We start from the raw sequence: 53,629 nt of genomic DNA on the forward strand, positions 1-53,629 counted from the left end.
ATGTTTTCATAGGTGAGCCGAAGGATAGACGCTGGAGCCGTTGGCGTAAGCGTCAGTAATGACCGCTCGTGCTAGAATAGAGATAAGTACATCTCGTTAGCACTCGCTCTCACAAAATGCCACTGGTTAACAACCAGTGGCATTTTGCTCACGGAGACCTCAAGTCGCGGCGGAGTGCTTGCACTCCGAAATGACCGAGGCGAAGAGGCGGACGCTGGAGCCGTTGGCGTAAGCGTCAATAATCCGTAAGGCGAGTGTCGCGGAAATTGAGCTTCGCGAAATTAAAGGCACCGGTGATGAACCGGTGCTTTTTTATATATTCAGAAAATATAGGAGGGTCTTATGAAAAAAATATGTGGTTTAGTCGCAGTATTGTGTGTGACCGTTTCTTTGATAGGATGCGCTGGTTCTAATAAGCAGGGACTTCCTAATCACATAGATTTCAATAAAACAGAGGCTGCGGAAGTTGCCATGCACGCCGAGGAATTTAGAGTTATGGATTCCCTCGCCGCTGTTGGTCAACTGTTAGCCTGGCAAGATGGTGTTGCATGGGTGGCGTCAGATTCTTTGATGGCAGATCTTCCAAAAGAACAGTTGAAAAGTATGAAGGGCTGGGTTGCTCAGGGTAATCTGAAGGAAGGCTTTTGTGTGTTCTATGGAAAGGATTCCTCTGGTTACTACCAGTTGGCTCGATACGATTTTACTCCTCAGGGAATGAATCGCGCTACCGCTCGTATGGAAATTCCTGAGGGAGATCTGATGGAACTGGTTCGAATGAACGATTCTGCCTATCAGTTCTTTAAAAATTCTGGAGAAATGTTTAATGTTAAGTATAACACCTATATTCTAAAGGGCGAAAATGGCTATACGTTTTACGCAATTCCAGGTTCGACTTCTAAGTATGTTATTCTGGGTGGGGCTGCTAAGTTGACCATCGATGAAGATTCGTGGAAAGTGGAAAACTTACACAAAAGTCCAATCGCAATGGAATGGAAAGACGTTAACAAGACTTCTTTTCCCGTTCGAACTTCTTCAATGAGAGATATTCTTAATGAGGCTGACTTTGCTCAGTACTACATCTATGCAAAATCAATGCCTGATCAGTATATCAAAACTCGTAAGTATTTGATTGGATTGCTTCGCGACGTTAATGGTAAAATGGCCATTGTCGTTGTGAAATAAAATTGCTATTGCAACAGTGAGTCTTATCGTCCTAATGTCTCGCGGTAGTTGTGGACTGCTTCCTTGTAGCTTGCCACGGCCTTGGAAATGCGTTCTGCGATGTCCTTCTGGCCGGCGTCGCTCATCATGTAGGCTTCGTCTTCCAGGTTGCTGATGAAGCCGATTTCGTAGAGCACGGCGGGCATCAATGCGCCTACGAGGACCATGAAGCCGGCACCGCCTACGCCGCCAGCTTGCTTGCGGATCTTGTAGCCCTCATTGGCCTTGAGAAGTTCTTCGGTGAACATGTAGCTGTTCTGCTTGTACTTTTCTAGGCGGGCTTCAAGCTTGAACCACTCGATGGGGGAGAGTTCCTCCTTGGCGTTTTTTTCGCCATAGAGGGTGGCCACCTTGTTTTCGCGGCGGGCGATGGCCTTGTCTTCTTCGCTTTCGGGAGCGCGGAGCACGTAGACGTGGTAGCCCTTGATTTGCTTCTTACGTTCGGGAGTGGCGTCCACGGCGTTGCAGTGGAGGCTGATGAAGAGGTCGCCGTCCCACTGGTTCGCAAGATTGGCGCGCTGGCCCAGTTCGATGAACACGTCCTTGTCGCGGGTCATCTTCACGTTGAAGCCTTCCTTTTCAAGTTCCTTCTTCAGGAGCTTGCCCACGGTAAGCACGATGTCCTTTTCCTGGGCGTTGACGCCGAGAGCGCCGGAGTCCTTGCCGCCGTGGCCGGGGTCAATGACGATGGTCTTGACTTCGCGGGTGCCTGCGGTTTCGTTCTTGGGGGTTGCGACTGTCTTCGAGGATGTGCTAGACGTTGCCGCTGTCACGGCGACAGGTGCTGCAGAGGAACTGGAAACGGCCACGACAACACCGAACAAATTCTTGATGTCGTTCTCGTTGATCCAGATTTTTCCGTTCACAAGTTCAGGGGCGGAAGCCAGCTGCACAGCCTTGGCGCCTACATAGGCGTAGGGGAGACCGATGGCGAACTTTGCCGTGTCCTTGGCGGAAACCAGCTTGAATGTCTTTTGGACGGGATACCAGTGGAAAGATGCTTTCTGTTCCTTGGCCACGACTTCAACGTCAACCTTGGACGCGCCTGCTGCCCAGAGGCTTGTGACGCATGCAACGCAGAAAAGCAAAAACCACAGGATCTTCTTCATTACTTGTGTGCCTTTGCTGCTCGAGCCATTTCCATCTTGGCGTCTCGTTCCATAATGGATTGACGCTTGTCGTGCTGGTCCTTACCGCGGCAGATTCCCATTTCAAGTTTTGCGCGACGGTTCTTGAAGTAGATCTTCAGCGGGATGAGGGTGCAGCCCTTCTGTTCCTTGGCCTTGCGCATCTTCTGGATTTCGTGGGCGTGAGCCAGGAGCTTGCGCTTGCGGGCAGGGAAGTGGTTGAAACGGTTTGCGAAAAGGTATTCGTCAATGTGGGCGCCCACCAGCCAGAGCTGGTCCTTCTCGTCGTCGATGTCGATCCATGCTTCGCCGATGGTACACTTGCCGTCGCGAATAGACTTCACTTCGGAACCGATGAGCATGATGCCCACCTCGAAGGTCTCGTCCACGAAATAGAGGTGGTTGGCCTTTCTATTCTGGATGACTGGTGTTGCCTGTTCTTTCTTAGCCATTGACGGTTAAACCTTATTTCTTCTTTGCTGCCGGCTTACGTGCAGCGGGCTTCTTTGCGGCGGACTTTGCTGCAGTTGCAGCCTTGCGGGCAGCCTTTGCCTTGGTCTTGTCTGCGGCCTTGGGAGTCTTGGATTCCACGAGCTTCTTGGATTCCCAGCCCACCTTCTTCTTTTGGACGTGAGGAACAGCTGCGTCCAAGGCTTCCTGAAGTTCCTGGCAGCCTTCGCCAGTGAATGCGGAAGTGACGATAACCTTTTCGCCGTTTTCCTTGAACTGCTTGATGGCGGCGTCGATACCCAGGTCGCTCTTGTTCAGCGCAATGACGTAGGGCTTCTGTGCAAGCTTCGGATGGAATGCTGCAAGTTCACCCTTGAGGACAGCAAACTGTTCGTAGGCGTTGTCCATGAAACCGTCGATTACGAACAAAAGAGTGTGAGTACGTTCGATGTGCTTCAGGAACTGATGACCCAGGCCCTTTCCTTCGCTGGCGCCTTCCAAAAGACCCGGAATATCTGCAACCACGAAGCTATGGCCGTGCATCTGCACAATGCCAAGTACCGGTTCTAGGGTGGTAAAGGGATAGTCGCCCACCTTCGGGCGGCCGCTGGAAATCTTGTTCACCAGGCTGGACTTGCCTGCGTTGGGGAAGCCCACCAGACCGACGTCTGCCATGAGCTTAAGTTCCAGGGAGAGGACGCGCTTTTCGCCAGCTTCGCCGGGGAGGCACTTGCGGGGAGCCTGGTTGGACGGTGTTGCAAAATGCTGGTTGCCCATACCGCCCTTGCCGCCGCGTGCTGCGATCCAGCGCTGGCCGTCTTCGGTAAGGTCTGCGAGAATACGGCCTTCTTCGTCCTTCACGATGGTTCCGCGGGGAACGCCGACGACGAGGTCGTCTGCAGAAGCGCCGGTGCAACGCTTGGCACCGCCGGGCTGGCCGTTCTGAGCTTTGTAGACGCGGGTGTTGCCCATGTCCAACAGGGTAGAATACTGTTCGTTGACTTGGAGGATAACGTGACCGCCACGGCCGCCGTCACCGCCATCGGGGCCGCCCAGGGGAACAAACTTTTCGCGGTGGAAACTGCAGATGCCGTCGCCGCCTTTGCCGGAGCGTACTTCGATTGATTTTTCGTCTAAAAACATATTAGGTTCGAGGTACGAGGTGTGAGCTCGTCGCTTCGCTCCTTTGAGGTTGAGTTAGGCGGCTTTGCCGCGGTCTTACAGGCCTAAAGTTTCTTCCAAGCCCAGGGCGATGTTCATGTTCTGGATGGCGGCGCCGCTAGCGCCCTTGCCCAGGTTGTCGATAATGGTTGTAACCTGCATAACGGTTTCGTTGCCGAACACCTGGATGCAAGCATTGTTAGTGCCGTTGCAAATGGTGGGGTTCAGGCGACCGTTAACAAGTGCCGGGGAAACAGCGGGAGCTGCTTCGTAAGGCATGACGGATACAAAGTTGGAACCTTCGTAATGCTTTGCCAGAACTTCGGTAAGTTCTTCCGGAGTGACCTTCTTGGTCAGCTGGTTTGCAAAGATGGCGACAGTCACAGCCATGCCCTTGTAGTAGGGGCCAAGTACCGGGTTGAAGAACGGAGTGTTTTCCAGTTCGCAGTACTTCTTCATTTCAGGAAGGTGCTTGTGAGCGAGAGCCAATGCATAAGGTGCCGGAGCCATGATGGCGAGGGATTCGCCGGGCTTGTGGCCGAGGGCTGCTTCCTCTTCATATTCGGCAATGAGCTTCTTGCCACCGCCGGAGTAACCGGTGAGGCTGTAGGCTGCAACGTTTGCGGATTTCGGGAGGAGGCCGCTTGCAATCAGCGGGTGAACTCCCAGAATGAAACCGGTGGCGTGGCAGCCGGGATTTGCAATGCGCTTTGCCTTGCTGATAGCTTCACGCTGTGCAGCGGAAAGTTCAGGCATCCCGTAGGTCCAGTCGGGATTGACGCGGTGAGCGGTAGATGCATCGATGATGCAGGTGTTGGGATTGGTGCAGAGGGCTGCGCTTTCTACAGCTGCAGCATCCGGCAGACACAGGAAGGTCACGTCGGATTCATTGATCAATCTCTGACGTTCGTTCACATCCTTACGGAGTTCCGGATCGATGCGGAGAACTTCAACATCAGTACGCTTTGCAAGGCGGTCATAAATCTGAAGACCGGTGGTACCTGCTTCGCCATCAACAAAAATCTTGAACATTGCAATATTCCTTATGGAAAAGGTTTTAGGCTCCAGGTTTGAGGTTCCAGGTATTAGCTACGCGGCTTTGCCGCTTACTAGAGCTGCGCCCTTGGCGCCATTAATTACCTGAGGCCTCTTGCCTGTAACCTGAGGCCTACTTGCCAGCGCCGCAGCACTTCTTGTACTTCTTGCCGGAACCGCACGGGCACGGATCGTTACGACCCACATCCGGTTCGGTCTTCTTCACGGTTTCCTGCTTCACAGCACGGCCATCGTAGAAGAACCAGGCACCGCCGACCTTGTGGAATTCGCCAAGTTCGTGGTGGTTGCGGGTAACGTTGCCCTGCTTGAAGCGAGCGATGAATTCGACCCAACCGATGTTCTTTTCTTCTTCGGTCTTGGTCTGCTTGATTTCGATGCCGAGCCATTCAGACTGCTTGCTCCATGCTTCTACGCTGGGTTCGTCGAAGTCGTCACGCTGGGTAGCTTCGAGAGATTCCTTGAGCCACTTGATTTCGTGCTTGACGTAAGCGGTGTAGCGAGAACGCATCAAAGCTTCGGGAGAAGCTGCAAGAGCAGTCTGCTTGATGATAGGTTCGCAGCATTCGCAATATTCCTTACCGGAACCGCAGGGACATAAATCAGCCATAATTACCTCGTTAAAAGTGTGAAAATTTTCAAGGAAAAGATAGAAATTAGACGAGAGACGAGATATACGAAACTTTGAACTTTAGTTCAAAATAGTTGAGTTATCCACCTTGTGGAGACGAGAGACGGGAGAAATGGGCTGGAATTAGATGAGAGACGAGAGACGAGAGAAATGGGCTGGAATTAGACGAGAGACGAAAGATGAGAGACGGGAGAAATGGGCTGGAATTAGACGAGAGAGGAGAAATGAAAGAAAGGATGAAGAATGTGGATAATGGTGGCGTTCCCACGACCTCTTCTCTTATACTTCGTAAAAAAAAGACGAAAGGTTTTATCCTCTCGTCTTTCGTCTGTAGGCTCGAAGAGCCGTTCTTTCGTCTAAATTACAAGCACTTCTTGAGGAGCCAGAATTCTTCCTTGCCGCCCCGGCCCGGGAGGCTGCCTACAGCCGGAATGCGGTCGACGATATCGAACACGCCGTCGAGACGAGCCATGAGTTCGCCTTCGCTGGTGCAGTGGGGAGGACCCTGGAGGGTCTTGCCGTTCATCAGCGGATACATGAGGGAAATCAAAAGGCCGTCGTCCTTCAGCATCTTGTAGCAGACTTCAAAGTATTCATCGCGGCGGCCCGGATGAATAGCGGTGAAGGTGCAGTAGTCATAGACGATATCGAACTGCTGGCCGCCGCGCTTTGCATCCTTCGGGGAAAGGGTGAAAAGGTCCAAATCCAAGGAACGGAGGTTCTTGTGCTTGCGGCTCAAATGGTCCAGTTCATCAACTGCAGTAGGTGCAAAATCAACTGCCAAAACGTCGTGACCGCGGAGGGCCCATGCTTCGGCATCGTAACCAAAGCCAGCGCCGGGAACGAGGACGGAGCCAGTTGCGGGGCAGGCGGGATTCTTGAAGAATTCCAACAAGGCGGGTGTTGCCTTCTTGGCGTTCCAGTAGTCCTTACCTTCGGCGTAGAGGTTGTCCCAGAAATCCGGGAGGTTCTGTGTTAACATAAGTTATTCCTTTTCTCTTCTAATTGGACTTCGGGGTTGCATCGGGGAGGCTGTGGCCGCGTTCAAATGCTTCCTGGTTGTCCCTGTTCTTCTTGTAAGCGAGCTGGCCGCAGGCGGCAAGAATGTCTCGGCCGCGGGCGGTACGAATCGTGATCTGGATCTGTGCTGCACGGACTGCGGCGAGGAAGGTGTCCACTTCGTCGGGGGTGGGTGCATGCAAGTTGGGATCGTCACCATCGTTCAGGATGATGGCGTTCACCTTCACGCGGCGAGGAGCGCAAATGCGGATTAGTTCCTTGGCTGCCTTGGGGGTGCAAGTGATGTTCTGGATCAGAACGAATTCGAAAGTCACATAGTTATCGGTACGACGGATGTATTCGTCAACAGCTTCCAAAAGTTTTTCGATGGGCCAGATGTTGTTCACCGGCATGACGGAGGAACGATACTCGTTGTTGGTGCTGTTGAGGCTGATGGCCAGGCAGCAGGGAGTATTGCGGTCCACGAGTTCCTTGATACGGGGAACAACGCCGGAGGTGCTGACAGTCATGCGCTTTGCGCCCATGTTGAACAACTTCTGGTTATGCAACGTGCAGCAGACACGGTGTACGTTTTCGATGTTGTTCAGGGGTTCACCCATGCCCATGAAAATGATGTTGGTGACCTGAGCGACGTTGCCGTCTTCAGCGAGAATACCCGCATCCTTCAGGTACCAGTTTACGTTCAAAATTTCTTCAAGAATTTCGCCGGCTTCCAGGTTGCGGAAGAAACCCATCTTTGCAGTACGGCAGAAAGCGCAGTTCATGGCGCAGCCCACCTGGGTGGACACGCAGACAGAAAAACGACCGTTTGCCGGAATCATGACTGTTTCGATGTGGTAGCCGTCGTGGGTTTCAAAAAGCCACTTGACGGTACCATCCACAGAGACCATGTGCTGGTCTTCCTTGAGGGAACGCAGTTCAAACTGCTTTGCCATCTTTTCGCGGAGGGCGGGCGAAATATTCACCATTTCGTCGTAGGAACGGACCTGCTGACAAAAGAGCCACTTCTGAATTTGGTCGGCTCTAAAGGGCTTTTCATTAACGTCTCTCAGCCAAGCCTTAAGCTCGTCTGTAGTCAGTGTTTTAATGTTGCGCGGCCATTCCATAGGTCGCAAAGATAGTAAAAAATAACCTTTTTGTTAAGGGCGGTCTTTGTCCTTAGACGGGCGGGTGTTTTTTGTATAAGTTTGCGCTCCTGTTGACGGCTCGGCCACCATATTTGAGGAATTTTCCTGCTTTGCTTCCCAAATTACATACAAACGGTCCACTTCCTGGAACAACTCTGTCAGGGACATTCCCACGGCCGTGGCAAAGCTGCTGATGGAGGAAATGGATGGATTCCTCTTTCCGCTTTCCACCTGGGAAATGAACTGCCTCGTTGTGTTTGCAATAAGTGAAAGGTTTTCCTGCGACAGCCCCTTTTGCTGACGATGGGAAATGAAAACCTGTCTGATGACTTCTTTTAGAATTTCCTCATTATATTTCATGTAATCCCCCCTTATCATCCTCAACACCCGTATTTGAAGGACCCAATGTTAATTAATCATAGGTGGATAGCGTGCAAACAGTTGTTTGCAAAATTTGGGAGTTTTTGCGAAATATGTTTTTTGTAATGATTTTGGAAACTTGGATTCTGGTGCGGGCTTTGACAGGGAGACTGTAAAACAAAAAAACCACGATGTTTCCATCGTGGTTTTTTCTGCGGGTGCCAGGACTCGAACCTGGAGCCTTTTGGTTCGTAGCCAAACGCTCTATCCAGTTGGGCTACATCCGCTTGTTTTGTGTGCCCAAATATAGTTTTCCCTAAAGAATTGTCAAGGGTAATTGAAGAAAAAAGTTGATTTTTTTTTAGAAGTCGGAAATAGGGCTCTTTTTGCCCCTTTTCCGAACCATAGGGGAGGTTGGTGGTTCCTTTATATTAGCTATCTTTGGCCCAACGAATTTTTTTACAGTGTTATAGAGATGAACAAGATAAAATCCGTATTGATGCCTGTCCTTATGGAACTGAAAAGCTGGGTGACCAACAAGAAGGTTCTGATTTGGCTTGGTATTATGATGATCCCTGTGATTGCTGCTTTTGTCGCAGCAGTGGTCGTCTATAATCATTATGCTCCGGAATTGCCGTCCCTTTCCCAGTTGGAACAGATTAACCCGAAGCTGGTGACCAAGATTAACGACATGAACGGCGAAATCGCCCACGAATACTTCGTGGAACGTCGTGAATGGACTCCCATCGATTCCATCCCGGAAAATGCGATCCATGCCGTGATGGCAACTGAAGACCGCGTGTTCTTCAGCCACTGGGGCATGAACGTCTGGGCCATTCCGTCTGCAATCCTGGAAAGTGTCACCTCCGGCAAGAAGCTTCGTGGTGCTTCCACCTTGACCCAGCAGCTGACCAAGCTCCTGTTCCTTACTCCGGAGCGTTCCATCGCTCGTAAGATCAAGGAAATGATGACGGCTATCCGCATTGAACAGACCTACACCAAGAAGGAAATTCTTGAATTCTATATGAATGAAGTGTACCTGTCTGGCGGTAACTATGGTTTCCAGGCCGCAGGTAAGTTCTACTTTGGCCGCCCCCTGGATAGCTTGACCATTCCTGAATACGCTGTTCTCGCCGGTATGCTCCAGCGTCCGGAAGCTTACCGCCCGGACCGTCATCCCAAGGCTTCCAAGGAACGTCGTAATACAGTTCTTTACGCCATGCGCGACGCTGGCTACATCACCAACGATGAATATCACCAGTACATCGAAACACCGATTGTCCTTGCAAAGAAGGAAGTCAATAACGATGCTGGCCTGTACTTCTACGAAGAAATCCGTAAGTACATGGAAAAGAAGTATGGCGAAAATTCCTTGTACGCTGATGGCGTGACCATCAATAGTACCATCGATCCGTACATTCAGGCTTACGCAGATAGCGTGGCCCGCGTCCAGGTGGAAAAGGTCCGCCGCCGCGTGAAGTACCGTACTACCCGCCGTCTGCAGCTCACCAAGAAGTACGACATGCCGGAAGATAGCGTCGTCGCTCACTTTGATAGCGTGTACACCCTCTTCAAGAAGGAATACCTTGCCGCAGATACCAGCGCAAACCTCAATAAGCGCCGCTATCCGGATAGTATCCGTTACCACCACGCTGAAGTGGCTGCCATCTTGATTGAAAACGAAACCGGCGCAATCCGTGCCATGGTGGGCGGTAGCGACTGGAACCAGTCCCGCTGGAATCGTGCGGTGCAGTCCTTGCGTCAGCCGGGTTCTTCCTTCAAGCCCATCGTCTATTCTACTGCAATGGACAACGGTGCAAGCCCCTGCGACTCTGTGAACGACTCCCCGGTGACCATTCCCGACCCGGATGACAAGAACCCCAACAAGGTCTGGCGTCCGGCAAACTTCGAACATGACTTCGAAGGTATGATGACTCTCCGTCGCGCCCTCTATCGTTCCAAGAACCTGCCTGCAATTCTTACCGCACAGAAGTACGGTCTGAACAACGTGGTGAACTACGCCCGCAAGTTCGGTATCGTCCGCGCTCCGTTGATGGCTGTGCCTAGCTTGGCCCTTGGTTCCGTGGGTGCAACCCTCATGGAAATGACTTCCGCCTATACCGTGTTCCCCAACGGCGGTAACCGCATTGAACCTTACATGATTGAATCCATCGTGGACAAGCATGGTGAAGTGATTGAACGTAACTCCAAGGTTGAACACGAAGTTCTCCGTCCGGCTTCCGCCTACTTGATGGTGGACATCATGAAGGACGTGAACGTTCGCGGTACTGCAGCTCGCGTCTGGGCTGGCGGCTTTACTCACCCCAGCGGTGGTAAGACTGGTACTACCAACGACTATACGGACTGCTGGTACATCGGTTACACCAAGCAGTACACCATGGGTGTCTGGGTCGGTTCCGACAATCCGGGTTCCCTGGGTGCAGGCCACACCGGTACCGAAGATGCTCTTCCGGTCTGGATCGCTGTGATGAAGGAACTTCACAAGGATCTTCCTCGCAAGCCCTTCCCGGTTCCTCCTGGAGTTGTTAGCCGCGGCGTCTGCAACCACACAGGCAAGGCTGCTGGCGAATTCTGCTCTGAAAAGACCTACTGCTTGTACACTGCAGGCTATGCACCGTCTGAAACTTGCGACGGTAACCACTTCTCTGTAAAGACCAAGTCTTCTGACGACGCAACCTTGTTCAGTAACAAGAGTGCAACCACCAGCCCGGCAACTTCTGCGGGTGGTCCGAAGAAGGCACGCAAGATGTTCTAAAAATCCCGAAGGGATTTTTTGAACATCATTTATCAATTACGATTTATGAAGTATGAGAGATCGCGGGAAAGGCGGTCTCTTTTTTAATTATGATCTTTTTCCTCGCACAAAAAAACACCCCGACTTTTTCAAGTCAGGGTGTTTTCCATAAGGAGAAATCCTTAGGTGCCGCGGGCTAGGCCTGCGACTGGCCGTGAGCAACAAGTCGCTCATGTTGATGAGCGATGGTTGCGAGAGATTGGCTTGACCATGTGAAATACTTAGAGTCTAAGCCAATCGGTCTCGATTGGTTACATCATGCCGCCCATGCCCATGGAAGGATCCATAGCCGGAGCTGCCGGAGCCTTCGGTTCCTTCTTTTCGGTGATCACGCAGTCGGTGGTCAGGATCATGGAAGCGATGGAGGAAGCGTTCTTGAGGGCAGTACGGGTAACCTTGGCCGGGTCGATAACGCCAGCGGCGATCAGGTCTTCGTAGGTGTCGGTCTTAGCGTTGTAGCCAAAGCCGTCCTTGCCTTCCTTAACCTTGTTCACAACGACGGAGCCTTCGCCACCAGCGTTTGCAACGATCTGACGGAGAGGTTCTTCGATAGCGCGCTTGATGATAGCAGCACCAGTCTTCTGGTCATCGTTGGTGAGCTTGAGACCGTCAACAGCCTTAGCAGCGCGGATGAGAGCGACGCCACCGCCCGGAACGATACCTTCTTCGACAGCTGCGCGAGTTGCGTGCATAGCGTCGTCGACGCGGTCCTTCTTTTCCTTCATTTCAACTTCGGTAGCAGCACCGACCTTGATCACAGCAACGCCACCGGCGAGCTTTGCCAAGCGTTCCTGGAGCTTTTCACGATCGTAGTCGCTAGTGGTAGCTTCGATCTGCTTCTTGATCTGAGCGATACGGCCCTTGATGGAAGCGGCGTCGCCAGCACCTTCAACGATGGTGGTGTTGTCCTTAGTGATGGTGATGGACTTTGCCTGACCGAGGACGGTAACCGGAGCGTCTTCCAGCTTTGCGCCGGTGTCTTCGGAAACCAGCATACCGCCGGTGAGGATGGCGATGTCTTCGAGCATAGCCTTACGGCGGTCGCCAAAGCCCGGAGCCTTGACTGCAGCAACCTTCAGGGTGCCGCGCATCTTGTTCACAACGAGAGTTGCGAGAGCTTCGCCATCCACGTCTTCAGCGATGATGAGGAGGGGCTTGTTCTGCTTTGCGACGAATTCCAGCATCGGGAGGAGGTCCTTCATGGTGCTGATCTTCTTGTCGTAAAGGAGGATATACGGAGCTTCGAGGGCTGCTTCCATGCTGTCAGTGTTGGTGACGAAGTACGGAGAGAGGTAGCCGCGGTCGAACTGCATACCTTCCACAACGTCGAGGATGGTTTCTGCAGTCTTGGATTCTTCGATGGTGATAACGCCGTCGTTACCGACCTTTTCCATAGCGTTGGCCAGGAGGTCGCCGATTTCCGGGTCGTTGTTTGCGGAAATTGTAGCAACCTGAGCGATGTGTTCCTTGCCGTTGATCTTTACGGCCATCTTGCCGATTTCTTCGATGACTGCGTCAACTGCAGCGTCCATACCGCGCTTGATGTCCATGGGGTTTGCACCAGCAGCAACGTTCTTGAGGCCTTCGCGAGTGATTGCCTGAGCGAGAACGGTAGCAGTGGTGGTACCGTCACCAGCGGTGTCGGAAGTCTTGTTTGCAACTTCCTTGGCCATCTGTGCGCCGAGGTTTTCGTAAGCGTCTTCCAATTCGATTTCCTTAGCAACGGAAACACCGTCCTTGGTGACGTTGGGTGCGCCAAATGCCTTGGCGATCATGACGTTACGACCCTTGGGGCCGAGAGTAACCTTAACTGCGTTAGCGAGCTTGTCCACGCCCTTCATGAGGGATTCGCGAGCAGCAACATCAAACTTCAACTGTTTTGCCATGTTTGTATTCCTTTTTTTAAACTTTTTTGCGCCTTTGGCGCCATTATAAATCTTTCGTCTTTCGTCTGTAGCGAAGCGTTCTTTCGTCTAATTACAGAGTAGCGAAGATGTCGGATTCCTTGATGATCAGGTAGTTTTCGCCATCGACGGAGATTTCGGTGCCGCTGTACTTGCCGTAGATAACCACGTCGCCAACCTTGACTTCCATAGCGACAGTTTCGCCAGCTTCAGTCTTGCGACCCGGGCCAACAGCTACAACCTTACCCTGCATCGGCTTTTCCTTTGCGTTATCCGGGATGAAGAGACCGGAGGAGGTCTTCTGTTCGGCTTCGGCCGGCTTTACAACGATTCGATCTGCTAAAGGCTTGATCATTTTACTTGTCCTTTGTTGCGGGGTCCTTTTGTTTTTCGGGACGCCCTTTTGTTTTAATAGTGTGGCCCTTTTGGGGGCTTTTTTGATTTTCGCCCATAATTTAGCAAGAAACGTGCCAAATGCCAAATGGTAAAAACTGCCGAAATTTCTCTAAAAACGCCAATTTTGCGAGCTTTGGGGTGTTTATTTTTGAAATACTAGGGACTGGTAGAAACCGAAGTGTTTAAAAATGAAACAAACCGCTGGTAAAAACCAGCGGTTTGCTAAAATAAAGCGAAACTTGTGCCAACTAGGTCGGCTTATAACGCTATTACTTAAAAGTGGTGGTCAGGCGGAAGGCGAGACCAACGTCGCTAGCTTCCTTTTCGCTGTAGATGCTGAACTGGAGCTTGGACTTGCCGATGTTACGAACCATAGCGATGGTCCATGCCAAGTTGTCTGCACCGTCTTGAATCTGATCGCGGTCGTTCACGTATTCCATTTCAAAGAAGAATGCGCTGAGGGCGTTGTTGATGCCCGGAACGATGGAGACGGGAAGTTCGACACCTACATAGAACGGCATGTACAATTCACCGGCCTTGTTCATGAATGCCAGTTCCTGAGCCTTGTAGTTCTTTGCGGTGGTCTTGACGTTTTCGTCTTCGGTGTAGAGCACGCCAAGTTCACCATAGAGGCGGAGGTTCGGGATAAAGGTAAAGCTAGCGTAGGCTGCCATACGGTGAGTCATGTAGGTTGTGTTCTGAATGGCGTCAATGAGGTTTGCGCGGTAGGCGAGCTTCAGTTCCAGGGGGAAGGTGAACTTCATGTCGTCTTCGATGCGAATGTAACCGGTGTTAGCCTTGTTGTCCTTGGTGGCGACCATGGCGGTCAAGGTGTTAGAACCGTGCTTCCAGCCAAGTTCCAATGCGTTGTGGCTGTAGTCACGCATCCAAAGGCCGCGCTTGGTGAGGGGAGCGTCGATATAGGTACCGAAGTGGGTAGACTGGGACCAGTCCGTCTTCCAGTGACCGATCTTCAAGTTGAGCTTGTCTTCGCCCAGGTTCCACTTGTAGTTTGCCCAGTAGAGGTCGGCGAGGATCTTGTCGTAGCTAGCGGTCTTTGCGCCATCGGAAAGCTTGTTGCCAAATTCCGGAGCAAAAATACGGAGCATAACCAAACCGTCAAGGTTTTCGCTCTTGTACTGACCACCGATGTTTGCGCGGAACCAACCGGTACTGAAGTTGGTGTTTTCATCCTGCATGGACTTGGTAACCTGAGTCTGGACGTTGCCCTTGAGGGTGAAGGATTCGGCAATCTTTTCTACTGCAGTCGGTGCTGCTGCGGGAGCCGGTTCTACGGCAGGAGCTGCTTCAGCGACGGGAGCCTGTTCTGCAGTCGGAGCTGCTTCAGCGACGGGAGCCTGTTCTGCAGTCGGAGCTGCTTCAGCGACGGGAGCCTGTTCAGCGGCAGGTGCTGCTTCGGCGACGGGAGCCTGTTCAGCGGCGGGTGCTGCTTCAGCAACGGGAGCCTGTTCAGCAACAGGTGCGACGGACTGTTCTGCTACGGGGGCTGCAGTTTCTGCAGCGGGGGTTGCTTCTTGAGCGAATACGGCAGAAACCATTGTCATGGCGATGACTGCGGCAATCTTATTGAACTTCATATGCTCTCCTAAAAGGACCTATAAGAAAATGTTATGGCAAAGTTAGCTTTTACCGCCATAATTGCAAGGGTCGGGGGCTAGTTCTATTTCTTACTTTTAACTAAATTTGGGTCCAAAAAAGGGATGTGTATGAACAAGATTTATGCTTTGATTCTGGTGTCCGCCTTGGCTGTTGCCGGCGTTTCTTCTGTGGAAGCCAAGACTTTGGCCCCCAACAAGACCCATGCGGTTTTGAACGTAACCTATACAAACTACGATGACGTTCCCCAGGTCAAGAAGAAGTTGGTTTTTGTAGGCCAGAAGAAGGGTAAGAAGATTTCCGTTACCACCGATACTTATGGCGAAGTTAGCTTCATGATTCCCCGTGAAGATACTTACACCATTCTTTGTGAAAGCTTGACTGGCCCCTTTGAATGCGGCAACACGCCCTATGTTTCCATGACCGCAAGTACCGGCGGCATTACCGTGGTGTTTGATGATACCCGAGCTGAATTGACTGGTGTTACTTTTAAGGTGGGCAGCGCCGAACTGGTGCCCAGTTCCCTTAAGACTTTGGATGCTGCAATCGCAGGCCTGAAGCGTAACCCCAAGGCTAAGGTTGAAGTCCAGGGCCACACCAGTTCCGAGGGCGGCGACGACTATAACCAGCAACTGTCCGAAGATCGAGCCAATGCTGTGCGCGACTACATGATCCGCAGAGGCATTGCCGAGGCCCGCCTGACAGCCCGTGGCTACGGCTCCAGTGTTCCTAAGGCCGACAACGATACTGAATCCGGCCGTAAGCAGAACCGCCGTATCGAACTGGTGGTGACCTCCGAGGAATAATTATCCGTTGTAAAGTGCAACGTTATGTCATCCCGGCCTTTGAGCCGGGATCTTTTTTTTGAGAATAACTATCCGTGCAGTTTTTTCTTCTGCTGCATGCCGGTAATCTTGATGGCAAGCTTAGCCGGAATGATGTGGCTGAACATGTTGGTGAGTTTCATGAAGAGGCCCGGGATAATGACGGTCTTCTTGTTGAAAAGCTGGGCGATGGCGTAGTCGGCGCAGAACTTGGGTTCGATTCCCGGCAGGGTGAAGCTGACGTTTGCCACATCGTTGAATTCGGTTTTCACCGGACCCGGGCAAAGGACGCTGACGGATACGTTGCTCTTGGTTTCCTTAAGTTCCTGGGCAATGGCTCGGGAGAGGCTGACCACGTAAGCCTTGGTGGCGTAGTAGGTTGCCATGTAGGGGCCTGCGGGCAGAAGGCCTGCGCTTGAACCCACGTTCAGCAGGTAAGCCTTTTCGCTGTTCTTCTGAAGGTGCTTCAGGGCAATCTTGGAAAGAACATGAAGTGCGTTGACGTTCACGTTGATCATCTGCAGTTCCTTGCCCAAGTCAGATTCAGTGAAGGCACCGCAATCGCCGAAGCCGGCGTTGTTGATGAACACGCCGATTTCAAACTTGTCCATGAATTCGCCGAGGCGTTCGCATTCTTCACGGTGGGAAAGATCTGCGGTGAAGATTTCCACGGGAGTGGAAAGCTCTGCTGCCAAAGTCTTGAGGCGGTCTTCGCGACGGGCCACCAGGATGAGGCCGTAGCCGCGGGCGGAAAGGTTGCGGGCGAAATCGGCACCGATGCCGGAGCTTGCGCCAGTTACAACTGCATACTTCATTTTCTTTGTTCCTTCCTAATTTTGCGACGGTTGCCGCGGTTCAAATTTTTGAATTAAACTTTTCGGATTCCAGGAATCTTTAATGCTGGTATCGCGTAGCGATTATACTTTGCGGATTCCGTCTTCTTCGATGTAAATCTTGCCTTCGCGGAAGAGGGTGCCCAGAAGCTTCTTGAAGTTCTTCTTGGACATGCCGAATTCCTGGCGGATGATTTCGGGATCGGTGTGGTCACCATAGGGGAGGCTGCCACCAGCTTCTTCGAGCTTCTGCATCAAGGAGCTTGCGCTGTCGCTCTTCATGAGGCCCTTGTAGCCGATGGGATTGATACTGAGAGTAATCTTTCCGTCGGCGGTGAAACGCTGGATAAAGCCGGGCATGGTATCGCCGATGTAGATGCGTTCCATACCGGGGGTGAGCATCAGGCGGCCGGTGTAGCGGTAGTCCACCAAAAAGTCCACGTATTCTCTGGTGACTTCGTAGGCGGCAAGCTGAACGCGCTGGCCCACGTGAAGTTCGCTGGTGTCGGTATCCAAGAAACTCTTGATTTTTTCGGTAGCCACGATGCGGTTACTCTTGTCGTCCACAAGAATGTAGACCACGCAGCGGTCACCACGCTGGAGTTCACCAAGCTGCTGCTTGTAGGGGAGGAAAAGGTCCTTGTTCAAACCCCAGTTCAAGAATGCGCCAACGCGGTTCACGTCCTTCACGTCCAGCACGGCGAATTCGCCTGCCTGTGCGTAAGGGCGGTCCAAGGTGGCGATGGGGCGGTCTTCGCTATCTGTGTAGACGAAAACGTCCAGAACTTCGCCTTCTTCCAGGGTGTACTGATTCTTATTGCCAGGGAGCAATACTCGATCGCCGCTTTCCAGTTCCAGGTAATAGCCCTGAGGAGCGATGCTTTCGACGCGAGCGCGGTTATATCTTCCAAGATCCATAATTTGCCATTCCGTTCAAGTGTTATATCTAGACGTTCGTTTGAACGCCTTTCATAATATAGTATATTTGGCCATCCTAAGGAGATTTTGGTTAATGGGCATGAACATAGATTTGACATCCATCGGGTCCTTCTATTTTTTGAAGGAGGAACTGGTGCAGTTTTGTAGGGACAACGGTTTGCCTACGGCTGGTGGAAAGGAAGATCTGACCAAACGGATCAAGTTCTTCCTTGAAACAGGCGAGGTTACCAAACCCAGCTCTGCTCCCGTCCATAAGCCCTCTACCAAGGAAGCAAACCGAGTCATCGATTTGCAGACCATTATCGAACAAAATTTCGTTTGTTCTGAACAGCACCGCGCGTTCTTCAAAAAACATTTAGGAAACACCTTTTCCTTCAATGTGCAGTTCCAGACTTGGCTCAAGACCAACGCTGGCCGCACCTATCAGGAAGCTATTGAAGCCTATGGCCGAATCCTGAAGGAAAAGAAGGAAACCAAGCCCGAGATTGACGCCCAGTTCGAGTATAATACCAACATTCGTGATTTCTTCGCTGACAACAAGGGCCATTCCTTGGATGAAGCTATCAAATGCTGGAAATACAAGAAATCATTGATTGGCCACAACCGTTACGAAAAGACAGACTTGGTTGCCTTGAAGAAATAGGCTGCGAAAAATCGCCTAACGAAAAAGAGCTCGGTTGAAACCGGGCTCTTTTTGTTTTGAAATTTTGAGTTCTGGAATTAGAATCCCTTGATGACCAGGAGGCTTCCTACGCCGATGACCGCCCACAGCACAACGCCCTGGATAAAGGGCTTGGCGCCGCACTTCTTGAGGGCATCCTTGGAAAGGCCTGTACCGATGAGGAACAAAGTAATGGCGAAACCGCGCTTGGCGACCATCACGATGTACTTGCCTACTTCAGCAGGAACGCCGATGGCGGGGAACAGGTAGGTGTTGATGACCATGGCGATGGCGAAGAGGAAAATGAACCAGGGAATCACATCGAACTTGCCCTTGCCGGAATTCTTGCGGAAGAACACCATGGTGATGAGGGCGAGAGGCAGAATCCAGAGGGCTCGGGTGCACTTCACCATGGCGGCCACCTGGAGGGATTCGTCGCTGTAAGCGGCTGCGGCACCTACCACGGAACTGGTGTCGTGGATGGCGATGGCCGCCCATTCACCGAACTGCTGGTTGGTGAGACCGAAGTAGTGGCCAAGGGGCGGGAAAATCAGAAGGGCCAGGGCGTTCAGCACGAAGACCGTTCCCAATGAAACGCTCATCTGCTTGTCGTCGGCGTCCACAACGGGAGCCACTGCTGCAATGGCGGAACCGCCGCAAATTGCGGTGCCGCTGGAAATCAGGTAGGAAGTCTTGGTGTCCACCTTGATGACCTTGCCGATGATGAAACCAAGCACCATGACGGAAACCACGGAAACGATGGTGAACATCATGCCGTCCTTACCGCTGGCAAGTGCTGCCTGCAAGTTCATGCCGAAACCGAGACCCACCACGCAGCCCTGGAGCAAGTACTTCTGGGTCTTCTTGGCGAACTTGGGGAATGCAGGGCCGCCAAAGGCGAATGCGTAAACGATGCCAGCCAAAAGTGCCATCCAGGAGGCGACACAGGGGCAGCATGCGGCGAGGATCAGTGCCACGAAAGCAATCTTTGCGATTTTTTCTTTCATCTATATCTCTCCTTTTAAACTTGTTCTTGGGAGGATGCCGGCTCGGTTTGCTTAGGCTGTTCTGCAGGCTGTACTGCAGACTGTTCGGTTGCTGCGGCGCTGGTGGGGAGCACCTTGGTTTTGCGCATAAAGGCCAGGGTTTCCTTTTCGCCCTTCTTTGCCAGCATGTTCAGCAGGAACAAAAGCTTGCGGTAGGTGTCCTCGGTCATCTTCTGGGAGGCCGTACTCTGGGTCAAGTACTGCAACGGGCTTGACTGGGTGTAGCTTGCTCCGCCGTAAGTCTTGGATGCGGCTACGCGGTCGCAGAACATTTCCTTGATGTAACGATCCGGCATAGGCATGGGCACGATTTTCTTGGAAGCCATTTCATAGTCGTACCAGAATTCAAAATGATGCTTGTTTCTGCCCTTGTGGTGCATCCATGCCAAGCTGTAGCCCTTGTCGCGACGTTCCCCGTTGTTGGGGGATTCCGTGCCGGTGTAGTACTTTGCGCCGGGAATGAATTCCGTGGGGCTGTACTTGGAAAGATCGTGGAACAAACCCTGGAATCCGATGCCCGCCTTGAAGCACAAGCGAATCACTTCGTGCCTGTGCTTGCTGATGGTAATAAAATGACGGATCGGGTGAAACATAATGTAAATTTAGAAATAAAGAAAAATGTCGGCTTTATAAAATTCGTAACTTTTGGGTGTAGATAAAACTGACTATAATTTTGGTAGGGAAAATGTATACGAGGACCCTCTACATTAAGGCTGCGATAATGAAAGACAGGGTCAAAATTGTCGGTGATATCCAGTTCCTCGTAAGGTTTCATTTTGTATTCGCTCATTGTTCCTCCATGCTAAAAGTTGAGCCTACTATTAACACGCAGGAAACGCCCAAATGGGAACCATTTTTTGTGAAAAATTTTGTTTGCGCACGTAAACGATGGTGAAAAATAATGGTGCGGGATTAACATTTTAAAATCAAGGTACCGCAAATATTGGTGTGGAATTTTCATTTTAAAATCAAGGTACCGCAAATATTGGTGTGGAATTTTCATTTTAAAATCAAGGTACCGCAAATATTGGTGTGGAATTTTCATTTTAAAATCAAGGTACCACAAATAACGGTGTGGGATTAACATTTTAAAATCAGGGTACCGCAAATATTTGTGTGAAATTTTCATTTTAAAATCAGGGTACCGCAAATAACGGTGTAGGATTAACATTTTAAAATCAAGGTACCGCAAATAACGGTATGGGATTTGCATTTTAAAATCAGGGTACCGCAAATATTGGTGTGGAATCGTCATTTTAAAATCAAGGTGCTGCAAATAATGGTGTGGGATTTTCATTTTAAAATCAAGGTACCGTAAATATTGGTGTGGAATCGTCATTTTAAAATCAAGGTACCGCAAATAATGGTGTGGGATTTTCATTATAAAATCTTGGTACTACAAATTATTGTGTATCAGACACAACAAAAAATGGTGGTGCTACGACTGAAAATGCCTTTTTTGCCCCTAGAGTTTGTTTCTTGTGCAACTGATTTGTAGTTTATTACTGGAATTTGAGGCGAAACCTCAAAAGGAGTTAGGATATGGACTACAAGCAAAGTCAAGGTTTCCGCAGCTATAATTTGCTGTCGTATGTCGAAGTTCATCGCAAAATCTTCGAAAATATGCGAAAAATCGACAATCCCATGGTTTCCGGGGCAATTGATGCCTATGGAAAACTTCTGAGCCAACTGGAAACGATGGTGAAAACACCTGTGCCAGGGTATGTTTCTGAATGGAACGAGGAACGTGCTCGTGCCTACAGGATTTGCCAGACTGCAGTAAGGTCTCTGGAGGAGTTTGATTCTGATCAGGATCGCGCAACCGTGACGGAACTATCAAGGGCCTTCTCGCATTATATTGCGGGGGCGGCTTCTCCGAAGGTGACGACGGCGATTGAACATGCCCTAACGTTGTCCAAGAAAATCCCTGCGGAACAGCTAGAAAAACTTGCCGTCAAGTCGCGTATCGACTACCTGGAACAGGTTCACAACAATTACCTAAGGAGTCGTAATGCAATCAGTAGCAATATTGCCGCAGCCAAGAACAGCGAGGTAAAAACTTACCGTCACTGCTGTGATGTGGCCTTCAGAAACTCCCTGGAGTTAACTAAGAAAATGAATAGCCTGGGTGACGAATCCTGTCGGGAATTTCTCCGCTGGATGAGTGCTGCATAACGTCGTGTAATATGCTGCTAGTGCCGCGTATAGCTGCTATAGCCTTGCACTTCTCGAGAAGATGAATCAGGAACCCCTAGGAAATAAACTAGGGTTCTTTTTTTGTCTACAGGCCTGCACTTAGGCGATGGAAAGGGGAAGGCCTTGTCCAAAGAATCGGCGGAAATGAACCTGGTGGAATCTCCTGAAAAATGGAAGTTTCCTTCGTTGTCGCAAATTCCCTGATGTTCGCTAAGCATGCGGTTGGCAATTGCCTTTTTAACGTTGTAGTCAAAATAGGCTTCGTGGGCTTTCTTGTAGCTCACAAAGGAACCGTTTGCGGTGCTGAACATGTTCATGGCGAGGGTGAAGAAAATTCCGGATACCGCCATGGTCACGATTAATTCTATCAGGGTAAAACCTTTCTTACTGCGCACCTTGCCCTCCCTGCTTTTTTGCGGAAGCGGTGTAGCGGCAGTAATACAAGGCTCTGGTGGAGTCCTTCTTGTTGCGCACAGGCTGCGCCCTGTAGCAAACTTCATCGCCGTCAACGGTCTGCGAAATTGCGACTTCCCAGTGGTTTCCATTGGCGTCGTTGTGGACGAATGCTGTATCCTTTGCCAAACCGGTTGCGGTTTCTGCAAGCAAATAAATCTTTCCCAGTTCCTGGCCGTAGTTCTCGTTGCGGGCTTTCTGCGTCACGGGACCCTTGTACAAGAAACCAGAAAGCAGAACTCCGGTAGAAACCAGAATACCGAAGCTGATAAGCACTTCCATCAGGGAGAATCCGCGTTTCCCCGGCAAGCTAAGGTAAACCTTATTCATAACTTGGAGCTCCGCCAAATTGAATCACGTCGGGCAACATCATGTGTACGGACGTGTCGCCCTTGATTTGACCGCCTTTCAAAAAACCTCGCCAAAGGGTTTCTCCTTCGTAGAAAGCGAAGTTATGGACGGTCATGCTGCCTTTCAGTTTTCCCTTGAAATCTACCACGCCGTTGACCACCACGGTTCCTGTGATATCTGCATTTTCTGAGATTTCGACAGGGCTTGCCTTTAGAGATTCGTCCCAGTTATCGCCATAGAAAAGAATCGCAGCCTGGCTTGCTTTTAGCCTTTGGATGTTCAAGTAGCCGATGTAATCAACGTCGCTGCTTTTTTGCCCCTGTACAATGAACCACACGGGATTGTTTTGCGGCAATTTCAGATCAATTTCCATGGAATCCTGGGCGAAAAAGGAACCGCTCGCAAAGACACTATCCTTAAGCGAAATGGTCCTTGCGATAACGTTTGCCTTGTTTAACGAAGACCTGCCGCGGATAAATAAACGGTCTGCGATGATTCTGCAATGGTCGCATCGGGCATCGCCTTGCATAATGACCATGGAACATTTCAACTCGCCAGAGATTTTATCTGTTCCGTCAAAGACACAACTTTGTTGGTCAAATTTCTTTTCGAAGGAATTTCTACTCAGTTCCGGATAATATCTCGAATCTTTGAAATAGGGGAGGGTATCGCTCACAAAAACGGTGTCGTAAAAAGCCTCCTTGGTGGCTCTCATCTTGTAGTTGGTGCTGTAGCTAACTCGGCCCTGCTTTAGAGCAGTCCCGCCCTCGATACGGGCGTTGCCAACCAAGGCGATGGAAGAGTTTGACGCAGTTAAAACAAGTGCCGGACGATTCTGTGGCACAAAGCCTGTAGTTGCCGAAAAAAACTTGGAGGAATCCTGGTTCATGGCGGTGAGCCTTGCGAAGGGACCGTCTTGAACATGCCTGATCAAGAATTTTATTTTGCCGTCTTTAGAAGTATGCAACAGGGAATCCGTACGCCAGGGTTCCTTGGCTGTTGACATTCTATAAAAGGCGTAATTTGCCGCAGATTCCAATTCCAGGGTGGATTGAACATCTTTATAGCGACGGAACGACTCCATACGTTCCCGCTTTACCATCTCGTAAAAAGAAAAGGAGAGGTAACCAATTACCAATAGGATTGTAATTGTCAGTGGCAGAGTGTAGCCTTGCTTGCTGCCAAACATAAAGTCCTACACAACGGCTTCTGCAGAAACTTCTGCGTCGGTGGTGAGGCCTGCGGCCACCTTTTCTGCACCATCAACCGCCAAAGTCTTCATTCCAAGTTCTATGGCCTTTTGCTTGAGCTCTGCCGTGGTGGCATTCTTGTGTACCATTTCGCGGAGTGTTTCGGACATAGGCATCATTTCGAAAAGACCTACGCGACCCTTGTAACCGCTACCGCCGCAAGTAAGACAATTGGGGTCCTTGCCACCGCACTTGTGGCATACCTTGCGTACTAGGCGCTGTGCCATAATGAAGTTCACGGCAGAAGCCACCAGGAAAGGTTCGATACCCATGTCGATCAAGCGCACCACCGCAGAGGGCGCGTCGTTTGTGTGCAATGTGCTGAAAACTAGATGGCCCGTAAGAGCCGCACGAATAGCCAGTTCCGCCGTTTCGCTATCGCGGATTTCACCCACCATGATTACATCAGGGTCCTGGCGCAACAAAGTACGCAACGCCGCGGCAAAAGTCAAGTCAATCTTGGTGTTGACAGCGGTCTGGGTGATACCATCCAGCTTGTATTCAATAGGCTCTTCGATGGTGGAAATATTCAGTTCCGTACTGCGGATCATCTGCAGCAAGGTGTACAGAGTTGTAGTCTTGCCACTACCTGTGGGACCTGTAATCAGGAACATTCCATAGGGCTTGTGGATTTCGTTTTCGCACAAGTCAATCTGTTTTTGGGTCATGCCCAGGGAATCCAACTTATGGATGATCTGACCCTTATCCAGAAGACGCAGAACCATCTTTTGTCCGTAATCCGTAGGCAGCGCGGAAACACGGATATCCACATTCTTGGTGCCATCGTCGAAATGAATACGACCATCGAGAGGGCGTCTTTTCTCGGCAATGTCCATGTTTGCCATAATCTTCAAACGAGAAATCACCTCGGAAATGGAACGCAAAGGCAGCTTACGGGCCACCTTCAGAACGCCATCTTTACGGAAACGCACCAGGAACGATTTTTCGCCCGGCTCGAAGTGAATGTCGGAAACGCCAGTATGCATGGCTTCGGAAATAATCTCGTTCACAAGCCGGATAACGGGGGAGTTTGACTTGTTTGCTGCAGAATCAGAACCGAAATTAGGAACAGCCCTTTCGGCGAAGGCGGCAATCCACTGAACAATCTTATCTTCGCTGGCCTGGATAGGGCGAATGAAAACGCCTGCGCAAACCTGGATATCGTTGATCAAGTCAAAATCGTAGGGATCGGCTACGGCTACAGAAAGAATGCGGGACTCTTCGTTGTAATCCACCGGCAATGCGGAATATCGCAGCATCTGCTCCTGCGTCAAGAAACGCAAGGCGCTTTGTGAAGGCGGATTCTTAAGCTCGAAGGACATTGGGATTTGAACGATTGGATTAATCGTTGTCGGTGTCGGCGGTGTCGGTCGGAACAAGGAACAAACTGATGGAACGCAGAATGATGTTCAATGCCGTGTCGGGATTGCTGATCACATCCACCGTGTCCTTGGGGAAGTAGCCTTCCTTGGTGACGACAATCTGGTTCACATAGCTTTCTTCAGAAGGGAAGATCACTGTGCCGCTGGAATTAGTCTTGAGATCCTGGGCGGACTGAACCTCGTTTGTCAATTCCACATTGGCATCCTTGATTGCTTCGCCGGAAATCTTGTCAGTAACGATGACCGTGTAACGCACAGGAATGCGGTTGTCACTGTCTTCATCCTGAAGGCATGCAGACAGCAGCGTAGAAAGAGAAATAAAAAGAGCTGAAAGAATGAATTTCTTCATAGGAACCCCCGTTCGCGCCCAAATGTAGTAAAAGTCGCAAAAATTTTCATTAAATAAAATGAATCCTAACAAAAAAGTCCAGAATGGATCTGGACTTTTTCGTCGTTGTGAATAAATTGTAAAAATTAGTTCATTAAACAGCGTACGGGAATGTGGTTGTACGGAGGAACTGTGTATGTTTTCACTCGAGTCTTGATAAACATCACTCCCAATATATTCCCATCGTAATCTTCTTCAACTGAAGCAAATACTGTCATCTCGTCATTGTAATCTTCACCACTTTGGTAGTTCTTGTTGGATTCATTTGCTGCATAACCTAAAATTAAAGCATTGAAGCCTGAAGCGTTCGTACCGCCAGCATCTTCGGAGAGAAGGTCGTTTAATGGGCTGTTATTAAACAAAGTTTGCCACTCATCCAAATCAGGAATGTGCCAACCATCTGGACAAATTCCTTGGAAAGGACGCATTGATTCTGTAACGGGGGGATGCTTTTGATAAACCTCAGGGTTGTCAAATTTCAGCAAAAAGCCGGCTTGGCTATACAACCTTCCGTACATGTCACAATCGTTTTCTGTACTTTTTTTGGGGCAGTCTTGTGTTTTTCCGTAATAATCATAGCGCTCATCACAAGGCGAAGCCCAGTTTAAACATGCTGATGGTCTGTCGCCAATGTCGAAATTCAAATTTTCCGCCATCCAAATTTGATTGCCGATTTTTGCAGTCTTGTAGACTTTCCCGTTTCGACTATCGGTAAGTGCTCCTGTTTCGGCATTGTAGTTGGCGGGTAACGTGCTGACCGTACCGCCAGAAGAACTTTCCGCACTTACGTCACTGCTTGACGAACTGTACTTTTCGTCAATCTGACTGGATGATATATTCTCGTTGTTGATCGCGCTTGAGGAATTAACCTGCTCTGTTGATGATGAAGAACTTCTTGTGACTTCTGAAGAACTAGATTCGTTGTCTGCCGACGCAGGATTATCGTTTCCGCAGGATGCCAACAGAAATAGTGACGAAATTAATATTGTAAGAACAGATTTATTCATTAAATCCCCCCGTTTTTTTTCCAAAATATAGCTAACATGTTCTTGCTTTTTTGTTTGATGAGAAAAATTTACAAATAAAATTTCAAACAACCTCTTTAATAATCTGTTTTAAATTTTTATTTTGCCGCGCCGTATTGAAAACGAATTTTTTTTTAGTTGGCTTCTAACCAAGTTATGGGGGTTAGGCTCTTAATTAAAAAATCTGGTGTTTCAATTTTCACAGATTGCCTGCTACGGGCGAACTGTGGTTTTGAAGTATTTTCGTTGGATTTGTTCAACCACCCTGTATTTTGTGCGATTGTGCACAAAAGCCTTAAATCCGTAGGAATTGAAATTATGCTAAAGAAAATTTCTTTGTTCCTTTTAATAGTATCGGCCTTTACCTCTGTTTTCGCGCAGAGTGCTGAACCTGGAAATGCTTTTAATAAGTATATGAGCGCTGAAGGTGGTATAAATCCGATAAATGGAACGGCTTCGTTTAGCAAGTATCTTGCAAGTGTAACTGCAGGACATGCTGAAGCAAAATTTGAATTGATGTATTCAGGAAATGTTTCTGAAATTGTAAAAGTTAAGAATGATAAAGTCAATCTTGGCTGGATTGGCCTTGGGTGGACAATGGGACAAGCTAAGATTGTGTGTGACCATAATTCATCAATGTGGCTCGGAGATGATACCTATCATTTACAAACCTCATCCGGACTTACTTACTCTATTATAGAACATAATGGAACTTGGTGGATTGAAAATCTGCCCTATTGGTCTGTTGAACGCCAAACTTACAAATATTCAACAAAGGCTGGTGTTTACGAAATTGTGAAAGGTTGGATTTTGAAGGATGCCTCTGGTGTGAAGTATTTTTATGGAGACTTTGATGAAAACCCAAAGGATGTTAAAAAGCATAACGCTACTGAATACGTTTTAAGTTATCCGGAACATTATGGTCTTATTGGTGCTTTTAAAGATGGGAAAAGCTATCCATTTCCTTGTGCGTGGAATTTGAGTAGGCAAGAAGATTATGACGGAAATTACATTGTTTATGATTATGATCAAATTAATGAATATGTAAAAATAGGCGGCTCGTTTACTGATTACCCTTACACTAAAGAAAATTATTTGAAAAAGGTGACATCGTCTTTTGGCGCTTCAATTGAGTTTGAAACATCTATGAAGGGTCTAGTGAATAATGGTGCTGACTTTACAGACGAAATTATTGACAATACGGGAAAATCTGAAATCAATACTCAAGAAAAGGATAATAATCTTGATGGTTATGTGGATCCTATGCAGCGTCGATATTTATCTAAGATGACTGTTAAGGCGAATAATGGAAAAATACTTGAAACTGTGGAATTTTGTTATAAACCGTTGCGTGTTAAAATTGATGGATATGATAATACTAAGTATGTTAAAAGATTGTTGAGTTCTGTGACAACTTATGATGCATCGCGTGCTACTGGTGAAAACGATGATTATCAATCTAGTGTTATTGATGAAGAAAAATATGAGTATGTAGATTATGAAAATTCTGTAGAATCATCTGCAGGATCATTCCATAATTCAGATGATATAGCCTTGGGCGCAATTAAATCAATAACAGGCTTAAAATGTGGAAAAGTTGAATATGATTATACCCAAATGTCTCTCTTTGACAAAAAAGAACATGCTCAAAAATTACCTGTTAAAGATGCTAGTGTTGGGTATTTGCAAGATGGTTCTATGTACGTTGTTGGATATAACATATGTACATTGGAAGCTTATCTGTGGAAGGCTGATGGCTGGCATAAGATGCCCTTGCCTAGTTCAAATACTTGGAATTGTAGTTCAAAAAAATCATTCCAAATGGGAAGGAATAATTCTTTTGTTGCAATCTCCGTAAGGCAAATTAGATCTAGCGATTCGAAAAAAAATTATGATGAATGCACTTTTGTCCCATATGTATGGAATGGCAAAGAATGGATCGAGCAAACTCAAATTGTAATTAACAATAAAAAAGAATTTGTAAGTGTTGGCCCGGATTATATCGTTAGAGCTAAAGTAGCAGATGAGAGAATTAAGATTGATATTCCTTGGACTCTTTGGAAAAAAAATGGTTTAGGACAGGTGTACAATGAAAAAGCCGATGATGATGATGGAGATCGTGAAAAAACTACTTTGATAACATCGCAAAATCATTTTGCAGTTTATTATAAAGATAAATCACCCGGACACTCTCTTTCGTTGAGAGTTTTTACATTCAATCATGACAAGAGTGATGTTGCTCAAACATATGATGAAGATAATATGGATGATGAAAATCAATATGTGTTTATAAGCGACCACGTTATAGGTGCTGCGATGGAGCCTGATAATTCATTGGGCCTTACGAAACATAATGCTAAAATTGGATGTTTATTGTGGAATGAATATGACGGAAAATGGGTGAAAGTTGATTCACATTCTTTGCGGGGGACTCAGGGTGATCCAGTAATTTCGGTTGTTGGTTATAATTATTTCGCAATGAAACACAATGATTATGATGATCTAACATTGTTTGAATTTGATGAGACAAAAAATGACTATAAATTGTGGTTTAAAAATAAAAATGTGGTTGATGGATTAAACTATGACTGGGTTGTAGAAGCTGAATGGAATGGTTATTCTTCAGGGGATGATTATTTTGTGATAACTCGTCCTAAAAGGAAAACGTTAAAAAAATTGGGTGTTACATACGGTTATGCTGTTAGAAAAGACAGAAAGGTTCAGAAATTTTTTAAAAATGAGGCGGGAGAGTGGAAAGAAGGAGACATAAGTACCTTCGATGAAAGCCAGCATGTTATTCTTGGCCCTACATGGTATTTGTTAAAAGAATCTAATCAGCTTTATGTAAACAATGGTTACGTATGGAATTATGATGGTCAAGTTGGTAATGTAAATAAGAATAGTCGTGCTGTAGGAGATAATTATTATGCAGATGATTCTTACATATATTTCAAAAAACATGACTCGTTTGTGAATAAAATATATGGATATTTTGTTACTTCCAAGACTGTAAGCGATCCGGTTCTTGATAAAGAAACTAGGTATGAATATTCATATCGAGATATCGGTGTCTCGAAATTAGAGGACTCATCTCCGTATTATGACTTCTCGACAGGAATGCCTGTTGTTAGGGCGTATACAATTATCTTGCCGGAGGGGAAGGGTAAAATTGTTAAGAATTTGTGTCCCTACCAAAACGATGATTCTTCAAAAAATGGCTTGGGATGGGGGCTGGTTTGCTCTGAACGATATTATACAAATGACGTTTCCTTTTCATCAAAGCCAAAGAAAAAAATCACAACGTATTTTGATCGATACTTTGGTACTGAGTTAAATTGGCCAGTATCAATGTTTGTGGATTATGTAACAAAAATTTCCATAGAAGAAAATAATAATGTTGACGAAGTATTCTATACCTATAAAAGCGATATTAATGGGCTGCAAAAGAGTGTGAAGAAGGTGGTCAATGGAGAAAGTGTTGAAGAAATCTATAATTATTATGCGCCAGAAAAGTATTCTTTTATGGTGGAATTAAACAGATTGTCTGATGTTGTAGGCTCTATCCGGTGCATTCCAGAATGTGATGAGAAAAAAGGTAAAATTGTTTCTGGTACCGCTACCATTTTGAATGAAAACAAAGACGGGGACGCAGTAATTGTTGAACCTTTAAGTCAATGGATTTATGCACCTAATGAAGAACGTATTTCAAAAAATGATTTTGATTGGTCTAGTAAAACGCAAAGCGAAAATTGGAAAAAGGTAAAAGAAATTACAAGGTATGATAAAGGTTTTGTTGAGGAATACTTTGATGAATACGACATCATGTATGCGGGAGTACATGATAACACTAAAGAAAAACTTTTGGTGGCTTCTGTAAAAAATGCAGGTTTGAACGAAATTGTTGTTGTTCCTGGTAATAATTGTGATATAGATGGAGTAACTGATTGTTCAATAGAAGACTTGAATGTTAATTCAATTCAATGGAAGAAAAATCCGGATAAAAAACAATATGGAAAATTTTCGTCTAAGGCAATTTCTCTTAATGGACATTCTTTCAATGCGACATTAAATAAAGCAAAGAAAGGCAAATATCGTTTCTCTGCATGGGTTTATAGTGAAGGTGATGATGTCACGTTGAATATTTCTAATGATTTGAGTAAAAAATTCAATACTGAACCTTATTCTTGGAGATATGTTGAGACTGAGTTTGATTTAAATGCTGACAAATATGAATGGTCTCTGCAAAAAAATGGAGAAAATAGAGTATGGTTGCAGGATGTTCGTCTGGTGCCTGCTGATGCTTCTGTATCTGTGACGTTCTATGATGACTTGTTGCGAAAACCTTCTGCAATTGTAGAAGATCGTAATCATGTTGTTTATACACAATATGATTCAAAAGGTCGAATTACTGAATTGTATGGAGATTATCTTAAAGATGATGGTTCTAGGGACGTTGCTTTAATTGAAAGAAATACCTATGTAGAAGGTAGTTGCCTTGATCCTACTTATGACATTAACACTCTTGATTATGTAATGGTAAATGGTGATTTCTTGATGCCTGCCATTGGTGAAATGTCCAATTATATGGTACAAACATATGTCGAAAATTTGAATATATCATGGAAAACTCATCAAGATGGAAAGACTGTTTCTTATCGTATTTTTGATGCCGACGTAAGTGATGATGAAAAAGGTCTCTTTGATACTCCGCCATGTTGTGATGTTCAAAAAGGTGTTTCTATGTCCTTTGGTTCTAAAGAAAAAGTCTTAGAACTATATGTTGGAGATGCATCTGATAAAATTTATACAGTAAAGTTTACTCCTCAAAGATATGATTGGGTAAATTATGGAAATATATTAGATGTTGGAAATGATCCTAAATTTGCATCTGATACACGTATTAATCGTATTTTTTATGTTGGCGAAAATGGCCTTAGTCTGTCTGCTTACAATGGCTATAGATGGGACCTTGATAACGGATATGAAGGTGATTTTGATGAATTTTGTGTTGCAAAAAATAAAAATGACAAAGTTCATATTTCTGCGTCAAGAAATAAATCAGTTTTTCTCTATAAATGGGAACCTCAATTTGAAGTTAGCTTAGGCGCTAATAAAGCTGGCTGGGAACAAAAGAACTACGTTAACCTAAGTAGTGCGGAATCTTTTGATATGGCCTATGTTAATGATAAGTTGTATACAGTCTATTTTAAAGGTCTTGTTCCGCGGCAAGAAGGAAATGGATATTCGCCGGTTTTATACTCATCAAATCTTGATGAAAATGTAAAATCTATTTCAGAATATAATGTGATTGATTTTAAAATTGTTGCTGATCCTAACGATAGGCCTATGGTCGCGTATATCGGAAAGGTTCCTTCACAATTTAAAAGTACAACATTGGTTAATGATTTAGATGAATCCTATAGCGATGAACAACTTGAAAGTGAATTAACTATTCCTAGTGAAATGTTAATGTCTGTGTCATTTTCTGACAATTATGTTGTTGTTAAACATTTGTCAAAAGACGGTCGTTGGGTTGGTTATTCATCCGAAGAAGGAGACCTCCTGAAACTTGAAGATAAATATTTAGTAGACGCTATACGATTAGCCGTTGCCTCTGATGAATTGAATACCTACATAGCTGTTCTTTATGAATCTAAAGAAGGAGTAAATGCTTTAAGTGTGTTTAAGTCTGTGAAAAATGGTGAAAAGGTTTCATTTGAAGTGATGACTGATGCTGCTGTAAATTCCAACGAGATTGCTTATTTGGATAAAAATGATCCAATGGATTTGATGGTAGATAAAGGCGTTCCTTATTTGATGTTTGCTAATAAGCAGAATGAAAATAAAGTTTCTGTTTTGAGGTATGATGAAAAAGATAGCAGATGGTTGTCTGTTGGAAATCCAGCTTTTGCTTCTATAGAAACAAGTAAGTATGCGGGTAATTTAGGCTTTGATAAAGACAATGATTCTCCAGTAATTGTTTTTAAAGAAAGATATGATTCTCCTCGTTCGGGACTTCGCAATAAGATTGTACCTATGAAGTATGTAAAGGACGATGACTTGGACGTTTCTTTGTCTTCAATTGGCGGTAGTAGTCCATCTGCTTTTACGTCTGAGTTTAGACAATACATTTTGTCATACACTACAGATGTTGATTGTGATGAAAATGAATTGAAACTTAATTTCCATCCGATGAATGTTGAAAATGTTAAAATGACTTATTCTGTTGATGAGCAAAAGGATTTCGAGATTTACCCTAACACTGATGTGAAAATACCGTTGCGTAATCTTGACCATTCGTTAATAAAAGTTAATTTGCTAGGAACGAATGGGAAAAGGCTTACTTACAAATTTAAGGTGAATAAAACATGCCCGGCACAGCTTGCCCCTTCTGCAACTAATAGTATGATGTGGTATTACTCTGCTCCGTTGCCCACCAATGAAAGTAGTAGCTCAAGTTCTTCCGATGAAACTAATCTTGTATACGAGATTGATGGTAACGATCCGTATGTTTGCTTTAGTGATTACGGCAATGATTGGAATTTTGTTGCATATGGCGTTGTTTATACAAAGTATGCTTGTATTGATTTAACCAATCCGAAACTTCCGGAGTATTCTTCTAGTAGTTCAGATAATGTACCAGAATCCTCTTCGTCGTGTGATTATTTCTTTAAAAATGAGAAAACAGGTGATGAACGATGTGTGACCCTTGTTGTTCGTTCTAGTTCTTCATCAAAGGGATATCCCTGGTGGTATGATATTTCCTCTTCATCCATTCCGACGTCAGGAGGTTCCACAGGAACCTCTGCTGGTGAGGAAGGTTATTCTTCGGGAATTAACGGAGGTAGCTCTAGTAGCTATAATCCTTCCGTTACTATTCCGGGTACATCTATTCCCCAAATTTATGAGTCCATTTATAAGCATAAACTTGCAACGACAGGAGATTTAAAATTTGCAGATAATGTGAATGTTTCTGGAATAGAATTTGTTGGAAATAATGTTGAAGTTGGAGCTAATGCTCGTATAAATGGAACTCTAACATCTATGGGTGATATGCATCTTCGTAATGATTCTTACACGAGTAAAATTGTTGTTGGTGAAAAACTAAACGTAGAAAATGGTGCTCGTTATGAATCGGTAATCCAGGAAAAGGATCAAATTCCGTTGATTCCAACCGTTGACTTTGCTGTTGGTGAAAATGATGTCAATGTTTGGAATAATCAGACGGCAATCCTAAAGCCCGGAAAATATAAGACTTTACACGTCTATTCCAATGCTACGGTTTACTTCGAAGCTGGTTCCTATTATTTTGAAAATTTTGAAATTGAAGCTGATGCAAAGATTGTCTTTGAAAATAAGATTGATGGAATGCAGATATGGATCCAAGAAATATTGCGTATTGGTGATAGAGTGCAATTTGTATGTGAGGGGGGGGCAGATCAGTTGATGATTTACTCGAATACGAACCAAATGGTGTATTTAGGAGTTAGTTCTGAATTGAAAGCTACGTTGATTATTCCAAATGGTAGTGCTAGTTTCTCACCAAATTCAGTTTGGATAGGTAAGGTTTGGGCAAAATCTATTGATATTCAACCCAATGTGACTGTAAAGTAGGGGGGTATTGAAAATGAAAAAGATGGTTTTCTTGGCTTTGATGTTGTTTGTTACATCTTTTGCTGATTATAAATATGTAAAAAATGATATAAGCCAAAATGGTGGTATTCAACTTGGCATGCCTAGTTGGATTGACTTGGATGAAACAACCGTGAATAATGAGTTAATTAATGAAAAGACTGCGTATTCACCTTATAATAAGAAAACAATTCATCTTTCCTCCTCCCATTTTTTTAAATACATGGGAGAAACCTATTCTTCTCTTACATTTTGGGAGAATGGTGTTGTGGAATTCGGTGAGAGTTCAACTAGAGGATCTAATGCCCCAAGAATCCATTTATTCAATGATTTGAAAGAAAATGGTAAAAAAACATTTGAAAGTTTTAGATGGATGGAATTTGTAGAGAATCATGAAGTAAATAAAGTATCTACATCTGATTCTTATGTTGTTTTGGAATGTCGTTTTGATGATTGGGGTATTCAAGTGTCCATATATCATGATGGGGAGTTCCAGATTCAATATTGGAATTTTGTGAAAGAGATTAATGTGGCCGAGGAATGGATGTATGCTTATATTGAAGATGAATATAGGTCTCCTAAGTATTTATTCCAGGATAACACTTCATCTATGTTTCTTTATGGCGATGAGGGACTTCGTTCTGGATGGGTTGCCAAAAGAATGCTTGATTCATACACGGTTGACGTAGAAGAACCTGAAAAAGGCCGTGGTCTTGTGGTAAGTATGGGGGCAGGACATTCTGATAACGGAGTTTTGATCGCATACGATTTTTCTAGAGAGCACCCTGTTGTTGGCAGTTTCTCGTCTGTTGAAGTTGAATTTGAAAATGTTCTTGAAAAATTGTATTGTTGGTATTTTACAGAAGCTAACAAATATTCTAATCAATACTACAATCAGCCTTATGGAGCGTATGATTCAAATTATCCATATGTAGATTCGCAAAATCAAACCTTGGTATTAAAACGAGAAGATTTTGCTAAATCATGGCAACAATATGGATTTTCTGGCTATAATGATGAAAAAGTTAAGTATGTTCCTGCCGTCGCTCTTAAATTTCAGCGAATTAGAGACGCTGTACATCATGACTATGATTTTAAAATAAAGAAGGTAAAATATAATTTAGCTCAGCTGCCGTCGTTAAGGTTTATGGCGAAAACTAATTATGGAACTTTTTCTGTAATTAATGAAGATGGCGGTAGAGTTGTTGTAGAGGGAATGAGTGGGGTTGCAGATGAAAAAAATCCTAAAATAATGCGATATCCTGTGTGGGAAAAGAAATTTTGTTCCTTAAATATTTTTGTTAGCCCTGGGTACGAACTTTCTGAAGTTTATTATTCGTATTATGAAGAACCGACGGAACAACCCAAAATATGGCTTTATTCAGAATTGCAAGGCTATGACAAGTCAAGGGTGACAAAGAAAGATTCTGAAAATAAATTTACTATTTCAAATGTAAATACAGGCCTTTATAGCGCTTCGGCAGAACCTCTAAATGTATTTGTGTATGTTAAGTACAAAAAATGCTCTCGAAAGCAAAATCTTGTAACACCTTATTATACAAAAATGGAACGCTTCTTTAATTTTGAAGGAGATGGAGGTAGTGCTGTATCTGCTATTTATTCTGATGGCTTTGGTGGTGTTGCTCAAACGCAAAGAAAATTAGTTGATAATCAGTATACGGTTTCCTCTGAATATTCTAATTCATTAGGAAAAACAACGAAAGTTCCTATGACTTTTGTTCAAACAAATGAAGATGAAGAATTTCATTATGTTGATGTCGCATGTGAAAATTGCGTTACAAGAGCGAATGAGTATTTTGTCGGTCCAAATGAATATGTAAATCCAGATGCGAATGGATTTGCCTTCTCCGAAACAAATTACTTTAATGATGATGAGGGGCTGATTTTTGAGTCTGCAGGTGTATCTGACAATTCTTTTGAAATGAATAGACAAACCTCTAGGGATGGCTATACAAAAGTATGGAAAATGCTTGCGAAAGATGAAAATGATTTTGTTGACAATAGTTTGTTAGATGATAAACATTTGGCTGGCATTTATAACAAACGAAAAGATGAAGGGGGAACATTTGTTCTTCGAATAAAAAAGAGCGCAAATGGTGTTTATTCTCAAAAAATATTTGATGAAAAGGGCCGTAATGTAACATCTTGGATCTATGATGGAATAAGGCCTTTGGTATACTATAATAAATATGATGAATTTGGGAACTTGGAAGAGTCTGGTATCAGGGGCTTTGAACAACTGTCTACGAAAAATAGGTATGATGCTCAAAACCGTTTGATTTCTACAGAAAGTAGTGATAGGGGCAAAACGGAGTATTTTTATGATTCCCATGGTCGTCTGCGTCTTACTAGAACTTCTCAGCTTAAGGAAGATGGGAAACTCACATATTTTGTTTTGAATTATAATGCGCTTGGAAAAGTTTGTTCAACTGGCGTCTCTACAAACTTTGATTTCAAAGGTAATTTCGATCAGCCTGTTCCAAATAAAAACTTTAAAAAATATTCAAGATTTATTTATGGAGTACTAACGAAAGACTCCCTAACACAATTTGGTGTTGATGAAAATGTCGCAGAGAGCATTACATCGATGATGAATGGCATTAGGCCTAATGATGAAAGTGCTGTTGTTGCCTTTGATGATGACGGAGAATATACAAAAATATCAATTAAAAGCTATGATGATCTTGGTAGAGTCTCGAATCAATGGCTTTTGTTTGGCTTGGATAAATTCCCTCCAATTCATCTTAGCTATTCATATAATTCGTCCAATGATGTTGTTGAAAGTTCGTTTAGTGAATGGGTAGACGACGCTTGGATTGAACGTTCAAAACGTAAAAGAACTTATAATAGCGATGGACAGCTAGAAAAAATAGATGAGAATGGAGTCCCGCAGGTTACATATTCGTATGCTTTGAAGGGTAATTTGGAAAGTAACAAATTTTATTTTGATGAAACTTCTTACTTAAAGTCTTCCATCCATAAAGATATTTATGGTAGAGTTGAACGAATTGAGTATTTTAATGAAAAAGATGAATTAGTCTACTCTGCTGAGAATATTTTTAATTCATCAATTAATCAACACGCCGATAAAACTTCTCATGAATGGAAGTCGATAAAGGGCTATGGTGATGAAAAGCATGAAAATGAGTATACATATGATTATATAGGTCGTTTGACTTCCGTGTCGGGAAATCAGCCTGGATTGTATGACTATGATAATCTTGGACGTTTAAAACAAAAAGCAGAGAAAAACGCTTCTATCGAATATAAGTACGAGGATGATTTGTATCGTCCGAATGAATTTGAAGTATATGAAGTGGGTACGGAAAAACCATCTGCAGCCAAATCAAAACTTAGATATGACGCTTCGGGTAACGTCTGGCTTGATGAAAGAAATAAGGTTGTGTATAAAAATAATGCGTTTGGAATGCCTGTTCGCATTTATAAACTTTCGGCTATTCCAGAAAAAATATCGTTGGCCGATGTAAAAAAAGGTCAAAATTTGGGTACCATTGAAACGGAAGTCAATATTGCTTATGATGAGAAAGGCGATAGAATTTGGTATTCTGTACAAAATCTTCATGATGGTTCTGGTTTTATGAAGGCTACGGTACCGGGTGTAGGAGTATATACTTCTATTCGTATTAACGGTATTGATAGCAAAATCGGTCTTGAACGAAGGGAATTGGCTTCTGGCGGTTTCCGCCAAGGTGTTGATGGTCCGGTATATATTCCGTTAACGGACATCCAAGGGAATGTTCGTGGATACGCTAGCAAAAATGGTTTAGAAAACGCATTTAGTTATTATGCCTATGGTGATGTTGATGAATTTGCTTACAATAGTATCGATGGACATGAACGTTGGCAAAGCAAGGAATTTGATGCCGAGCATGGAAAATACTACTTTGGTTCAAGATACTTTGACCCGTTCCTGGGACTATGGACGAGTCCGGACCCCGCAGGTCAGTTTGCCAACCCGTATACATATGGTGGCGATCCAGTAAATTTTGTTGACCCAAATGGAGAAGAGGTTGTTGCCGGAGTTGTTATAACAGCTGCTATTGTTGGTGCTGTTATTAGTGGAGGTTCTGCTTGGTACAACTGTACTAATTATGGTGGGGGAAGTTGTACTAAGGGGGTTACTGTAGGGGCTGTGTCTGGCGCGGTAGCTGGTGCTGCTGGTGCTGCCGTGGGAGGCTTTGCTGCATCTTATGCCGCTTTGGGAACGGAAGCTGCTTTGGGTAGTGTTGTTGGCGGTATGGCAAGCTCGGCCGCTGGTTATACGTCAGCACATTTGTTGACTGATGGATACAAGTTTGGTAATTTTGATGGTGCTGAAATTATTCAGTCTACGTTAGAAGGTGGGGCTGAAGCTCTTATCGATGCTGGTGTTGGGTATGCTCTTGATGCGACTGGCGTTAACATAATGGGAAAAAATGGAAATAAGATTCTTGGTGGTGCAATGAGTAGTGGAATTATGTCCTATTTGAAAGGTGATGGATTCTGGAACGGCTTTGGTCAGGGTGCTCTAAGTTCTTCCGTATCGACTTTAATGAGTTCTTCTTTGCGAGTTATGTTTGATGTTGATCCGGCAGAGTATGAACTGAAAGATATTGTTGATGATGAGGGGAGTCCTAATGTAAGGGATGGTGATATTATTGTGTTCGAAAGGCAAAAAGGTGATTTTGTTTCTACGCTTCTTGCCATACTTACTGGAGAAAGCTATACTCATGCAGCTTTGGTTGAAGATAAAAATAAAGGTAAAGCTGGAGAAAAACAAGAACTGGTGATACGAGAAGCTACTAGTACCGGTTCTGAGCATCAAACTGGCTTAAAGGATTACAAAGGTCGTCGATTTAAGGTGGTAGGAAATAACCCGAATTACACCGCGTATAAGGCGGGTAAGAACGGTTTTAGTTTAATTGGAGGTGCACCAACTGGACAATACAATCTTTTTGAAACCAATTGTACTAGTCAGGTTTCTCGATGGACCGGAATGAATTACGTTAACAACCCAGGTGTTCTTGCAAGACGAATGGGATTCACCGCATATTATGGTTATTAAACAGAAGATGTTTTTTTTGTTCTTTTCTATTATGCTCCTTTTGACGGGCTGTGGTCCGTGGCATATCAAAGGGTACACTCGTAACCCCTTTGAATGGGCGGATATCCTTTGGGAAGCTCCAGTTGACATAAACTCTGAAGAAGAGCAAGTGTTTGAGGTCCCTTTTGTCAAGTATGGCAAACGTTTTTCTGTCTGCTATGATACTACAATTGTTGCTAGTGGAAATGAAATCACTGAAAACGACCGTGTACAGATGACGTTTTCAATAGGAGGCTCTGTGTTTGTTGACGAAGAGCCTCTCATTTGGGGCCCAGTAGAAAGGGTTTGTCTTGGAAATGGTGGGGATGGGGTCACTGGAGTCTACTTCTTTCTTCCTGATGATTTTGATTTAGAGACCGGAGGTACGTTGAAAGTCAAGTTTTCCCGTATCAAACATTTGAAAAATGTTCGTAATCCAAGGGTTGTCCTTGTATACAAGGTCCCTACGAAATGATTATTTTATATTAGTATAACGGATTGATGGAAAAATTATATATGGATAATCTAACTAAACGTACAACATTAATTTCAGCTCTCGCTACAGTGGTTGCTTTGGTTGCATGTGACGGAAACGGAAGTACATCGCCAGATTCTGTAGAATATTCATCGGATAGCAAAGTTGAATGTTCAGATTCCAATGACGACGCCTCAAGTTCATCGGCGGTTTCGTCGTCTGGTATCAATAGTTCGTCGTCATCACAAGTCTTGTCAAGTAGTTCCGACAAGACTGGTGCAAAGTTTGAATATGGCTCTTTGGTCGATTCAAGGGATAACCATTCCTATAAAACTATTAAAGTAGGCTCTCAGACATGGATGGCTGAAAATTTGAATTTTGCACCGGATTCTGCGGAATATGTTGGGATTGACAAGCCTTCTTGGTGTTATTTAGATAACGCAGATTCTTGTGCCAAATATGGTCGCTTGTATACATGGGCGTCAGCTATTGATTCTGTTGGAACCTTCTCTAAAATAGCAGAGGGGTGCGGAATAGGCGTTGCTTGTTCTACATTGAATTCAACTACTGTAGCTAGAGGCTTGTGTCCGGATAATTGGCATTTGCCAAATGTATACGAGTGGATGACGCTTTTGGAATCTGTTGCCACAAGTGTTGATGGTGGCGCATTCTACGGTGCAGGAATGGCTTTGAAATCTAACACAGGCTGGAATGTTGATGGCAATGGTGCTGATACCTATGGCTTTAGCGTACTTCCTGCAGGGCTTAATTCAGGGAAACTAAATTTCGAGAATGTAGGAGATTATGGCTATTTCTGGACAGCGACTGAGATCGATGTTGATAATTCGGTCTTTATTGCGTTTCTTGGAAATGAAAGCAATGCCTATACGTCAACGATGTATAAGGATCGTGCATTCAGCATCCGTTGTATAAAAGACTGATTTTTTGTTAACAAAAAACAACTTTAAAAACACCCCCGATTTTACTAAATTTGGCGACGAAATCTCCATGATGGAGTATTTCGGGGGTTATTTTGAAATTCTCGACGAGTTTTAGACTTTTTGTAGTCGTTGTTTTTGCTGTCTATATTTCTGTTTTTGCGCAGGGTCCTGGCGTTTCAAATGGTGCGCTGAACTTGCCGCCGTTGCCTATTGCTGATTCCTTGGTCATCAAGAATCTGAATGTCAAGAATACCGAAATTCGCGACTTGCTGCAAGGCATGGCGGTTCAGTATGGCCTGAACTTGTTCCTGGCTCCCGAAGTCAAGGGCCCTGTCACGGTGAATTTCAATAACCAGCCGGTAAAGGATGCCTTGCGCGTGCTTTTGCAGGGTAATGGTTATGAGTATGTTCTTGACGGCAGTGTAATTCGCGTGCAGAAGCCGGTGGTTAAGGCTCCGGAACCGCCCAAGGCTCCCGAAAAGCGTTTTGTGGTGGATTGGTCGAACGAGTCCCTGTCTATCGATGTGGAAGATGCTCCCCTGGACAAGGTGGTCCGCAAGATTGTGGAAGTTTCTGGCAAGAACATTTTGCTGGAACAGGGCAATTCCAAGTCTGTCACGGTCTTTGTACAGAACATGCCTTTTGAACGTGCGGTCCGCCACTTGGCAGAATCTTCTGACTTGAGCTATGACGACGAAGAGGGAATTGTCACCATCAAAAAGTCCACATGGAATCTTGGTGGCAAGAACAAGGAAAACAGCAACAAGTTCAAGGTCCGCCTCTCTAGCGATTCTCTTTTGTCTATCGAGGCTGTGGAGGCTCCCTTGGCTTCCTTGCTTAGCGAGATTCTTTCCCAGACGAAGCTGAACGCCATGGTCTATGGAAAGCTGGATGGCCAGGTGACTGCCCATATGTCCGGTGTTCCGGTTCGCGAAACGCTCAAGTACTTGTTCCGCGGTACGGCCTATACTTTTTGGGAACGTAACGGTGTGTACTTTATCGGCCCTCACGAAATGCAGACTGCCGATAATTCCTTGTTGATCAAGTTGAAGCACCTCAAGGCCGAAGATGTGATCAAGCTTTTGCCTTCTACTTTGACCAAGGGTACCCAGATTCAGGTGGTCAAGTCCCAGAATGCCTTGATGGCTGCCGGTAGCTACGATGTGCTGGATGCCATTTCCCAGTATGTAGAAAAGATGGACTTGCCTGTGGCCCAGATTTTGATTGAGGTCCTGGTGGTTGACCTGGATTTGGAAAAAGGGCATAATCATGGCTTGAATTTGTTCTTTGGTAATGCCGCCAAGAGTGTTGGCTCCGAGAACTTGTTCCCAAGTGTTGACCAGACTTTGAATTCCAAGCAGCTGCAGCGTGTATTCAATGGTATTGGCCTTGGCGAAATTGTCAGCATCCCCAAGGATCTTGTCACAAAGATCAATGCCATGGAGCAGGAAAAGATCCTGGATGTAAAGGCTCGTTCCCAGATTGCAACCTTGAATGGCGAAACCGCTGTGCTTACCATTGGTCAGACGCAATACTATATGATGGCTTCCGAGGTGGACTACAACCAGGGCGACGCCGTTACCTCCAAGACTACCCAGCGTTTTGAACAGATCGAGGCCAACTCCAACATTACTGTGACTCCCTATGTGACTGGCGAAGGGGAGATTACCTGCGAAATTGTTCCTGATTTTTCTGAACCGGAAGGTAGCTTTAGCAGCGAAGTTCCGCCCACATTGAACAAACGTTATGTCAAGTCTTCTGTGCGCCTTCGCGATGGCGAAACCATTGTGCTGGGCGGCATGGTCAAGGAAAGTGTCAGCGATGTCCATAGGCAGGTTCCGTTCTTTGGTTCCATTCCTGTGATTGGCTGGTTTTTCCGCAATGTGGAACGTGTTCATAGCAAGAGCCAGCTGCTGATTTTCGTGACACCCCATATTTACTATGGCGCGGAAGGTAGCGTTGACGTTGCCGATGAAATTGCCCGCGCCAAGATGCCTGTGGTTGACGACAAGAAGGTTGAAGCCAGGGTACGTAAAATGACTGCCGAAAATGTTGCCGCAGAAAAGGGTTCTGAAAAGTCTTTCGAGACTGCCGCAGATAAGGCTGTCGAGGGCAAGTAGTGGCCAACGCTTTCCGCACAGCTTTGAGTGTATCAACGGGTCGGTACTGGTGGGTGCTGGTAGCCCGTGATGGCTCCAATGGCGGTGTCGCACAGGTTTTGCGTGTGCTTCGCGGTCGAGGGGCAGGTCATAGCTATGTGGATTTGTCCTACTCCGGCACTTTCGAGGAGTGCCGCCGCTTTCAGGTGGCCAATGGCGGTTCTGCCGATGGCATCCTTTTGGTTGACGATGCAACTCCGGTAAAGATGGTCCAAATCGGCGACGAAGAATTCAAGCGCGAAAACTTTGAATACGTCAATTCCATCGATGGAGATTTTGCTGTGGTCGCCCTTCGCCGATCCTTCGAGGAATTGGTTGAAGAGGTGGTAAAGGTGGAATTCAAGATTTTGGCCCACCTGCCTGTTTTGTTCTTTGAAATCGAAATGCTTCGCCAGCAGGATTTGTCTGGGGCTAAGCTGTTCAAGAATACGGAAAATGGGGTCACCAAGGCCTGGTACTTTGACCAGGGTGAATTTTACTGGTTCAGCAAGGCTTTTGGATCTTCTGAAGGCGAGGATTGCGTTAAAATTGTGGACTTTGTTAAGGAACGTTTCTTCCAGAAGTCTGTAATCGTCGAAGAATTTTCGCCCAGCGCCGAAGATATGGCCAAGGTGGTGGCTGAAGATGCATGGCTTTTCCGCACGGATCATCTGCCGGTGTTCTCGACGATGCCTGACAATGCTGCAGTTTCCAGAATTCGTGAAGCGGCCCTTTTCCGTAGGACTTTCAAGGCTTGCGTTGGCGTACTGGTAACCACCTTGCTGGTGACCCTGGCTTTCTGGGGCGGTGTTTCCTGGTACGTTTCCAAGACTCAGACCCAGGTGGCTGCCATCGAAAAGAGAATCGAAACTCGCAAGGAGCTGGACCGCGTTTGGAAAAAGCTGGAAGCCGACAAGGCTGGTACAGAAAAGTTCCTCAGCCATCGCAGTCGCTCTTCCTCCTTCTTGTCGCTTATTACCGCGGATTTACCCACGGATACTTGGATAACCCATTGGTCCGTAAACGGAAACGTTCATTCCATGCAGGGGTACTCTGCCACGTCCGAAGAAGTTTCTGAATTCCTGTCTACTTTGGAACATGAAAAACGATTGATAAATGTTCGCTTGCGTTCTACGGAAAAAACCACATTCAAGCGTAAGCCTGTAGTGAAATTTGACTTGTCTGCGGAGGTGATTCCATGAGTGGATTTCTAGCCCGCTACAAGTACACCTTGCTTACCGTTTTGTCTGTCGTGGCTCTGGTTGCTATCATCGGAGTGTATTTGTTCCCCAGGATGAAGGAAGCCAGTGGCATATTGGTGGCCATCCGTTCCGAAATAGGGGAGTCTTCGGTTTTGGACAACGGCACAACGTCGCCGGATTCGCTAATCGCCAACTACAAAAAGATTTCATCGGAACTGGATTCTTACGTGAATGTATCGGTGTCTTCTTCCAAGATACTGACATTTATTCTGGAAGCATCCAAGCAAAACGAGGTTGTTCTTCAGGATTTGTCAACCGGCGAGGTGGCAAGGCGTGGCGAGAATCTGGAATACCCCGTAAGGTTCAAGGCGAATTCCGGATTCCCTCAGTTCCTGCGATTCTTGACCACCTTGGAAAACAGCACCTACAGTGTCAAGGTCGTTAATGTGGACATGCGCCCCGGTGTGGCTTCTGTCTATCTGTCGGTCCTCAGCAAGGCAGGTCACGATGAATAAGTTCCTTGTTCTCCTGGTGACTGTTACGCTCATGATCTGGGGTGTATTCCTGTTCAAGATGTCTGATAAGGTGGATTCCCAGAAAGGCCAAAGTGAATCTGGATTGTTTGAGGATTTGTCTGGTAAAACGCCCCTGGATATTGAAACCCGCCTGGATTTTAAGAGCCTGCTTTCTCGCTTGAACCCGCAGGAAATGCCGGAAAATGACTTGCGCGATCCCTTCAAGGTTCCCACAAGCATTTTGCCACCGCCTAAGCCCCGTGTGGTGAAGGTTGCCTCCGCCCCTGTGGAAGCCCCGGTGGCAGTGGCTCCGCCTCCTCCCAAGCCGCCTTCCATTACTTTGGATGCCATTTTGCCCGGCGACAATCCTGTGGCCATCATCAAGTTCCGTGGCGAATCCGCAGTTGTCAGCGTAGGCCAGGAAATCTGGAATGTGGTGGTGCAGTCCATTGAATCCAACCGCGTCGTATTGCAGTACGCTGGCGGAACTTTCGAAATACGATAAAAATTTAAGGCCGCCCTGGAGTTAACTAAGAAAATGGATAGCCTGGGTGACGAATCCTGTCGGGAATTTCTCCGCTGGATGAGTGCTGCGTAATGTCTATAGCGTGATTTGACAAGTGTGTAATAGCAAAACGCCGTACGGTTATTCCGTATGGCGTCTTTTCGTTTGTACAATTTTTAAGGGGGGCTGTTTTTACAGAGCCTTGATTTCTTCAGGAGAGAGGCCTGAAATTTCTGCAATTTCGGAAACGGTAAGCTTTCCTTGCGCCACTAAGGCCTTGGCAATGCGTTGTTTTTCTTCCTTGATCAATTTCTTGCAGCGGATGTTGAGTTCCTGTTCCAGAGTCATGTAAGCCTTCCTTGCTGCGGGATCCATGCGGTACTTTTTAAATATATAGAAATTTTTGTAGCAGAGATCACCCAGCAAAATGTTCGGGTCGCATTCCTCGCGATTCTGGAACTTGTAAATGGCCTTTTCCTTATGGAAGATGTCGTTGGGACAGATGAACAGAATGTATTGTTCCTGTAGTTCTTCGTAATCAGCGCCTTTGACCAAGGCGCCTAACCATCTGCATCTCAATTTCAAATTGCCGCCCCACCTTAGTTGTTTCACCGGCGCTAGAAATTTCTTGGCGAACGTGCTTTTTATGAAAAATTTTGTTTGCTCGGTGTACGCTCGGAAATAAAATTTCCTATGATTGAAGGTGTATGAAGAATTCCATCGATTTCATTGGCGATATTCACGGGCATAGCGAATGCCTGAAGGCTCTGCTGAAGAAGCTGGGCTATGTGGAGCGTGCAGGCGCTTTCCGCTATCCGGGCAATGAACGTATGGTTGTTTTTCTGGGGGATTACGTAGATCGTGGCCCCAATGTTCGTGAGACGCTGAATGTGGTCCGTGCCATGCGTGATGCGGGTTCCGCCATTGCCCTTATGGGAAATCACGAATTCAATATGCTCAGCTTTTGGCAGAAGAACGAAGGCCCCCGCTTTTTGAAAAAGGTGGGTCCGGGTTATCTGCGTGAACATACCTTCAACAAGGTGGCTGTTCATTCCAGGACGGTGGCGGACTTTGTGGGACGCAAGGCTGAATTCAAGGAAATGAAAGAATTCGCCAAGACCTTGCCCTTCTATCTGGAAACGGAAACCTTTAGGGCGCAGCACGCCAGTTTTGACCCGCGGGCCGTTGCGCGGTTGAAGGCCACCGGCATCACTTGTTTTGCAGATGGCGATTTCGAGGAATTGATTTTCCGCGCCAATGATGAAGATAACGAATATGGGGATTCTCTGTTCTGGCCCGTCGATATGTTGCTGAAGGGCCCTGAAATGGAATTGCCTAACCATCAGTTCTTCTTTGATGGGGAAAACGTGAAGCGTTTTAGGACGCGGTTGCGTTGGTGGGTAAATCCTGCGGCCGCCAGCTTGCAGGAACTGAGTTTGCAGCCTGGGGTGACGATGCCCGAGGGGTGCGATGTTGATCCGGAAATCCGTAAGCGTTCTTATTACGGCGAGAACGAAAGGCCGGTGTTCTTTGGACATTACTGGCTTACGGGCGTTCCCCAGCTGATTCGCAGTAACGTTTGCTGCCTTGACTTTAGCGTGGCGGGCCATTTAGGAAACGGCCGCTTGGCGGCTTACCGATTTGATGGCGAACAGCAACTTGATGAAAAAAAGTTTGAATGGATTGGTCGCGAACATGCGTAAGTTCGCTTCTTTGCTTCGAAAATTTGCGTCTATTAAAGTGACCTGTGGTTTGTTGGTGGCGTTTTTGCTGCTGACTTTCTGGGGAATCCTGGGGCAGGCTGCTGCAGGGAACGATGGTGCCGCTGCGGCGACGGAACGTTTTTTCGGAAGCTATTTCATTTGGACCATGGGGGTGGTGCCGCTGCCGGCTTTGAAGTCGCTGGCTGTGGTGGGTGCGCTTCACCTGATTGCCTCCATGATGTACCGAATGCCCTCGGGTTGGCGGAATCTGGGACTTTATGGAATGCACATTGCCCTATTGGTTCTTCTGGTAGGAAGCCTCGTGGGTTCCGAATTTCGCCAAGAGTTTAACGGCTTCCGTGCGGTTCCTGCCGTAGGCGAATTGGCGGACGTCAAGACCCCGCAAAAGATTACCTATTACACCGTTGACGACAGCTTGAATACAAGCTCTGTTGAAGTTGGGGAGGGCTATCCCTACTTTACGTTCTACAAAGGTCAGGTGGATATGATGGGTGTGAAGGTGGACCTTTATACGGCTACCTACGATCCTTTCCATTTCGTGCCTTACGTGTTCATGATTCTTTTCTTGCTGAGCGCTGCGTTTCATTATGTGGCGAAGGTCCGCGGTAGTCGTGGGAACCGCGCAGGGACGGGAACAATTGCTGCAAAGACACTATCGGTGTTCCTGATCGCTATGGTGGGCTTTGTTTGTGCGCCTTCAGCCCAAGCTAATCAAATGATTCTTGTTGGCGAAAACTACCGCCCCTTTGATTCTTTTGCCCGTGGTGTTCTTGATGATTTTTCTGGACGCGTGACTTATAAATGCCGCCAGACAGATTCTTGCCATGGTAAAATTTCTGCAAGCGAAGTTGTTGGAAAAATTGGTGCAGGTTCCGCTGATGCTGCTGAATTTCGCTTGTTTAAGGTTCTTCGCGCCGATGTTCAAAATGCTTTGAATATTCCTGAAAGTGATCGATATGTAAGCTATAACCAGCTGAAAAAATATGGCAACGAACTTGAAGTTTATGCAAGCCGCAATGATGATCATCCTGCCACATTGGAAATGAAACGTTTGCTTGCCAATGTGCATCTTTTTGAAGCTATTCAGCGTGGCGATTTTAGGAAGGCGGATGCGACTCCCGAGCAAAAGAAAACCTTTAAGGCAGAAGTTTTCTACAACCACGCCAACTTTGCCTTGATCGCGTTCATCCTAGCTTTCATCGGTTGTGTCTTGGCTGCAGTCAATTCCCTTTTCAAAAAGCGCGCCCTTGATATTGCGGCGAATTCTGCGGCTGCTGCTGTAGCTGCGACTCTCGCAGTTACTTTTATCCTTCGTTTTTACATTGCCGCCCGTCCGCCGCTTTCTAGTTTGTACGAAATCGTGCTGTTGGTGGCCTTGCTTTTGGAAGCCTTTGAATTCGGTGCATTCCTGTTTTGCAAAAAAAGAACTTTCTCTTTAATCATCCCTGTAACGGCCATGGCCGCGGTGCTTTTGTTCTTTGCCAAGTTTATCTTGGAACCGGGCGATTTGTTCCAGCCTATTCCTGCTGTTTTGAATTCTGGAGTGTTCCTGACCCTTCACGTTTTCTCCATCGCTTTGGGCTACGTGGGTATGATTCTTTCTGGTGTTGTGGCCCATCTGCATCTGTTTCGTTTGGGCCGAATTTCTTCCCTTGAGCATCAAACCTCGAACCTCGCGCCTCTCCTTTACGCCACCCTCGTTTTCGGCGGAGTTTTCACCACCATCGGAACCCTTTTAGGTGGGGTGTGGGCGGATTTTGCCTGGGGCCGTTTCTGGGGCTTTGACCCTAAGGAATGCGGTGCCCTCTTTGTGGTACTTTGGTCCATGCTTCTGTTGCATTTGCGTGGTGGCCGCCTTGTCAGCGAAAAAGGTTTCGCCTTGCTCAATTGCTTTAACGTGATTATCACATTCCTTTGCTGGTTTGGAATTAACCTTTTGGGTGTGGGGCTCCACAGTTACGGATTCCAGAACGGAACGGTAATGTGGCTTTTAATCTTTATTCTAGCTGATCTTGGTGTGATTTTTTATTTGAATAGTCATAACCGGGGAACTTTAAAATTATGATTTATGAATTACGAATTACGAAATGGAAAATCTCGGCGTAGCCGACTAATTTACTCTCGTACATCATAATTCGTACTTCATAATTTTCTAAATTGTATCCCATGCTTCAATGGGACACTTTGCTTTCTGCAACGCGTTACGGACACCCGGCTGATCCGGATCCGAACCGCTCTGATTTTCATCGCGATTACGACCGTATTGTTTTTTCTACCGCTTTCCGCCGCCTTGGCCGCAAGACCCAGGTTCATCCGTTTTCTGTGAACGACCATGTTCATAGCCGCCTGACTCACAGCTTGGAAGTCAGTAGTGTTGGCCGAAGCCTTGCCATTACGGTTTATCATCTGATTAAGCAGCACCTGCCCAAGTATGTGAACGAATACCAGTTCGGTACCATCGTTCAGTCTGCTTGCTTGGCTCACGATATTGGTAACCCGCCGTTTGGTCATGCTGGCGAAGCCGCCATTCGCGAATGGTTCCGCAAGAACCGTAATTCTCCGGCATTACGCGATTTGCGTCCCGAAGAAATTGCTGACTTCGAAAATTTTGACGGTAATGCCCAGGGGCACCGCATCCTGAGTAAGTTGGAATATCATTTTCTTGATGGTGGCATGCGTTTGACTTACGCGACCATCGGAGCCATGATCAAGTATCCGCAGCTTGCCAAGTTCGGTACGCCCACCAGCCTCTTCTCTACGGAAGCTGACCTTTACAGAATGACCGCCTACACTTTGGGTATTCCTGAACTGGAAACCGGCAAGTGGGTGCGTCATCCCTTGGTTTACCTGATGGAAGCTGCCGACGATATTTGCTACAGCATTTTGGATGTGGAAGACGCCATCGAATTGGGCATTCTTTCCTTCGGTGATGTGCGTGGCATGTTCAGCTACTTGTGCGGTCCCGAAGTAGATATTGACCGCGAGTATCAGGAAAACGGACAGAACTTCCGCGACTTCCTCAGCAGTATTCGTGGTCTCGCAATCCAGAACCTCATTGACGATGTTGCAGTGACTTTTGTGAATCATTACGACGAAATCATGGCAGGCGCTCCCATCAAGCATCTTGTGGATTTGTCCCGTTCAGAAGTGATGGAAGGTATCCGCATTGCAAAGCGCCTCGGCGTAGAACGTATCTATCCCGACCGCCGCAAGACAGAACTTGAAGTGGGTAGCTACACCACCCTGAGTACGGTGCTGGACGCTTTCATCAACGGCGTTTACGACTTCCGTTTGAACGGCAAGAATTCTTACCGCGCCGATCGCATTGTCCGCTTGATTGGTCAGGCAAAAATCGGCCAGAGCGTTACCGCCGCCGAAGCCTACCATCAGGTGCTTGACTTTGTCAGTGGCATGACCGACAACTACGCAACTTACCTGGCCCGCCAAATTGGCGGCCTTGCCATGGGTTACTAACGGAGTTGCAGGGTTTCGAAAATGATCTGGCTGTTTGATTACGATCTTACGTTGTACGGTGCCGATGAACATTGCGTCATCGATTCTCTGGATGAACGAATCTCCTTGACCGTTCAGAATGCAACTGGTGTGGATACAGAAACAGCCCACAAGATTCGCAAGGATTACCTGATCCGCTTTGGAACGACTTTGGCTGGCCTGCAGGCCATGCATGGCGTAAAGCCCGATGACTTTTTTGATTTCATCCATCAGCCGGAATTCTTGACTTACCCGAAGCCCTCTCCTGCAAAGCGCAGTTTGATTACTGGCCTTGCTGGCCGTCGTTTCATTTTCACCAATGGTCGTCGTGACTGGAGTGAAGCCGGCATGGAACACATGGGCGTCCGTGATTGCTTTGAAGATGTTTTTGACTTGAAGCAGATGGATTGGATCGGAAAACCCCACGACAGCGCTTATGAAAAGGCGGAAAAGTGGTTGGCAGAACGTGTGCCCGAGGCCTTCTTTGCAAACGGTACCCCGGCGGATCCGTCCCAAATTGTTTTGCTGGAAGATTCCGTGCGCAATTTGGAACCTGCTCATCGCCGCGGTTGGAAGACCATTCTTGTGAATCCTATTCCCGATGTGCCTAGCTGGGTGGATTTCTATGTGCCAAGCCTTTTGCACCTGACCACCATCTTACCGGAACTTGTTCGCGACTTATAACTCACAACTCGCAGTTCCTATCTCGAACCTCGAACCTCGAACCTCGAACCTTATTATGCTTGAACTTTTCTCTATGGGCTTTATGCAAAACGCTTTGGTGGCCGCCGTGCTGGTGGCCATTGCCTGCGGCGTGATGGGTACCTTTGTGGTGGTGAATCGATTGACTTCGCTGTCGGGCGGTGTGGCCCACGCTTCTTTTGGCGGCGTTGGCTTGGCTGCCTTCCTGGGATTTTCTCCCATGCTTGGGTCCCTCGGCTTTGCGGTGGCATGTGCCATGCTGATGGGTGTGCTGACTTGGCGTGACCGCAAGAATTCTGACACCTTCATCGGTATTATCTGGGCGGGCGGTATGGCCTTGGGCGTGATCCTTACGGACTTGACCCCAGGTTATAGCGGCGAGATGATGAGCTTTTTGTTCGGCAGTTTGCTGACGGTTCCTACGGAGTTGTTGTGGTGGATGGGCGCACTGTTGGTTCTGATTCTTGGAGCTGTCGTTGTGAACTATCGGAAGTTCCTGGCCATTTCTTTTGATCCTGAATTTGCCCGAGTGCAGGGCATGCCGGTACTTGCCTACTATATGTTTTTGATTGCCCTGATTGCCTTGACGGTGGTGATTGCTGTTCAAGCGGTGGGCATGATTCTTGTGATTGCTTTGTTGACCATTCCAGGCTACATTGCAGAAAATTATGCCAAGAACTTGACTCAGATGATTTTTATTTCTGTAGGCGTTTCCTTGGTTCTGGTGCTGGCCGGCCTTTTGCTTGCTTGCCAGTTGAACTTTGTAGTAGGCCCCACCATTATCGCCTGCGGCGTCCTTGTCTATGGTGTAGATTTTGCAGTTAAAAAATTGCGTAAGGCATAAAAGGTTTTTTATGAAAAAGAAACTTATTGCATTTTTGTTCATGGTTAATTGCTCGTTGCTCATTGCATCGGCTTTTGCTGCAGCTCCGGAACCTGCTTCCCGAAACAGCTTTAACAACATGACTGTGACTACGGAGTATTCTGAACTCATGCAGGAAAAGAATGCCCGTAACGATTCCCTGTTGCCGGCCCTCGATGGTGACAAGGCCTTCGAGGAAGTCCTCCGCATGAATCCTAACTTTTGGAGCCTTGGCGGCGTCATGAAGAAGGACGAATCCCTGGTGACCAAGCTGAACGCAAAGATTGTCTTTGTGGACGGTATCCGTGAAGAACCGTTCTGCGACCTGGACAAAAAGGGAAGCTCCGCCGGGGAATGGAACGTTCGCATTGGCGTGGACTTTGTGTCTGCAGCGTCCAATACGGTTCATATTCACGTGCAGCAGTGCCTGGATTACATTCGCGACCAGATGGGCTTTGCCGTGAAGAAGGGCGACAAGGTGGTGTTCATTCCGCCGAAGAAAGTTCTGGACAAAATTGCCGAAAGCGAAATTCCCGATGCTATCGATATCGACTTGCAGCAGACCTTGCTGAAGGCTCACGAAGACGTAAACCTTACCGGCAAGTGCCCCAAGGATATCGAAGCCTACATCATCTTGATGAATGTCTACGAACAGGTGAAGAACCAGAAGATGGACTATGTGGTCATCAATGACCAGCTGAACAAGCAACGCAATGGCGGTGGCCGCGTGCAGTCCTGCGCCTTCAGCCGTGAATGGAATAAGAAGTATCAGGAAAGCGCCAGCTTTGAATGCGACATCGACCACGATGAATGCCTCTACCGTCAGGAAAACGATGGCGATTCCCGCTGGTCCATCAACTATGAGGCGGACCGCTTTGAATACATCAACAAGAAGTTCCTGTTCTTCAATCTGAATCCCAAGAGCATTCACAAGGGCGGTACCATGCTGGATCTCCGTTTGATTCGCTTGTCCTCCTCTCTCTATTTGGAAGCTTATTTGAATATGAAGGGTGAACCGGTCACTTTGGGCCTGGTAATTGTCCCGGGTGAAAAGACCATTGAAGATTATGATGACGGCGAGGAAGAAGAAGGCGTGATGTTCGAGTAGCCTTCTTGACCGCCCAAATCGATTATTATATATTGAGATTGAATAAATTAAGGAGAACTTTATGAAGCGTTTTATCAAGGCCTCTTTGTTGGCAGCCATGGTTGCTGCTCCTGTTATGGCTGATGAAGCTTTTGGCGGCATCGGCGTTACCATTTTCCAGCTTCGCAATGGCGTTAAGGTTGCTGAAGTTATTCCGGGTACTCCCGCTGCAGAATCCAAACTGCAGGCTGGCGACGTGATTATCGCTGTGGATGGTCAGAGCCTTGCCCGTCAGGATATTGAAACCTCCAAGGACATGCTCCGTGGCCAGGTGAACAAACCGCTGGAAATCACTTTTGTGAGCGGTGCTGATACTTTGACTTCCGTTATCCGTCGTGCTCAGCTGACTGTGAAGGATCTGGAAGGCGAACAGGTTCAGGCCTGGTATGGCGATAAGGCTTTGTTCAAGGCCGCTGAACTGGAAACCTACGCAAGCGCTACCGAAGGCGACAAGCAGTTGGTGGCTGTGCTTCAGCGTGGTACACTTTTGAAGAAGGATGCTGATCTTAGTGCCCGCGACTTGAACGGCATCTACGTGGAAAAGGCTGAGGAATTTGCTCCTAAGGCTCCTGTTCAGAATATGAACAAGGTTGGTGCCGCAACTCTTAAGGGTATTACTCGTAAGGCTGTGGGCGTCGATCTGAAGGTCGCTGGCACTGCTATCGTGACCATCATGAGTGCCGAAGGCGAACAGGTTGCAGTCCTCCGCCTCGACAATGCTCAGCCGGGCTACAACACCCTGAAGTGGAATGGCGAAAACGTTCCAGCAGGTCGTTACATGGTTACCGTCGAAATCAACGGCTCCATCAGCGGTAAGAACGCTGTGCTGAAGTAATACGGCCAATTCGGTTGATGAAATTTTGAAATAATTATATATTTGGCAAGCCAAATCGAATTTGGCTAAATGCTCGAGTAGCTCAGTTGGATAGAGCATCTGCCTTCTAAGCAGAGGGTCGTGGG

General features: G+C 46.5%; 42 protein-coding genes and 1 tRNA gene. 20 read left to right on the forward strand and 23 right to left on the reverse strand.

The window, feature by feature from the left end; all coding sequences use genetic code 11:
• Positions 1-342 precede the first annotated feature (342 nt).
• A complete protein-coding gene (locus MJZ25_11515) occupies positions 343-1,182 on the forward strand; it encodes a hypothetical protein (protein ID MCQ2124804.1) in 840 nt (279 codons plus the stop codon).
• Between the two features lie 23 nt (positions 1,183-1,205).
• On the opposite strand, the gene MJZ25_11520 is transcribed toward MJZ25_11515, so the two are convergent.
• From MJZ25_11520 to MJZ25_11560, 9 genes are all read right to left on the reverse strand, one after another.
• Positions 1,206-2,330: an N-acetylmuramoyl-L-alanine amidase gene (locus tag MJZ25_11520; protein MCQ2124805.1), complete on the reverse strand. Its 1,125-nt coding sequence runs from the start codon at positions 2,328-2,330 to the stop codon at positions 1,206-1,208.
• On the reverse strand, positions 2,330-2,800 hold the full coding sequence (gene smpB, locus MJZ25_11525; protein ID MCQ2124806.1) for an SsrA-binding protein SmpB: 471 nt from the start codon (positions 2,798-2,800) through the stop codon (positions 2,330-2,332). The genes MJZ25_11520 and smpB overlap by 1 nt, the downstream gene beginning before the upstream one ends.
• Positions 2,801-2,813: 13 nt before the next feature.
• On the reverse strand, positions 2,814-3,941 hold the full coding sequence (gene obgE / locus MJZ25_11530) for a GTPase ObgE (GenBank protein ID MCQ2124807.1): 1,128 nt from the start codon (positions 3,939-3,941) through the stop codon (positions 2,814-2,816).
• A gap of 75 nt (positions 3,942-4,016) precedes the next feature.
• Positions 4,017-4,991, reverse strand: a complete 975-nt coding sequence (gene argC / locus MJZ25_11535; GenBank protein MCQ2124808.1) for an N-acetyl-gamma-glutamyl-phosphate reductase — start codon at positions 4,989-4,991, stop codon at positions 4,017-4,019.
• Between the two features lie 136 nt (positions 4,992-5,127).
• Complete coding sequence (locus MJZ25_11540; protein ID MCQ2124809.1) at positions 5,128-5,622, reverse strand: YchJ family protein; 495 nt, start codon at positions 5,620-5,622, stop codon at positions 5,128-5,130.
• A gap of 382 nt (positions 5,623-6,004) precedes the next feature.
• Positions 6,005-6,625: a TPMT family class I SAM-dependent methyltransferase gene (locus tag MJZ25_11545; protein ID MCQ2124810.1), complete on the reverse strand. Its 621-nt coding sequence runs from the start codon at positions 6,623-6,625 to the stop codon at positions 6,005-6,007.
• A gap of 19 nt (positions 6,626-6,644) precedes the next feature.
• Positions 6,645-7,769, reverse strand: coding sequence for a 23S rRNA (adenine(2503)-C(2))-methyltransferase RlmN (gene rlmN, locus MJZ25_11550; protein ID MCQ2124811.1), 1,125 nt, complete (start codon positions 7,767-7,769; stop codon positions 6,645-6,647).
• Between the two features lie 33 nt (positions 7,770-7,802).
• Complete coding sequence (locus tag MJZ25_11555; GenBank protein ID MCQ2124812.1) at positions 7,803-8,150, reverse strand: helix-turn-helix domain-containing protein; 348 nt, start codon at positions 8,148-8,150, stop codon at positions 7,803-7,805.
• A 213-nt stretch (positions 8,151-8,363) separates the two neighbouring features.
• A tRNA-Arg gene (locus MJZ25_11560) sits at positions 8,364-8,437 on the reverse strand.
• Between the two features lie 188 nt (positions 8,438-8,625).
• Here MJZ25_11560 and MJZ25_11565 point away from each other — a divergent pair.
• Complete coding sequence (locus MJZ25_11565) at positions 8,626-10,926, forward strand: PBP1A family penicillin-binding protein (protein MCQ2124813.1); 2,301 nt, start codon at positions 8,626-8,628, stop codon at positions 10,924-10,926.
• Between the two features lie 290 nt (positions 10,927-11,216).
• On the opposite strand, the gene groL is transcribed toward MJZ25_11565, so the two are convergent.
• From groL to MJZ25_11580, 3 genes are all read right to left on the reverse strand, one after another.
• Positions 11,217-12,851: a chaperonin GroEL gene (gene groL, locus MJZ25_11570; GenBank protein MCQ2124814.1), complete on the reverse strand. Its 1,635-nt coding sequence runs from the start codon at positions 12,849-12,851 to the stop codon at positions 11,217-11,219.
• A 91-nt stretch (positions 12,852-12,942) separates the two neighbouring features.
• Complete coding sequence (gene groES / locus MJZ25_11575) at positions 12,943-13,224, reverse strand: co-chaperone GroES (GenBank protein MCQ2124815.1); 282 nt, start codon at positions 13,222-13,224, stop codon at positions 12,943-12,945.
• 310 nt (positions 13,225-13,534) lie between these two features.
• Positions 13,535-14,863 (reverse strand): hypothetical protein, encoded by a 1,329-nt coding sequence (locus tag MJZ25_11580; protein MCQ2124816.1) that lies wholly within the window; start codon positions 14,861-14,863, stop codon positions 13,535-13,537.
• Positions 14,864-14,992: 129 nt separating this feature from the next.
• Here MJZ25_11580 and MJZ25_11585 point away from each other — a divergent pair, with 129 nt between their 5' ends.
• Positions 14,993-15,688 carry an OmpA family protein gene (locus tag MJZ25_11585; protein MCQ2124817.1) on the forward strand — a complete coding sequence of 232 codons (696 nt, stop codon included), beginning with the start codon at positions 14,993-14,995 and terminating at the stop codon, positions 15,686-15,688.
• 68 nt (positions 15,689-15,756) lie between these two features.
• Here the strand turns inward: MJZ25_11585 and MJZ25_11590 are convergent, their stop codons facing one another.
• Both MJZ25_11590 and MJZ25_11595 read right to left on the reverse strand, forming a co-directional pair.
• Positions 15,757-16,521, reverse strand: a complete 765-nt coding sequence (locus MJZ25_11590) for an SDR family oxidoreductase (GenBank protein ID MCQ2124818.1) — start codon at positions 16,519-16,521, stop codon at positions 15,757-15,759.
• A 102-nt stretch (positions 16,522-16,623) separates the two neighbouring features.
• Complete coding sequence (locus MJZ25_11595; GenBank protein ID MCQ2124819.1) at positions 16,624-17,457, reverse strand: S1-like domain-containing RNA-binding protein; 834 nt, start codon at positions 17,455-17,457, stop codon at positions 16,624-16,626.
• Positions 17,458-17,557: 100 nt separating this feature from the next.
• On the opposite strand from MJZ25_11595, the gene MJZ25_11600 reads away from it, so the two are divergent.
• Entirely contained in the window at positions 17,558-18,121 is a 564-nt protein-coding gene (locus MJZ25_11600) for an SAP domain-containing protein (GenBank protein MCQ2124820.1), read from the forward strand.
• Positions 18,122-18,198: 77 nt separating this feature from the next.
• Here MJZ25_11600 and MJZ25_11605 read toward each other — a convergent pair whose 3' ends face one another.
• Positions 18,199-19,146, reverse strand: a complete 948-nt coding sequence (locus tag MJZ25_11605; GenBank protein ID MCQ2124821.1) for a putative sulfate exporter family transporter — start codon at positions 19,144-19,146, stop codon at positions 18,199-18,201.
• Between the two features lie 14 nt (positions 19,147-19,160).
• Positions 19,161-19,778, reverse strand: a complete 618-nt coding sequence (locus MJZ25_11610; protein ID MCQ2124822.1) for a DUF5662 family protein — start codon at positions 19,776-19,778, stop codon at positions 19,161-19,163.
• 949 nt (positions 19,779-20,727) lie between these two features.
• Here MJZ25_11610 and MJZ25_11615 point away from each other — a divergent pair.
• Complete coding sequence (locus MJZ25_11615; GenBank protein ID MCQ2124823.1) at positions 20,728-21,360, forward strand: hypothetical protein; 633 nt, start codon at positions 20,728-20,730, stop codon at positions 21,358-21,360.
• A gap of 17 nt (positions 21,361-21,377) precedes the next feature.
• Here the strand turns inward: MJZ25_11615 and MJZ25_11620 are convergent, their stop codons facing one another.
• The 6 genes from MJZ25_11620 to MJZ25_11645 all read right to left on the reverse strand — a co-directional run bounded on the left by MJZ25_11620 (position 21,378) and on the right by MJZ25_11645 (position 26,302).
• Positions 21,378-21,776 (reverse strand): prepilin-type N-terminal cleavage/methylation domain-containing protein, encoded by a 399-nt coding sequence (locus MJZ25_11620; protein MCQ2124824.1) that lies wholly within the window; start codon positions 21,774-21,776, stop codon positions 21,378-21,380.
• The gene (locus MJZ25_11625) at positions 21,766-22,164 is read right to left on the reverse strand and encodes a hypothetical protein (protein MCQ2124825.1); all 399 of its coding nucleotides are present in this window, start codon (positions 22,162-22,164) and stop codon (positions 21,766-21,768) included. The genes MJZ25_11620 and MJZ25_11625 overlap by 11 nt, the downstream gene beginning before the upstream one ends.
• Complete coding sequence (locus tag MJZ25_11630; GenBank protein MCQ2124826.1) at positions 22,157-23,287, reverse strand: hypothetical protein; 1,131 nt, start codon at positions 23,285-23,287, stop codon at positions 22,157-22,159. Before MJZ25_11630 ends, MJZ25_11625 begins: the two co-directional genes overlap by 8 nt.
• Positions 23,288-23,380: 93 nt before the next feature.
• Positions 23,381-24,757 carry a GspE/PulE family protein gene (locus tag MJZ25_11635; protein ID MCQ2124827.1) on the reverse strand — a complete coding sequence of 459 codons (1,377 nt, stop codon included), beginning with the start codon at positions 24,755-24,757 and terminating at the stop codon, positions 23,381-23,383.
• A 19-nt stretch (positions 24,758-24,776) separates the two neighbouring features.
• Positions 24,777-25,166 (reverse strand): hypothetical protein, encoded by a 390-nt coding sequence (locus tag MJZ25_11640; protein MCQ2124828.1) that lies wholly within the window; start codon positions 25,164-25,166, stop codon positions 24,777-24,779.
• 125 nt (positions 25,167-25,291) lie between these two features.
• Entirely contained in the window at positions 25,292-26,302 is a 1,011-nt protein-coding gene (locus MJZ25_11645; GenBank protein MCQ2124829.1) for a hypothetical protein, read from the reverse strand.
• Positions 26,303-26,368: 66 nt separating this feature from the next.
• Between MJZ25_11645 and MJZ25_11650 the strand changes: the two genes are divergently transcribed.
• From MJZ25_11650 to MJZ25_11685, 8 genes are all read left to right on the forward strand, one after another.
• A complete protein-coding gene (locus tag MJZ25_11650) occupies positions 26,369-33,844 on the forward strand; it encodes a hypothetical protein (GenBank protein MCQ2124830.1) in 7,476 nt (2,491 codons plus the stop codon).
• A 13-nt stretch (positions 33,845-33,857) separates the two neighbouring features.
• Positions 33,858-38,948 (forward strand): RHS repeat-associated core domain-containing protein, encoded by a 5,091-nt coding sequence (locus tag MJZ25_11655; protein ID MCQ2124831.1) that lies wholly within the window; start codon positions 33,858-33,860, stop codon positions 38,946-38,948.
• On the forward strand, positions 38,938-39,441 hold the full coding sequence (locus MJZ25_11660; protein ID MCQ2124832.1) for a hypothetical protein: 504 nt from the start codon (positions 38,938-38,940) through the stop codon (positions 39,439-39,441). Before MJZ25_11655 ends, MJZ25_11660 begins: the two co-directional genes overlap by 11 nt.
• Before the next feature lie 26 nt (positions 39,442-39,467).
• Positions 39,468-40,382 (forward strand): fibrobacter succinogenes major paralogous domain-containing protein, encoded by a 915-nt coding sequence (locus MJZ25_11665; GenBank protein MCQ2124833.1) that lies wholly within the window; start codon positions 39,468-39,470, stop codon positions 40,380-40,382.
• Positions 40,383-40,474: 92 nt separating this feature from the next.
• Positions 40,475-42,502, forward strand: coding sequence for a secretin and TonB N-terminal domain-containing protein (locus tag MJZ25_11670; protein ID MCQ2124834.1), 2,028 nt, complete (start codon positions 40,475-40,477; stop codon positions 42,500-42,502).
• Positions 42,502-43,722, forward strand: a complete 1,221-nt coding sequence (locus MJZ25_11675) for a PilN domain-containing protein (GenBank protein ID MCQ2124835.1) — start codon at positions 42,502-42,504, stop codon at positions 43,720-43,722. Before MJZ25_11670 ends, MJZ25_11675 begins: the two co-directional genes overlap by 1 nt.
• Positions 43,719-44,237 carry a hypothetical protein gene (locus tag MJZ25_11680; protein MCQ2124836.1) on the forward strand — a complete coding sequence of 173 codons (519 nt, stop codon included), beginning with the start codon at positions 43,719-43,721 and terminating at the stop codon, positions 44,235-44,237. The genes MJZ25_11675 and MJZ25_11680 overlap by 4 nt, the downstream gene beginning before the upstream one ends.
• The gene (locus MJZ25_11685) at positions 44,230-44,742 is read left to right on the forward strand and encodes a hypothetical protein (protein ID MCQ2124837.1); all 513 of its coding nucleotides are present in this window, start codon (positions 44,230-44,232) and stop codon (positions 44,740-44,742) included. The genes MJZ25_11680 and MJZ25_11685 overlap by 8 nt, the downstream gene beginning before the upstream one ends.
• A 192-nt stretch (positions 44,743-44,934) precedes the next feature.
• Here the strand turns inward: MJZ25_11685 and MJZ25_11690 are convergent, their stop codons facing one another.
• Complete coding sequence (locus tag MJZ25_11690) at positions 44,935-45,327, reverse strand: hypothetical protein (GenBank protein MCQ2124838.1); 393 nt, start codon at positions 45,325-45,327, stop codon at positions 44,935-44,937.
• Between the two features lie 122 nt (positions 45,328-45,449).
• Between MJZ25_11690 and MJZ25_11695 the strand changes: the two genes are divergently transcribed.
• From MJZ25_11695 to MJZ25_11725, 7 genes are all read left to right on the forward strand, one after another.
• Positions 45,450-46,445 carry a metallophosphoesterase gene (locus MJZ25_11695; protein ID MCQ2124839.1) on the forward strand — a complete coding sequence of 332 codons (996 nt, stop codon included), beginning with the start codon at positions 45,450-45,452 and terminating at the stop codon, positions 46,443-46,445.
• Positions 46,438-48,531 carry a cytochrome c biogenesis protein CcsA gene (gene ccsA, locus MJZ25_11700; GenBank protein ID MCQ2124840.1) on the forward strand — a complete coding sequence of 698 codons (2,094 nt, stop codon included), beginning with the start codon at positions 46,438-46,440 and terminating at the stop codon, positions 48,529-48,531. Before MJZ25_11695 ends, ccsA begins: the two co-directional genes overlap by 8 nt.
• Positions 48,532-48,632: 101 nt before the next feature.
• Positions 48,633-49,940, forward strand: a complete 1,308-nt coding sequence (locus MJZ25_11705; protein MCQ2124841.1) for a deoxyguanosinetriphosphate triphosphohydrolase — start codon at positions 48,633-48,635, stop codon at positions 49,938-49,940.
• 21 nt (positions 49,941-49,961) lie between these two features.
• Positions 49,962-50,642, forward strand: a complete 681-nt coding sequence (locus tag MJZ25_11710) for a pyrimidine 5'-nucleotidase (protein MCQ2124842.1) — start codon at positions 49,962-49,964, stop codon at positions 50,640-50,642.
• A gap of 82 nt (positions 50,643-50,724) precedes the next feature.
• Positions 50,725-51,504 carry a metal ABC transporter permease gene (locus tag MJZ25_11715; protein ID MCQ2124843.1) on the forward strand — a complete coding sequence of 260 codons (780 nt, stop codon included), beginning with the start codon at positions 50,725-50,727 and terminating at the stop codon, positions 51,502-51,504.
• Positions 51,505-51,514: 10 nt separating this feature from the next.
• On the forward strand, positions 51,515-52,630 hold the full coding sequence (locus tag MJZ25_11720; protein ID MCQ2124844.1) for a hypothetical protein: 1,116 nt from the start codon (positions 51,515-51,517) through the stop codon (positions 52,628-52,630).
• 61 nt (positions 52,631-52,691) lie between these two features.
• Entirely contained in the window at positions 52,692-53,504 is an 813-nt protein-coding gene (locus tag MJZ25_11725) for a PDZ domain-containing protein (GenBank protein MCQ2124845.1), read from the forward strand.
• Positions 53,505-53,629: the final 125 nt, after the last annotated feature.

Source organism: Fibrobacter sp., assembly GCA_024399065.1.
Taxonomy (GTDB): Bacteria; Fibrobacterota; Fibrobacteria; order Fibrobacterales; family Fibrobacteraceae; genus Fibrobacter.

Coding starts and splice junctions, on each gene's coding strand:
- MJZ25_11615 (MCQ2124823.1), top strand. CDS start 20,728: ATGGACTACAAGCAAAGTCAAGGTTTCCGCAGCTATAATTTGCTGTCG.
- obgE (MCQ2124807.1), bottom strand. CDS start 3,941: ATGTTTTTAGACGAAAAATCAATCGAAGTACGCTCCGGCAAAGGCGGC.
- MJZ25_11520 (MCQ2124805.1), bottom strand. CDS start 2,330: ATGAAGAAGATCCTGTGGTTTTTGCTTTTCTGCGTTGCATGCGTCACA.
- MJZ25_11545 (MCQ2124810.1), bottom strand. CDS start 6,625: ATGTTAACACAGAACCTCCCGGATTTCTGGGACAACCTCTACGCCGAA.
- MJZ25_11655 (MCQ2124831.1), top strand. CDS start 33,858: ATGAAAAAGATGGTTTTCTTGGCTTTGATGTTGTTTGTTACATCTTTT.
- MJZ25_11680 (MCQ2124836.1), top strand. CDS start 43,719: ATGAGTGGATTTCTAGCCCGCTACAAGTACACCTTGCTTACCGTTTTG.
- MJZ25_11635 (MCQ2124827.1), bottom strand. CDS start 24,757: ATGTCCTTCGAGCTTAAGAATCCGCCTTCACAAAGCGCCTTGCGTTTC.
- MJZ25_11725 (MCQ2124845.1), top strand. CDS start 52,692: ATGAAGCGTTTTATCAAGGCCTCTTTGTTGGCAGCCATGGTTGCTGCT.
- MJZ25_11640 (MCQ2124828.1), bottom strand. CDS start 25,166: ATGAAGAAATTCATTCTTTCAGCTCTTTTTATTTCTCTTTCTACGCTG.
- MJZ25_11705 (MCQ2124841.1), top strand. CDS start 48,633: ATGCTTCAATGGGACACTTTGCTTTCTGCAACGCGTTACGGACACCCG.
- groES (MCQ2124815.1), bottom strand. CDS start 13,224: ATGATCAAGCCTTTAGCAGATCGAATCGTTGTAAAGCCGGCCGAAGCC.
- smpB (MCQ2124806.1), bottom strand. CDS start 2,800: ATGGCTAAGAAAGAACAGGCAACACCAGTCATCCAGAATAGAAAGGCC.
- MJZ25_11565 (MCQ2124813.1), top strand. CDS start 8,626: ATGAACAAGATAAAATCCGTATTGATGCCTGTCCTTATGGAACTGAAA.
- MJZ25_11600 (MCQ2124820.1), top strand. CDS start 17,558: ATGAACATAGATTTGACATCCATCGGGTCCTTCTATTTTTTGAAGGAG.
- MJZ25_11590 (MCQ2124818.1), bottom strand. CDS start 16,521: ATGAAGTATGCAGTTGTAACTGGCGCAAGCTCCGGCATCGGTGCCGAT.
- MJZ25_11665 (MCQ2124833.1), top strand. CDS start 39,468: ATGGAAAAATTATATATGGATAATCTAACTAAACGTACAACATTAATT.
- MJZ25_11695 (MCQ2124839.1), top strand. CDS start 45,450: ATGAAGAATTCCATCGATTTCATTGGCGATATTCACGGGCATAGCGAA.
- MJZ25_11625 (MCQ2124825.1), bottom strand. CDS start 22,164: ATGAATAAGGTTTACCTTAGCTTGCCGGGGAAACGCGGATTCTCCCTG.
- MJZ25_11515 (MCQ2124804.1), top strand. CDS start 343: ATGAAAAAAATATGTGGTTTAGTCGCAGTATTGTGTGTGACCGTTTCT.
- MJZ25_11710 (MCQ2124842.1), top strand. CDS start 49,962: ATGATCTGGCTGTTTGATTACGATCTTACGTTGTACGGTGCCGATGAA.
- MJZ25_11555 (MCQ2124812.1), bottom strand. CDS start 8,150: ATGAAATATAATGAGGAAATTCTAAAAGAAGTCATCAGACAGGTTTTC.
- MJZ25_11595 (MCQ2124819.1), bottom strand. CDS start 17,457: ATGGATCTTGGAAGATATAACCGCGCTCGCGTCGAAAGCATCGCTCCT.
- MJZ25_11585 (MCQ2124817.1), top strand. CDS start 14,993: ATGAACAAGATTTATGCTTTGATTCTGGTGTCCGCCTTGGCTGTTGCC.
- MJZ25_11540 (MCQ2124809.1), bottom strand. CDS start 5,622: ATGGCTGATTTATGTCCCTGCGGTTCCGGTAAGGAATATTGCGAATGC.
- MJZ25_11660 (MCQ2124832.1), top strand. CDS start 38,938: ATGGTTATTAAACAGAAGATGTTTTTTTTGTTCTTTTCTATTATGCTC.
- MJZ25_11605 (MCQ2124821.1), bottom strand. CDS start 19,146: ATGAAAGAAAAAATCGCAAAGATTGCTTTCGTGGCACTGATCCTCGCC.
- MJZ25_11715 (MCQ2124843.1), top strand. CDS start 50,725: ATGCAAAACGCTTTGGTGGCCGCCGTGCTGGTGGCCATTGCCTGCGGC.
- MJZ25_11630 (MCQ2124826.1), bottom strand. CDS start 23,287: ATGGTAAAGCGGGAACGTATGGAGTCGTTCCGTCGCTATAAAGATGTT.
- ccsA (MCQ2124840.1), top strand. CDS start 46,438: ATGCGTAAGTTCGCTTCTTTGCTTCGAAAATTTGCGTCTATTAAAGTG.
- MJZ25_11610 (MCQ2124822.1), bottom strand. CDS start 19,778: ATGTTTCACCCGATCCGTCATTTTATTACCATCAGCAAGCACAGGCAC.
- MJZ25_11720 (MCQ2124844.1), top strand. CDS start 51,515: ATGAAAAAGAAACTTATTGCATTTTTGTTCATGGTTAATTGCTCGTTG.
- MJZ25_11580 (MCQ2124816.1), bottom strand. CDS start 14,863: ATGAAGTTCAATAAGATTGCCGCAGTCATCGCCATGACAATGGTTTCT.
- argC (MCQ2124808.1), bottom strand. CDS start 4,991: ATGTTCAAGATTTTTGTTGATGGCGAAGCAGGTACCACCGGTCTTCAG.
- rlmN (MCQ2124811.1), bottom strand. CDS start 7,769: ATGGAATGGCCGCGCAACATTAAAACACTGACTACAGACGAGCTTAAG.
- MJZ25_11685 (MCQ2124837.1), top strand. CDS start 44,230: ATGAATAAGTTCCTTGTTCTCCTGGTGACTGTTACGCTCATGATCTGG.
- groL (MCQ2124814.1), bottom strand. CDS start 12,851: ATGGCAAAACAGTTGAAGTTTGATGTTGCTGCTCGCGAATCCCTCATG.